This is a genomic window from Bradyrhizobium sp. STM 3561 (genome assembly GCF_045571455.1).
Lineage (GTDB): Bacteria > Pseudomonadota > Alphaproteobacteria > Rhizobiales > Xanthobacteraceae > Bradyrhizobium > Bradyrhizobium vignae.
In genome coordinates, this window is the sequence record NZ_CP120695.1 from 5,734,177 (window position 1) to 5,789,201 (window position 55,025).

Consider the following 55,025-nt stretch of genomic DNA (forward strand, 5'->3'; position numbering starts at 1 on the left):
GCAGCAGGGCCGCTCCGCTGACGTCGTCGAACCTAAGCCCAAATCCGAAGCAGAGCCCGAAGCAGCGGCGGCGGCGCCGCCAGTCGAGCCACCCGAGCCGACAGCCGAGCCCGACCTGACAGAGCCCACAAGCGACGCGACTTCACACCCAACCGATCTGGACACGCCCGTGGAAACGCCTCCCAATGTCGTGCCGTTCCGCCCGCCCGGAGATACGCGCGCCCCGACGCTGACGCCGGTCGAGAACAGCGCGTTCAACGAGCTCGCTCGGCAATTGTCCGAGCGGCTCGAACGCGAGCGCGAGACCATCGCGGCGGATACGGCCGAGCCGGCGGCGGAGATCTCGGCCGAACCGCCGGAGCCGCTGCAGGCTGCAGCCGAATGGCTGGCCGAGCCGGCACCGCCGGCGAGCGGCGCCAGCGCGCGCGACCGCATGCTGCTCGACCTCCTGCCGACGGGCATCCTGATCTATCGGCTCGACCGCCTGCTCTACGCCAATCCCGCCTTCCTCGCGCGCATGGGCTATGCCAGCCTGAACGCGCTGGAGGATGCAGGCGGACTTGACGCGCTCTATGTCGAGCCTGGCGTGTCATCGGCGAGCAGCACCTCGCAAGGCGGCACGCCGGTTGCGATCAGCGCGACGGTCGCGAACGGGCAAGCGCCGCTGGCGACGACAAATGCGCATCTGCACACGATCGACTGGGACGGCGAGAGCGCGCATGCGCTGATCTGCGCAGGGCCGCAGGCGGCCCCCATCACCGCGGCGGCTGCCGTCACAGAGACCCTGGTGGCCGACTCCGTTGTCGCGGACTCCTACGCGGCGGACGTGGAGCCCGCGGCCGGCGATGCCGATGCCGAGGATCTCGCCGCCATCCTCGACACCACCGCCGAGGGCATCGTCATGTTCGATGCCGAAGGCAACATCCACGCCTGCAACCGCAGCGCGGAAGCGTTGTTCGGCTATGACGGGCAAGCGCTGCTCGAGCAGAATTTGCTGACGCTGTTCGCGCCCGAGAGCCAGCAGATCGTCGCCGACTATCTGGGAAGCCTGAAGAGCCAGGACATCTCCAGCCTGCTCGACCACGGCCGCGAGGTGCTGGGACGCGAGAAGAAGGGCGGCGTGATTCCGCTCGCCATGATCATGGGCCGCACGCGGCCGGACGGGCCGAACTTCTTCGCCGTGTTCCGCGACCTCTCGCAGAGCAAGAAGGGCGAGAGCGAATTGATCCAGGCCCGCCGCCTCGTCGACGGCGCAGCCAATGCCAAGGCCGACATGCTGGCGCGGATCAGCCACGAGATCCGCACGCCGCTCAACGCCATCATCGGCTTTGCCGAGGTGATGATCTCCGAACGCTTCGGCGCGCTCGGCAACGAGCGCTATGGTGAATACATGAAGGACATCCGCGCTTCCGGCGAGCGCGTCATCACCATCATCGACGATTTGCTGGAGCTGTCGCGGATCGAGACCGGCAAGCTCGATCTCAATTTCGCCAACCTCAATCTCAACGACCTGGTCGAGGCCTGCGTCACGGTGATGCAGCCGCAGGCCAATCGCGAGCGCATCATCATCCGCACCTCGCTCGGGCATGCGCTGCCGCAGGTGAACGCGGACGCGCGCGCGATGCGGCAGATCACCATGAACCTGATCTCGAACTCGATCCGGCTTGCGACCGCCGGCGGCCAGGTCATCGTCTCGACGGCACTCACCGACCGCGGCGAGATCGCGCTGCGCATCCGCGACACCGGCCACGGCCTCACCGAGCGCGAGGTCGCCGCCGCAATGGAGCCGTTCCGCACCCCGCCGCCCGGCGATGCCGCCGACAATTCCGCGCTCAGCCTGTCGCTGACGAAAGCGCTGGTCGAAGCCAACCGCGCCCGCTTCAACATCAAGAGCGCCGGTCATGGCACGCTGATCGAGGTCGTGTTCGCACCGGCGCTGGCGAAGACTTAGAGCGTGTCGCGCCCCCCGGCCTCTCGCTTCAGGAGAGGTGAAGCAAAGCTCCTGCGCAGGAGCTGGTTCCAGAACCGGGCTCTGCTGCGATCACCTATCGCTTCGCGGGCGGACCACTCTTGTTGCCCGGCATGCCCTTGACGTTCGAAGGGTCCTGCTCCTGGACCGAAAGATTTGGGGAGGCCGATCCGACTGTTCCCTTCTGGGCGGGCGGACCGCTCTTGTTGCCGGGTGCTCCCGCGATGCCCGCGCCTGAATTCTGCGCGCTCGGGGACGTGGCAACACCACTGTCGGCACGGTTGCGATCGCCCGGCATGGTTGCGGCCGTGCCCGGCTTATCCTGCTCTCCGACATATCCCGAAGCGCCGGAGTTTTCCGTTTTGATGCCCTTGTCCGCCTCACTCTGCATGTTCGGGTTCGGCGTTGTCTGCTGCGCGATCGCCGGCGCCGCCAGGAGCGGGATCGTCGTCAGGATTGCTGCCATTGTTGAGCGCATGAGCGTTCTCCTCCATCTGCCCCGTCGCGCATAACGCGCGGCCAGCCAAAGATTTCCTGCGCTCGACGAATAAGGCTTCGGTTGCAGACCAGCTTTGCGGCACGGTGGTTCAAACAAAAGGGCACGGCACTTGCCGTGCCGTGCCCTTTTCGTGTTCCTTGCGACGATCTCAGTGATAGATCTCGAACAGGCCGGCGCCGCCCTGGCCGCCGCCGATGCACATCGTCACCACGCCCCACTTGGCCTTGCGGCGCGCGCCTTCCTGCAGCAGATGGCCGGTGAGACGGGCGCCGGTCATGCCGAAGGGATGGCCGATCGCGATCGAGCCGCCGTTGACGTTGTACTTGGCGGGATCGATCTCGAGCTTGTCGCGGCAATATAGGCACTGGCTGGCGAAGGCCTCGTTGAGCTCCCACAGATCGATGTCGTCGATCTTCAGGCCGGTACGCTTCAAGAGCTTCGGAATCGCGAACACCGGGCCGATGCCCATCTCGTCGGGCTCGCAGCCGGCGGTCGCCCAGGCGACGAAGCGGCCGAGCGGCTTGAGGCCGCGCTTCTCGGCATCCTTGGCTTCCATCAGCACCACGGCGGCGGCGCCGTCCGAGAGCTGGCTGGCATTGCCGGCGGTAACGTACTTGCCCGGGCCCTTCACCGGCTCGAGTTTTGCCAACCCTTCCATCGTGGTGTCGGGCCGGTTGCACTCGTCGCGATCGACGACGTAGTCGACGATGCTCTCGGCCTTGGTCTGCTTGTCGACGACCTTCATCTTGGTCTTCATCGGGACGATCTCGTCCTTGAACTTGCCGGCCTGCTGCGCCGCGGCCATGCGGCGCTGCGATTCCAGCGAGTACTCGTCCTGGTATTCGCGGCTGAGCTTGTAGCGCTCGGCGACGATGTCGGCGGTGTCGATCATCGCCATGAAGATGTCGGGAGCGACCTTGAGCAGCTCAGGATCGATCGATTCCTTCGGCGAGCCGCCGCCCGGGATCGAGATGCTTTCGACGCCGCCGGCGACGATGCAGTCGGCCCCGTCGGAGCGGATCGAGTTGGCCGCCATCGCGATGGTCTGCAGACCCGAGGAGCAGAAGCGGTTCACCGAGACGCCGGCGGTGGTCTTCGGCAAGCCCGCAAGCAGCGCCGCCTGGCGGCCGATGTTCGGCGCGCCATGGGCGCAATTGCCGAGATAGCAGTCCTCGACATAGTCCTTCTCGACGCCGGCGCGGCTCACAGCATGCTTGATGGCGTGGGCCGCGAGCGACATCGGCGGTGTGATGTTGAACCCGCCGCGGCCGGATTTGGCGAGACCCGTGCGCGCATAGGAAACGATGACGGCTTCACGCATTGTTTTCTCCCTTTTCGAACGATTTGGAACGGAGCATAGCTACGAGGCGTTCTGGGCGCCATTGGTACACAGTTCGGCAGGCGCGGGGAAAATAAAAACGCCGCCTCCAGTGAGGGAGGCGGCGTTGTTCCGTGGGTCGGAATATATGGTGACGGGCGTGATTAATCTGGCTCTGTCGACTTGCCCTGTCACCTCTCCCTACGGGAGAGGTGAAAATCAGAACGACAGCGCCTTGACCTGCTTGACCTGCGGCAGGGCCTGCACCTTGGCGAGCACGTCGGCCGGCACGGCGCCGTCGACCTCGACCAGCGCAATGGCATCGCTGCCGGGCGCGACGCGGCCGAGATGGAAGGTGGCGATGTTGATCTTGGCATCGCCGAGCAGGCTTGCGAACTTGCCGATGAAGCCCGGCTTGTCCTCGTTGGTGATGTAGATCATCGACTTGCCGAACTCGGCATCGACGCGGATGCCCTTGACGTCGACGAGGCGTGGCTTGCCGTCGTGATAGACGGTGCCGGAGACCGAGCGCTCCTGGCGTTCGGTCGCGACGGTCACGGTGATCAGGCTCTCATAGTCGCTCTGGGCGGCGCGCACGATCTCGTCCACCACCATGCCGCGCTCCTTGGCGACGACCGGCGCCGAGACGACGTTGACCTCGCCCAGCATCGGCCGCAACAGGCCCGACAGCACCGCGGAGGTGATCGCCTTGATCTTCATCTCGGCGACATGGCCCTCATAGGTGATCTCGACCTTGAGGATGCCGGTCTCGGTGAGCTGGCCGGCGAAGGAGCCGAGCTTCTCGGCAAGCGCGATGAACGGCTTCAGCTTCGGAGCTTCTTCGGCCGTGATCGAGGGAAAGTTGACGGCATTCGAGATCGCGCCGGTCAGGAGATAATCCGACATCTGCTCGGCAACCTGGAGCGCAACGTTCTCCTGGGCTTCGGTGGTGGACGCGCCGAGATGCGGCGTGCAGATCACATTGGGATGGCCGAACAGCACGTTCCTGGTAGCGGGCTCCTCGACGAAGACGTCGAAGGCGGCGCCGGCGATATGCTTGGAGTTGAGCGCATCGACCACCGCCTGCTCGTCGACGAGACCGCCACGGGCGCAGTTGATCAGGCGGACGCCCTTCTTCATCTTGGCGATCGCAGCCGCATCGATGATGTTCTTGGTCTTCTCGGTCAGCGGCGTGTGTAACGTGATGAAATCGGCGCGCTTCAAGAGGTCGTCGAGCTCGACCTTCTCGACGCCGATGTCCTTGGCGCGCTCCGGCGACAGGAACGGATCGAACGCGATCACCTTCATGCGCAGGCCGAGCGCGCGGTCGGCGACGATCGAACCGATGTTGCCGCAACCGACGACGCCGAGCACCTTGCCGGTGATTTCGACGCCCATGAAGCGGTTCTTCTCCCACTTGCCGGCCTGGGTCGAGGCGTCCGCCTGCGGGATCTCGCGAGCCAGCGCCAGCATCAGGGTGATGGCGTGCTCGGCGGTCGTGATCGAATTGCCGAACGGCGTGTTCATCACGATGATGCCCTTGGCCGTGGCGGCGGGGATCTCGACGTTGTCGACGCCGATGCCGGCGCGGCCGATCACCTTCAGCCTGGTCGCCTTCTCGATGATCTTGGCGGTCGCCTTGGTCGCGGAGCGGATCGCAAGCCCGTCGTAATTGCCGATGATCTCGGCGAGCTTGTCCTTGTCCTTGCCGAGATTGGGCTGGAAGTCGACCTCGACGCCGCGGTCCTTGAAGATCTGCACGGCAGCGGGCGAGAGCGCGTCGGAAATGAGAACTTTGGGTATTGTCATGGGGATGATCCGTGGTGCGTGCTGCATTTACGGAATGTCATCCGCGGGCTCGACCCGCGGATCCATCATCGATTGATGGATGGCCGGGTCAAGCCCGGCCATGACGAAGATGGTTTGGTCAAGCCGCCTTTGCGAGCTGTGCCTTGGTCTCGGCAAAGGCCCAGTCGATCCACTGCGTCAGCAGCTCGACGTCCTTCGCCTCCACCGTGGCGCCGCACCAGATGCGCAGGCCCGCCGGCGCATCGCGGTAATAGGCGAAGTCGTAGCCGGCGCCTTCCTTCTCGACCAGCGCCACCAGCTTCTTGCAGAAGTCGGCCTGCGCGTCCGCCGGAAGCGAGGTGATCGCGGGATCGGTGAACTTCAGGCACACCGAGGTGTTGGAGCGGATCGCAGCGTCCTTGGCCAGGAAGTCGATCCACGGCGTCTTCGCCTTCCAGTCGGCGAGCACCTTGGTGTTGGCGTCGGCACGCGCGATCAGCGCCTTGAGGCCGCCGATCGACTTGGCCCAGTTCAGCGCGTCGAGATAATCCTCGACGCAGAGCATCGACGGCGTGTTGATGGTCTCGCCGACGAAGATGCCTTCGTTGAGCTTGCCGCTCTTGGTCAGGCGGAAGATTTTTGGCAGCGGCCAGGCCGGCTTGTAGGTCTCCAGCCTCTCAACGGCACGCGGCGAGAGGATCAGCATGCCGTGCGCGGCTTCGCCGCCGAGCGCCTTCTGCCAGGAGAAGGTAACGACGTCGAGCTTGGACCAGTCGAGAGCTTGCGCAAACGCAGCCGAGGTCGCGTCGCAGATGGTCAGGCCTTCGCGGCTCGCGCTGATCCAGTCGGCGTTCGGCACGCGCACGCCCGAGGTGGTGCCGTTCCAGGTGAAGACGACGTCGCTCTTGGGATCGACCTTGGAGAGATCAGGGATCTCGCCATAGCCCGCGTTGAGCTTGGTGACGTCCTTCAGCTTCAATTCCTTGACGATGTCGCTGACCCAGCCCTCGCCGAAGGATTCCCAGGCGAGCGTGGTGACGGGCCGCGCACCCAGCAGCGACCACAGCGCCATCTCGACCGCGCCGGTATCGGAGGCCGGCACGATGCCGATGCGGTAATCGGCGGGAACCTCGAGCACCTCGTGCGTCAGGTCGATGGCTAGCTTGAGCTTGGTCTTGCCGATCTTCGCGCGATGCGAGCGACCGAGCGCTGCGTCCTTGAGATTTTGGGCATTCCAGCCGGGGCGCTTGGCGCAGGGGCCGGAGGAGAAATGCGGCACAGTCGGCCGCGAAGCGGGCTTCGCTACAGTCATGATCTACCCTTCCAGATAGTAAGCCTCCCGTTGGGGGGAGGTGTCCCGCCGCGGCTGATACGGGAAACGTGAAGGGCAGTCAAGGAAGTTCCGGGGCCTCACGCGCCGGTGATGGCGTCTCGGGCACGGTATTTGGGATTCCACCACGGCCAGCGCATTCAGCATGTCCGTGGCATCGCTGATCAATTGCGCGGCCCTGCGACGGCTGCCGACCTTCAAAATGCATTTGTCATTGGCCTGCACGACGTAGTCGTTGCCGACCTTGATCATTGAATAGCTTGTCATCGAAATCCGCGAACCGACCGAGTTCGGTGTCAGAGGCTGCCGTAGCACCGTTCGTTCCCATGGGAACGTGAACGACCGCCGGGTAGTTTATCAGCTCTTAAGATGAACGAATGCGAGGCTCGATTTCGCTGATCGCACAGCGCTCGCGTCGCGCTGCCTCAAAAGCGGACAGTCATGCCGACGTGACTGGCGGTGAATCCCAGCCGTTTGTAGAAGCGCTGCGCATCGATTCGCGTCTGGTGCGTGAGCAGTTCGACCAGATTGCAGCCGCGCGCCTTTGCTTCCGTCACCGCCCATTGCACCAGCTGCTCGCCGATGCCGCGGCTGCGACAATCGGAGGCAACGCGAACGTCCTCGAGCAGGCCGCGCACGCCGCCTTGCGAGCTGATGCCCGGCAGGATCGCGAGTTGCAGGCAGCCGACCACCCTGCCCGCGCTCTCGGCAACCACGAGCGTCAGATTCGGATCGCGCTCGACGCGCGCGAATGCGTCGTAATAGGCGGCGGGCAACGGATTCTCCACGCGCTCGCGCGCGCGGCCGAGATGATCGTCGGCGAGCATCGCCACGATCGCGGCGACGTCCTCGCGGCGCGCGGGACGGATGCAGACGGCTTCGTCGTTCATGTCAGGCAACTCCGGATTCAGCGCACCGGCGAAAGGCCGAGAAACGCTTCGACTTCGCCGATCCAGCGGCGGACGGACGCATGACGGCCAAGATCGAAGCCGCCTTCATGCGCGAGGCGGGTATAGGCGAGCAGCGACACGTCGGCGAGCGAAACCTCATTGCCGGCGAACAAGCGGCTGGTGGAGAGATGCTGCTCCATGCGGTCCAGCGCCGCATAGCCGCGCTTGACCTTTTCAGGATCGAGCTCGGCGACGTCCTTGCCGAGATAGACGATGAGGAAACGGCACACCGCGATATAGGGCTCGTGGCTGTACTGTTCCCAGAACAGCCATTCGTCCATCTTCGCCGCAGCGAAGGGATCACGCGGAATGAGGACGCTGTCGCGGGCGAGATAGCGGATGATGGCGTTGGACTGTGCCAGCGTGCGGCCGTCGTCGAATGCGACGGTCGGCACCTGGCCGGCGCCGTTCATCTTCAGGAATTGCGGCGTGCGCGTCTCGCCCTTGCTCGTGTCGACCTCGATCCACTGGTAGGGCAGCGCGAGCTTGTCGCAGACCCACTTCACCTTCAGACAATTGCCGGAATTGCTATCGCCGTAGATCTTCATCGCTGCCGCCCCGCTATTGAGCGACAGAGCATCAGGACGAAGCGGCCGTGTCAACGACTACGACCGCCGGTCTAGAACTTGTAGCCGGCGCCCAAACGAAAATTGTTCAAGTTGACCGAGATATTCTTGGCGTTCGAGAACCCGACGTGTTCCCATTCGCCGCGCAGGATCACACAGTCGAGCAGCGCGTATTCGATGCCGATGCCCCCCGTCCAGCCATAGATGAAACTGTTCACGCGCCGCTCGGACTGCGTCATCAAAAAGGGGCCAGCGGTCGTGCGGCTCGCGGCGCCGGTGGTCGGGTCCGTAAAGTCGTCGTATTTCAGATACGACACTGTCGCAAACCTCGACACATCAGCACGTCCGATCGCAAGGCCGCCGAACGCATAAGGCATGAAGTCTCCACCGGACCATCCAACCCGACCTCGGAAGGTCACATAGTCCTTGAGCTGCAACGCAGCGCCGCCGCCGAGCGTCGTGTTGTAAGTATAGGTGTGATTCGGTGGCGCGGCTTCGCCGGGGATCAACCGCGTCATGGAATCGCTCGCCGTGCTCGCGAGATTGTTCATGTAACTGTAGTTCGCTTCAACGCCCATCACGGCGTCGTAGTATTGCCAATTCCGGCCGACAAAGGCACCGAATCCCGTCGTCTGGACGTGATTCTTCGGTAGCAGCGACCATCCGCCAACGGGAGCCTGCAGGATGCTGTCGCGCAACACGAAATCCGTCATCGATTTCGGAGCCCGGCTGAAGTCGATCTCGGTCGTGGCAAAGCCGAACTGACCACCGACGTAAAAGCCATCCCAATTGACGGAGGACTTCGACAGGCCGTCGGTGAAACCGCCGCGCAGGATCGGCAGGTCCGGCATGTCGGCCGCGTGCGCGGCAGACACCATCCCCAACATCGCCGCTGCCAACAAAAGCCTGCGCATCGCAACGCTCCAAATCGGACTCGAACTTTCGCTGATGATCATGGCTCGTTAACCTTAACCAATGGTTGCGTCCGGCGATTTCGCCGCGGTCGAGCCATGAAAAATCCGCAAAGCAAGACGGCGCGGGATGATCCCGCGCCGTTAAGAGACGTTAAGCGATGAGGCTGCCGCTCAGCCCTTGGTGACCAGCGGCGCATGGTAGACCGGCGCCGGCTGATCGAGATTCCAGCGCACGCCGAGCATCAGATCGTGCGAAGTGATGTCCTTGACTGTAAAGGCGCTGCCGTTCACCACGGTGACGCCGTCGAAAGAGCGAGTGGGCCCAGTCACTGCGTCGCCCAGATTGATGTAGCGATAGGCGAGATCAAGCGTCACGTTTGGCGTAACCTTGTAGGCAAGGCCGGCGTGCACGGCCCAGGCTAGATTCCATTTGCCGGAATCGCCCGCATAGGTGACGCTGCTGCTCTGAACGCCGCCCGTCGAGATCACGCCGTCATCGCGGAAGCCGCTGAGACGATTATACGCGCCGCCGAGACCGGCACCGACATAGGGCGTGACGCACCACCAGGTACCGAGATCGACATAGGCGTTGGCCATGACGACCCATTCCGACTTGCTCCCGGAGTAATTGTCGACAAAGAACTGGTTATTGGCAGCGGCATAGGCTGAGTTCGCTGGGACGTTCTGCGAACCGTGAAGGTTCGCCTTGCCACGATATTCACCAGTGAGATCGGCACGGAACCAGTTGTTGAACTGATAACCAACACCGAGCTTGTAGAGCGGAGAGCTGTCGAAGCCGAAGCCGTTGTTCTGCAGCGAGCCGGGGAAGTTGGTGTTCACTCTGTCGATGCTCGCGCTGTGCAGGCTCTTCATGCTCTGGTTGGTCATGCCGATGTCGCCGCGCAGATACCAGCCGCCGAAATCGGCGGGCGGAGCCGGCGGCGCGTACATGGGAGGGGGCGCGGCGATCGGCATATCGGCGGCGAACGCCATCGACGAGATCAGGGTTGCCGCACCCGCGGCAAGGAGAGACTTAACGCTACGCATTGGCTTCGTCCTTATTGGCCGGTGAGGCAAAATGCAGAGGCCCCACGTTCTGGAAACTCACGACGCGGACGATGGCAGCAAATGCTTAAGCGCCACTTAACCCTAATTTTTAAGGTTGATTTTTTCTCTACCCACACGCGCGCGTCGCGCGAGCGTTGCAAGAATGCCGCGCCAAATGCGACGCCCTCGCCGCATTCCCTAACGATGTGTGAAGCCGCAAAGCGGCAAGAGAGGATGCGTTAACGTAGCGGCCGCGGCAGTTTCGGCAGGAACACGGCGAGCAGCCCGATCGCCGGCAAATAGGCGCAGACGTGGTAGACGAACTCGATCGAGGTGTGGTCGGCGAGCTTGCCGAGCACGGCCGCGCCGAGGCCCCCGATGCCGAAGGCGACACCGAAGAACACGCCGGAGATCATGCCGAAGCGGTGCGGCACCAGCTCCTGCGCGAACACGATGATCGAGGACGTCGTCGAGGAGATGATCAGGCCGATGGCGACACTGAGCACGGCGCTGGCACCGAGCCCGGCATAAGGCAGCGCCAGCGTGAAAGGCAGCGCACCGAGGATCGAGATCCAGATCACGATCTTGCGGCCGAAGCGGTCGCCCAAGGGACCACCGAGAAACGCACCGACGGCGTTCGCTGCAAGAAAAACGAAGAGATAGATCTGGGCTGCCTGCGTCGACACGCCGAAACGGTCGATCAGGTAGAAGATGTAATAGCTAGACAGGCTCGAGACGTAGAGCTGCTTGGAGAACAACAGCGCGACCAGCACCAGCAGTGCCACGGCGACACGGCGTGAGCTCAGCCCGCCGGGCTGGGTATGGACGGGCGCAGCCTTCTTCGTCGTGATCTGCGGCGCGTACCAGCGGCCGATGCGCCAGAGGATGAGGATCGCGAGGAACGCGATCGAGGAGAACCAGGCGATGCTGCCCTGCCCGAACGGCACCACGATCAGTGCCGCCAGCACCGGCCCCATCGAGGTGCCGAAGCTGCCGCCGAGCTGGAACACCGATTGCGCAAAGCCGTAGCGGCCGCCGGAAGCGAGCCGCGCAATGCGTGCGGATTCGGGGTGAAACACTGCCGAGCCGAGGCCGACCAGTGCAGCGGCGAGGAGAATGACGAGATATTGGTGCGCGGTGCTGAGCAGCAAGAGGCCGAAGAACGTCGAGGCCATGCCGATCGCCAGCGAATAGGGCTGCGCCTTCTTGTCGGTGTAGTGCCCGACCACCGGCTGCAGCAGCGAGGCCGTGAACTGGAAGGCCAGCGTGATCATGCCGATCTGCGCGAAGTCGAGCGCGTAGGTGTCCTTCAGGATCGGATACACCGAAGCGATCAGCGACTGCATGGTGTCGTTGAGGAAGTGCGAGACGCTGATGCCGGCGAGCACGATGTAGGCCGGCCCTGCGGCTGCCTTGGCGGCGGGCGCGACGTCGCTGACGACGATGGGCTCGGTCAGCGTTTCCTCTGAGACGACGACAGGCTTGTTCAAGGCAGCATCCCGGCGCGGCAGATTGCCGCGAGGAACTGATTACGATGCAGGCGGCGGGGGAACCAGCGCCAATCGCAAATGGCTGGGATGCGCGGGTATCCCCCACTCTCTGGCTCCCTCGCCCCGTCCTTCACGGGGGCCTTCACGGGGAGAGGGTGGGGTGAGGGGCTGTCTCCGCACGTCCGGTCCGAACGAGACGGGGAGACCGCGCGCGTCGCTTGCGCGCCGGATAGAGATTCAGTGCGGCGACAGCCTGCCACGCCCCTCACCCGGATCGCATCGCGATGCGATCCGACCTCTCCCCCGCGGAAGAGCGGGGAGAGGTTGAGCAATCAGGCCGCAGCCTGTCCCAGCGCCAAGACGATGGTGTCGACGACGTCCTCGACCAGAATGCGGTCCTCGCCCTCGCCCATGACGCGGATCACGGGCTCGGTGCCGGAGGAGCGGATCAAGAGACGGCCGTGGCCGTTGAGGCGCTTCTCGCCGTCGGAGATCGCCGACTTGACGTCGGAATCGTCGAGCGGCTTGCCGCCCTTGTGACGAACGTTCTTGAGAATCTGCGGCAGCGGATCGAAGCGGTGACAGACCTCGGACACGGGCCGGCGCAGCTTCTGCACCACGGCCAGCACCTGCAGGGCCGCAACGAAACCGTCGCCGGTGGTGGCGTAGTCGGACAGGATGATGTGGCCGGACTGCTCGCCGCCGAGATTGTAGCCGCCGCTCAGCATCTGCTCGAGCACGTAGCGGTCGCCGACCGGCGTGCGCACGAGCTCGAGCCCCTGCCCGTTCAGGAAGCGCTCGAGGCCGAGATTTGACATCACGGTGGCGACGATGCCCGGCCGCGACAGCCGGCCGTCTTCCTTCCAGCTCTGCGCGATCACCGCGAGCAGCTGGTCACCGTCGACGATGTGGCCGCGCTCGTCGACCAGGATGACGCGATCGGCGTCGCCGTCGAGCGCGATGCCGATGTCGGCGCGCATCTCGCGCACCTTCTTCGACAGCGCCTCCGGCGAGGTCGAGCCGCATTCCTTGTTGATGTTGAAGCCGTCGGGCTCGACGCCGATCGGCACCACGTCGGCACCCAGCTCCCACAGCGCTTCGGGCACCACCTTGTAGGCCGCGCCATTGGCGCAATCGATCACGACGCGCAAGCCGTCCAGCGACAGATCGCGCGGCAGCGTGCGCTTGGCGAATTCGATGTAGCGGTCGTGCACGCCGTCGATACGGCGCGCGCGGCCGAGGCTCGCGCTCTGCGCCAGCCGCTTGTCGAGGGATTCGTCGAGCAACTGCTCGATCTGCCGCTCGACATCATCGGAGAGCTTGAAGCCCTGCGGCCCGAACAGCTTGATGCCGTTATCCTCGAACAGATTGTGCGAGGCCGAAATCATCACGCCGAGATCGGCGCGCATCGACTTGGTCAGCATCGCGACCGCCGGCGTCGGCATCGGGCCGACCAGCAGCACGTCCATGCCGACCGAGGTGAAGCCTGCGACCATCGCGTATTCGATCATGTAGCCGGACAGACGGGTGTCCTTGCCGATCACGACCCGGTGGCGGTGGTCGCCGCGCTGAAACGCAAGGCCTGCGGCCTGGCCGACCTTGAGCGCGAGCTCCGGCGTGATCAGTCCGTTGGCGCGGCCCCGGATCCCGTCGGTCCCGAAATATTTGCGGCTCATATCGTCCCCCAAGGCAACAACCAGGGAATCCCCTTTACAACCACGGGCTGCCCGACCGGGCCCCGCATCCCCTGATGTGCTGGGGGTCTTATAATGCCATGGTAGCTAACTTGGCTTCAAAAAATATGATCAATCGTTACGGAACCGGGCGCGGCAACGGCTCAATAACGCTTTGTTAACATTATATTTCATACTGGAACGCCGCGCCAGCTGGAACCCGCGCTACCCGGCGCGCTTCACATGGCCGTCCTCGCGGCTCGGCGCCGGCTGGGTGACATTGACCGGGTCGGAGCCCGGAAAGGTCTCTTCCAGTCCCTCTTCCAGCGCCTCCTCGAGATCATGCTTCTCCTTGATCTCTTCCGGCGAGGGTCCAGCGTGCGGCCGCTTCATGGCGCCCTCCTTGAAAACGTGCTGCAAACGATTTGGCTGTGCATCCAACCATGCTAGATGACCCCGAAATGTTCCGATGCAAGAACTTCCACGTCAGACGGGCCGGGGAAACGACATGAAGCACATCACCTGTATCGACGATCTTCGCACGCTGCATCAGCGCCGCGTGCCGAAGGCGTTCTTCGACTATTGCGACCGCGGCTCCTATGCCGAGGAAACGCTGCGCGCCAATCGCGAGGACATGCAGGCGATCAAGTTCCGCCAGCGCATCCTCGTCGACGTCTCCAAGCGCGACACCTCGACCACGATCCTCGGCGAGCCCTCGACCATGCCGCTGATTCTCGCGCCGGTCGGCCTGCTCGGCATGCAGCACGGCGACGGCGAGATCCATGCCTGCCGTGCCGCCCAGGCCGCCGGTATCCCGTTCACGCAGTCGACGATGTCGATCTGCTCGATCGAGGACATCGCCGCCAATGTCGAGAAGCCGTTCTGGTTCCAGCTCTACGTGATGAAGGACCGCGGCTTCATCAAGGAGCTGATCCAGCGCGCGATGGCCGCCAAGTGCAGCGCGCTGGTGCTCACCGTCGACCTGCAGGTGATCGGCCAGCGCCATGCCGACATCAAGAACGGCATGACGGTGCCGCCCGAGTGGTCGCTGTCGAAGCTCCTGGACTTCGCCAGCAAGCCGGCCTGGGTCTCCGGCGTGCTGCGGGGCAAGCGCCGCACCTTCGGCAACATCGCAGGTCACGTGAAGAACACCGAGGATCTCAACCGACTCGCCGAGTGGACCGCCTCGCAGTTCGATACCTCCTTGAACTGGAAGGACGTCGAGTGGGTCCGCAGCATCTGGCCAGGCAAGCTCATCATCAAGGGCATATTGGACGTCGAGGATGCCGAGGAAGCCGCCAAGACCGGCGCGCAGGCGCTCGTCGTCTCCAATCATGGCGGCCGCCAGCTCGATGGCGCCCCGTCCTCGATCGAGGTGCTGCCCGAGATCGCCGACGCGGTCGGTGACAAGATGGAGATCATGTTCGACGGCGGCATTCGCTCCGGCCAGGACGTGATGCGCGCGCTGGCGCTCGGCGCAAAGTCCTGCATGATCGGCCGCGCCTATGCCTATGGCTTAGGTGCCGGCGGCCAGGCCGGCGTCGCCAAGGCGATCGAGATCATCCAGAAGGAGCTGCTCACGACGATGGGCCTGTGCGGCGTCAACCGGATCGACGAGATCGATGATCATGTCATTGCGGTGTGAGACGCCTGGCGAGACGCTGCCACATTGATAACTGTCGTCCCGGACAAGCGCAGCTTCAGATAACGCGCAGCGTTAGCTGGAGCGGAGCGCTGATCCGGGACGACAGCGGAGATTGTGGAGGCAACTGCGCGCTACACCACCCGCCCTCACATCGGCGGCGTCAGGCCGTCGCGGCCGACGCTGACGCGGTTGGTCTCGAACGAGCCGTCCGGCAATTGCTTCATGAAGGCGATGACCTTGGCGCCGGCCTTCAGGTCGGATTTGTCGCCGGGCACGAATGTCACCACCGTCGTGTTGTCGGCGACGAACACCTTCTTCTCGCCGTCCTTGTACTTGACCAGCAGCGTGTGACCGTCATTGCCGACGACGCTCTCGGCCACCGTCGCATTGGTCATGCTGGAGTTGGGCTTGAGGTCCCACGGCCGAGAGCCCTCGCCGGTGCCGCGCATGCTTTCCGGAAACACGTGCACCTCGACGGCGTTCTGGCTGCCGTCCGGTCCCGGCACGGTGGTCGCCCCGATGAACGAACCCGGCTTGATGTCGGCGAGTGAAATCCTGGTGATCCCCGACACGTTCACGTCGGAGGCGAGGTGAAGCTTGACCTCCTCGCCGCTGCGCGACTTGACCTGCATGGTGTCGCCATTGACGCTTTCGATGGTGCCGCGCACGCGCGTCGGCACCGGCGCCTTCTGGGCGAAGGCGCAGTAGGTCGAGACGGCCACCATCGCGACGGCGATCAGCGGACGTGTGAAAGTTGCACGTTGAACAGGCATGATGGTCTCCGATTGTCCCCACGGATGGAGAACTCCGAAGAGCCGCGCCCTATTCTCTCAAGACTTCGTGAGATCGGCCTCGACCAACGCGCGCAGCTCGGCCGTGACCTCAGGCCGGCGGCCGAACCACAGTTCGAAGCCGCGCACCGCCTGATGCAGCAGCATGCCGAGCCCGTCGGCGGTTTTCAGGCCTCGCGCCCTCGCTGCGGCGAGCAGCGGCGTCACCAGGGGAACATAGACGAGGTCGGCGACGACCGCCGCTTGCGGCAGCCGTGCGACATCGACATCGAGTGAAGGCTGCCCGTGCATGCCGAGCGATGTCGTGTTCACGAGAAGTTTTGCCTGCGGCAGCACGTCGCCGATCGCGTCCCACGTCACGGGATGCACGTTCGGTCCGAACTGCTTTGCCAGCGTCTCGGCCCGCGCGACGGTGCGATTGGCGACATGCACGCACTTGACGCCGCGTTCGAGCAGGCCGAACACGACCGCGCGCGCGGAGCCGCCGGCACCCAGCACCAGCGCTTCCTCAGCCGCATCCCAGCCGGAGGCGCTGGCGTCGAGATTGTTGACGAAGCCTTCAACGTCGGTGTTGGTCGCGCGCAGCTCGCCATCCGCGAACCACAGCGTGTTGGCGGCGCCGACCGCCTTGGCGCGCGCATCGGGCGTCGACAGCGCCAGCACGGCTTCCTTGTGCGGGATGGTGACGTTGGCACCGACGAAGCCGCGCAGCAACAGCCGCAGCACGAAATCGCGCAGGTCCTCGGGCGGAACCGCTTCGATGACATAGCCGCCCTCGATTTCGAGCGTGCGCAGCCAGTAATGATGAATCAGCGGCGAGCGCGAATGCGCCGCCGGCCATCCGATCAGACAGGCTGCGGGAGTTCTTGGCGCGGTCATCTTTCCCTCGGGTCGTTTCCGAGGCGATCCATTTCGCGTCGCGCCCGCGCTGTCAAGCGCGCGCCGTCAGCTCGCAGCGGTCTCATCGGCGGCTCGGCCCTTGATGTCGGCGATGGCACGCTCGAGGCTCTGGCGATAGCGCGCGCGCGGCGGGCTCACGCCATGGGTGAGCAGCGCGCGCCGGACCGCGGGCGAGGCCCCCGTGATGAACAGCCTGATGCCCTGGCGGTGCGCCTTGGCCGCGACCCGGCCGAGCACGTTGGCCGCGGTCGAATCCAGGAACGGCACCGCGGCGAAGTCGACCACGAAGGCCTTGCGCCGGTCGGCGATGTCGTCGAGCACGCCGCCGATCGCCGAGGCTGCGCCGAAGAAGAACGCGCCGGTGATGCGATACACCAGCACGTCGCGGTCGATCGCAAGCGCGGGGTCGTAGGGCACGCGCGCACCGTTGCTGTCATCGGCCCGATCGGCGGCCACCAGCGGCGTGCGCTCCTCGATGCCCGTCATCTCGGCCATGCGGTGGATGAACAGCACCGCGCCGAGCGCGAAGCCGACCAGGATGCCTTCGGTGAGATCGCGGAAGATCGTGAGCAGGAAGGTCGCGAGCAGCACCACGGCATCGCCCCACGACGAGCGCAAGAGCGTGGCGAACTCCTGCTTCTCCGCCATGGTCCAGGCCACCACGACCAGCACCGAGGCGAGCGCGGCCAGCGGAATGTAGCTCGCCAGCGGCGCCGCGATCAGCATGAACAGCAGCAGGAACACCGAATGCAGCATGCCCGCGAGCGGCCCGCGCGCGCCGGCGCGGATGTTGGTGGCGGTACGTGCGATCAGGCCGGTGACGCAGATGCCGCCGAACAGCGCCGAGCCGATATTGGCCGCGCCTTGCGCCACCAGCTCGCAATTGGACCGGTGACGGCGGCCGGTCATGCCGTCAGCCACCACCGCCGACAGCAGCGATTCGATGGCCGCCAGCAGCGCGAAGGCGATCGCATCCGGCAGCACGGCCCGTGCCTTCTCCAACGAGAACGCCGGCAGCACTGGGGAGGGCAGCTCGCGCGGAATGCCGCCGAAGCGCGAGCCGATGGTCTCGACCGGGAGCGACAGCATGCCGCTTGCGACCGCCGCAAACACGACCGCGATCAGAATGCCGGGCCAGGACGGCCGCCAGCGGCGCAAGCCGGCGATGATGGCGATGCTGACGATGGCGACTGCGACGGCGGACGGATTGATGGTGTTGAGGCCGCGGGCGAGCGCGAGGAGTTTCGGCACGAACTCGCTGGGCTCCCTTCCCGCGAGCGCGATTCCTGAGAGATCGCGGAGCTGGCTGGCGAAGATGATCACGGCGATGCCGGCGGTGAAGCCGACCGTCACCGGATAGGGAATGAACTTGATGTAGGTGCCGACCCGCAACAGGCCCGCGGCGATCAGAAACAGGCCCGCCATCGTGGTCGCGAGGATGACACCGTCGACGCCGTGACGCTCTGCGGTCGCTGCGACCAAGACGATGAACGCACCGGCAGGTCCGCCGATCTGGAACCGGCTGCCGCCGAGCAGGGAAGCGATGAAGCCGCCAGCCACAGCCGTGTAGAGGCCGCGGTCCGGCGTCACGCCCGAAGCGATCGCAATCGCCATCGACAGTGGCAGCGCAACGATCGCAACCGTCAGGCCGGCAAAGACGTCGGCGCGGAAATCGGCGAGACCGTAGCCTTCACGCCAGACGGTGACGAGCTTCGGCAGATACAGTTCGGCAAAGGTCGGCTGATGCAGCTGGTGCAGCCGGCTCGCCTGATCACTTGTGATGGTCATTGCCCCACAATGCTCCGGTGCATCGTGCCGCGCGCGTGCGACGACGATGCGCTAGTTCATTCTGCCCGGGCACGATCACCGTAGCGATCATGCTCAGATGCGGCGCGGCGGCCCCGGCTCCTTGAGGCGAACGCCACGCCCGCCGCTGTCGCTGCGGGCCTGCTCGCCGATCAGTTCGACGCCGGCCCGGTCGAACGCCTCGACCACCTTGATCAGGGTCTCGACCACGCCACGAACATTGCCGGTAGAGGCCTCCATCCGCTGGATGGTCGGCAGCGAAACGCCGGCAAGCTCGGCCAGGGTTTTCTGGTCAATGCCGAGCAGCGCGCGGGCCGCCCGCATCTGGAACGACGTGATCACCTTGGCCTCACGTATTGGAACTTATAAATGATGTTCAGAACATATACAATGATGTAAAATACATCATTCTTGGATAAGCGCAAGGAGCTCGCGCGTCCTCCGTCATTGCGAGCCAACGGGTCCGCGCGAAGCGCGGCCCGATGACAGGCTCTGCGAAGCGATCCAGAATCCCTCCGCGGAACGACTCTGAATTGCTTCACTGCGCTCGCAATGACGTGTGGATGGGGCGCGACCTACATGAAACGCCGCACGCGAAGAGACAGCCCTCCACCCTCTCCCCATAAGGACGAGGAGAGGGAGTGAGAGAGCGGAGACTTACGTATCACGCCGCGTGCTGATGCGCGGCGATGATCTGGTCGGCGGCGCGGCCGGTGACCTCGGCCATGTGGTCGAACTGGCGCGTGAAGCTGCCGGCGCCGGCGGTGGCCGAGCGCAGCTCCACGATCAGTTCGCCGATCTCGGCTTCCGGCATCATGGCGCGGACGCAGTCCCAGCCGCTCCAGCCGTCGCGCGTATCGAAGCCGAGGATCTGTCCGCGCCGCGCCGACAGGATCGCGTTGATCTTGGCCGTGGCGTCGGTCGGGCAGACGATCTCGACCACGTGGATCGGCTCCAGCAGCACCGGCTGACATTGCGGCAGGCCCTCGTTGAGGCCGATCCGCGCCGCCGTGCGGAAGGCGAGGTCGGAACTATCGACGCTGTGATAGGAGCCGTCGGTCAGTGTCACCTGCACGTCGGTGACGGGGAAACCGAGCGGGCCGCGCGCCAGCCCATCAATGACGCCTTCCTCCACCGCCGGGATGTAGTTGCGCGGCACCGCGCCACCCACCACCGTCTCGGCGAACTTGAAGCCGTCGCCGCGGGGCAACGGCCTGATGTCGAGCACGACGTCGCCGAACTGGCCATGGCCACCGGACTGCTTCTTGTGGCGTCCGCGCTGGGTGATCGGCTTGCGGATGGTCTCCTGATAGCCGATCGCGGGAGGATGCGAGGTGACCTTGACGCCGAAGCGGTCGCGCAGCCGCTCGCCGGCGACGCGCAGATGCATCTCGCCCTGCCCCCACAGCACGGTGTCGTGGGTCTTGGCGTTCTGCACGACGACAAGCGACGGATCCTCCTCGTGCAGCCGCATCATCGCCTGGCCGAGCTTGACGTCATCCTTGCGATCGGTCGCCGCGATCGAGATCGCGAGCACCGGCGGCGTCGGCTCGATTGCGATCAATGCCGCGGGCGGCGTCTTGCCATTTGAGACCGTGTCGCCGGTCTTCACGGGATCGAGCTTGGCGAGCGCCACGGTGTCGCCGAGATCGGCGGTGGCACGCTTGGTGTCGTAGGCGCCGTTGACGGCGAGGATGCCGGAGATGCGCCCTGCACCGCCGGAGGACGATTGCAGCGTGGCGCCGTCGTCGAGATGGCCGGCGAGCAGCCGCGTCAGCGACAGCTTTCCGCCATGCTGCGAATGCAGTGTCTTGAAGACGTAGCCGAGTGCATCCTTGGTTTCGGGAACGCCGAGACGTTTTGCGGTCTCCGCGACACCGGGCGCCTCGTGGCGCAGCGCCTTCATCAGGCGCAACACGCCGTTCTCGCGCAAGGCAGACCCTAACAGCACCGGGCAAATCAGTCCCTCGCGCAATTCGCGGGCGAGATCGTCGAACACGGCATCGCGCGGCGGCTGGATGTCCTCGAGCAGCTGCTCCATCAGCGCATCGTCGTGGTCGGCGAGCTTCTCCAGCATCGAGAAGCGGGCTTCCTTCTCGCGGTCGAGATCGCCGCCTTCGAGCGCGATCACCTCGGAGGCCTTGTGCTCGCGATAGACGAAGGCGCGCTCCAGCGCGAGATCGACGAAGCCCTCGATCAGCTCGCCCTTCCAGATCGGGATCTGGCGCAGCACCAGCGGTACGCGCGAGGCGGGCTGCAGCATCGCGAGGGTCTCGCGGATGCGCTGGCTGGCGCGATCGATCTTGTTGAGGAACAGGAAACGCGGGATCTTCAGCTCCTCCAGCTCGCGCAGGATGATCTGAAGCTGCGGCAGCTTCTTCTCGTCGGCCTCACAGACCACGATGGCGGCGTCGACCGCGGGAAGCGCGGCGCGCATGTCGTGGGCAAACTCGACGGAACCGGGACAATCGAGGAAGGTGTAGCTGTCGCCCATGAAACTCGTGGTCGCGGCAGTCAGCCCGACGGTCATCTTGTGTTGACGGGCCTCTGGCGTGGCGTCGCCAACGGAAGTTCCGGCGTCGACGCTGCCGGCGCGCGGGATTGCGCCCGTTCGCGCCAGGATTGCTTCGAGAAGTGTGGTTTTACCGCTTTGGAAAGGGCCCACCAGCGCAATGCACCGTGGACCTCGGGGACTTCTGACGTCTTGTCCCATTCGCCGCCTCCTTTGTGTGGAGCTCGGCCCATGATTGGGTCGGCAAGCATTGATGCTCTGCCCGTCCCCGAGGTTTGGCAAGCATCAAACGTCGCTGCGGTGCGTCGTCAGTAAGTCTTGATGACGGTTGAGACCAGATGTGGCTTCGAGTCCGGCGTTCTGCCTCTCCCCGACGGGGAGAGGTCGGATTGCGCAGCAATCCGGGTGAGGGGCGGCAGCTTTTGGTGAGACCGTAACCCCTCACCCGGATCGCATCCCTCGATGCGATCCGACCTCTCCCTTCGGGAGAGGTGAACGAGAGCCTCTTCAGTCAATTAGAATTGACGGCGCTCAACGGCCCGGGCGGAGTTCCAGGCTTTCGAGACCGGCGGCGACGTTGAGGCCGACCTGGCCCTGCACGCTGAGCGGCTGGAGCGCGATCGCGTTGTTGGAGCCGCCGACCAGCACGTTGCCGCCGAGGCCGACGCCAACCGAGGCGCTGCCCTGCGCGCCGGCGTAATTGCCGGAGAGATCGCCGGGGCCGAGCCGGTCGACCGGCGCGAACACGCCCCAGGCGAGCGAGGTCTCCTGGGTGATGCCGATGTCGAGGCCCACTTTACGGATGGTCGCGACGTAGCGGTCCTCAGGCAAGCCGTCGGCGCGCAGCACGCAGCCGAGATTGGTCACCGATCCCACGATGAAGCCGACGCTGGCGCCGCCGCGGCATTCGAGCACGCCGACCCGGACCATCCGCTGCTGCTGCGCGCCGCTGCTCCCGACGGAGGCAAGGAGGCTGACGGCGGCGAGCCCGGCAAGGACGAACGAACGGCGCATGAATGTCTCCGGCGATGAATGGGATGCAAGAAGGACGCGGCACACGCCGCGCGATCGTCTATGCCACAAGAGCGTTGTGGCTGCCAGATCGGACGCGTTTAGAATCGAATTCGCGGAGAGAGGCCCCTCGCCCCACCCTCTCCCAGTAAGAATGGGCGAGGGAGCGAGAGAGACGTGCGTCCCTTACAGTCGTCGCAGATGTGATCCGGGTGAGGGGCCGGGCACAACGCCGACCAGAGCAAAAGTCCATCCGACTCCGCTTATCGAAACACAACAAGAAAGGCCCGCCGAAGCGGGCCTTTTCAATTCGCACACTGTCCTCGGCTCAGCGCAGGTTGCCGCAGAAGCGCTGGATGCGCTTGCAGGCGTCTTCGAGGTCCGAGGTCTTGGTCGCGTAAGAGATGCGGAAGGCCGGGCCGAGGCCGAAGGCCGAACCCTGCACCACGGCGACGCCTTCGGTCTCCAAGAGCTCGGTGACGAACTGCTCGTCATTGCCGATCACGTTGCCCGACGGCGCCTTCTTGCCGATGGTACCGGCGCAGGAGGGATAGACGTAGAACGCACCCTCGGGACGCGGGCACTCGATGCCGTTCGCCTGGTTGAGCATGGAGACGACGAGGTCGCGGCGCTCCTTGAACACCTTGTTGTTGGCGGGGATGAACTCCTGCGGACCGTTCAGCGCCTCGACCGAGGCCCACTGCGCGATCGAGCACGGGTTCGAGGTCGATTGCGACTGAATGGTCGCCATCGCCTTGATGAGATGCGCCGGACCGCCGGCATAGCCAATGCGCCAGCCGGTCATGCAATACGCCTTGGAGACGCCGTTCACGGTGAGCGTGCGGTCGTAGAGGCCGGGCTCGACCTGTGCGACGGTGGTGAACTGGAAGTCGTCATAGACGAGATGCTCGTACATGTCGTCGGTCATCACCCAGACATGGGGATGCTTCATCAGCACATCGGTGAGCGCCTTCAGCTCCGACTTGGTGTAGGCGGCCCCCGTCGGGTTCGACGGCGAGCACAGGATGACCCATTTGGTCTTCGGCGTGATCGCGCGCTCGAGCGCCTCCGCCTGCAGCTTGAAACCGGTTCCGGCAGGGCAGACCACCGGCACCGCCTCGCCGCCGGCGAGCGCGACCATTTCAGGGTAGCTGACCCAGTACGGTGCGGGAATGATCACCTCGTCGCCCGGATTGATGGTCGCCATCAGCGCGTTGTAGAGCACCTGCTTGCCGCCGGTGCCGACGATGATCTGGTTCGGCTTGTAGGCCACGCCATTCTCGCGCTGAAACTTGGCGATGATGGCTTCCTTCAGCTCGGGGATGCCGTCGACCGCGGTGTACTTGGTCTTGCCGGCCTCGATGGCGCGGATCGCTGCCAGCTTGATGTTGGCGGGCGTATCGAAATCGGGCTCGCCGGCACCGAGGCCGATGACGTTGCGCCCCGCCGCTTTCAGCGCGCGTGCTTTGTCCGTGACCGCGATGGTCGCGGACGGCTTCACACGGTCGAGCGCAGCGGCAAGGAAGGACATCGTCATCTCCTGACAAGCGTCGTGAAGCCTTTCGCCTCACGACTCTGATTGTGGGAATGAGCTACCCTAAAACGTGTGCCGCTGCGCCGCAAGAAACTTCGGCCCGATCTCGGAAAAGTTTATGATTTTCGACCGTCTCAAGGTGCGATTTTCCGCAATATTGCGCAACTTTGCCGGCCAAATCCCTCATATCCGGCAAGGCCTGTCCTCGGAGCAATTTTGCTTGCGCGTGGCGCTGTTTCTGCACCGTCATGGCCGGGCTCGTCCCGGCCATCCACGTCCTGCCAAACGGCGCAAAGAATGTGGATGCCCTGGACAAGCCCGGGCATGACGGCGTGCTGATTCTATGGCAGCGACCTAACTCAATCGCTCAACCGTCTCTCGCTCATGCGCGGCGCAATGCCTGCCCGCGTTGACGCAAGCGTGAACTGAATTGCATCGTCGCGCGGAAATGATCTTCCGCAGCATTGCAGTGCGGTAGGGTTTTCGAGTTTTTCTATTGGCTGGCTCTTGCGGCGGATTCGCATCGGCATCATTGTTTAGCCGCCTCGCGGGGCAACGAGCGCCGCGTCTTCCCGTCCTCGGATTCGAACCCCAGAATGTACAAGCTCTATTCGATGCAACGCTCGGGCAACAGCTACAAGGTCCGCCTTGCGCTGGCGCTGCTCAACCTGCCTTACGAAGCGGTGGAGGTGGACATTCTGCGCGGCGAGAGCCGCACGCCGGATTTTCTGAGCAAGAACCCCTCGGGGCAGGTGCCGCTGCTCGAGGTCGGCGAGAACCGCTATCTCGCCGAGTCCAACGCCATCCTCTGGTACGTCGCCGTCGGTACGCCGCTCGCACCGGAGAACCGCATCGACCGCGCCGAGGCGCTGCAATGGATGTTCTTCGAGCAGCACGCGCTCGAGCCGAACATCGGCGCGGCCTATTTCTGGCTGTCGCTGGTCAAGGGCGGCCGCGATCTCCAGACCCATTCGCTGGAGGACTGGATGGAGCGCGGCTATGGCGCGCTCCAGGTGATGGAGAACCATCTCAAGACCAACGCCTATTTCGCCGCGCGCCAGCTCACGGTGGCCGACATCGCGCTGTACGGCTACACCCACCTCGCCGACCGCTGCGACTTCGATCTTTCGACCTTCCCGGCGATCCGGGACTGGCTGAAACGCGTCGAAGCCACGCCCGGATTCGTGACGATGGACTGGCGCCCGGCCGACATCGACGACCCCGCCAGCATCGCGGCGGGCGCCTGACGGCGCGACCGGCTCCGGCGAATAGCGGGCATAAGGACCGCCTTTGCCGCAATCCCGCCACTTTCAGCGCGATCGCCGCCGCAATATTGCCGGTTGAAACTGGGAATTTCCGGAAAATCGCGGGTGATTCGCTCGCGTGTTGAAGGATTTAGACCAATGATGCGGGCGTCCGGCACGGCAGGCTTTCAAAGCCCATCCGCTACCGTCGCGTCTTCCCGGCTCACCCATGCGGTCGCGGCCTCGCTCGCCGTCGCCGCGCTCTCGCTGTGCCTGATCGTCACCCTGACGGTGCTGTCGACCAAGGCGACCATGGCGATGGGCCTGCCGGTCTGATTCCCGTTTCATCCTGGACCAGCCTTCAGGGCGCCACGGGGCCCGCGCCGACCGGCATTGCGACAGGACGTCGATGAAATCACCTGTGGTAGTCGTTGCAATCACCCTGACTGCGGCCATCCTGGTCGCGGCATCGCTGCTGATCATCGTCGGCACGCGCAAGGGCGCGGGGACATCGACGCTGAATGCGCCGACGCTGCAACAGCGCGTCAAGCACGCGCATATGGTCTAAAATCATCCGAAAACCCTGCGCTTGCACGCAAGCGCGCCTTAAGCACACCGCACGAAATCGCATCGCGCTCGCGCAACAATCACTCAGTGTTGCGGCCTTACATCGTTCGGAAGGAGCGAGACTGGTCCATGCGGTTCGGATGGCGCGCGATCTGCGGTCCGGCGTTGACGGCAACAGCCCTGCTGCTGGCACTGCTTTTCGACCGCTTCATCCCCACGCCCTCGCCCGCGCCGCTGTTCGTCTGCATCGTGGCTCTCGCCGGCGCGCTCGCGGGTCTCGCCGCCGCGACGACGACCGCGGTCGTCGCGGTGATCGGCACGGCGCTGTTCTTCCTCAGCCGCCAGGGCGTGTCCGGCTATGGGCCCGCCGATCTGATCCGGCTCGGGCTCCTGGCCATCACGGCCGCCGGCACGGCCGGCATCACCGGCCTGATGCGCGAGCGGCTGCTCCGCACATTCGCGGCCGAACGCCGGAGCCACGCCACGGCCGCGCGGCTGTCGGCCGCGCTCGACCAGATCGATATCGGCATCGTGCTGCTCGATGCCGAGACCCGGGCCGAATTCATCAACCGCGCGTTCCGCGATTATTTTGGGGTGCCGGACGAGATCGCCGACGGCAAGCCGCCCTTCATCGCGCTGATGTATCACGGCCGCGACACCGGCGCGTTCGAGCTGCCCGCGGACGAGCTCGGCACCTTCATCGCGCAGCGCATGGAGATGGTGCGGGTCGGCGATGCCACGCCGATCAACATCAAATTGCGCAGCGGCGAGGTGCTGCGCTTCGTCTGCACCGCGCTGCCCGACGGCGGACGGATGCTGAGCTACACCCCGGTGACCGACCTCGTGCGCCACACCGACGCGCCGTCGCGCGCCGACTACTACCGCTCGCTGCGCGACCCCGCGAGCCGCAAGCTGATCCGGTATCTGCGCTTCGCGGAGTAGAACAGGGTCGAACGCAAGCACTGGCGGCGCTCGGGGTTCACCTCTCCCCGACGGGCAGAGGTGAACCGAATCCTGAGCTAGCCAATCCTCTTCGTGCCCAACTGACAGCGCGATTGATTGCTGCACCGATCATCACGTATGAAGGGCACTTGATTGATCGCGGAAATTCACATGCCCCTCACCATTCGCGCCGTCACCAGGCAGGATTACGATCAATGGCTGCCGCTGTGGGACGGCTACAACGCCTTCTACGGCCGCTCCGGTCCGACCGCGCTCGCGCCCGAGATCACGCGCATGACGTGGCAGCGCTTCTTCGATGCCTACGAGCCGATGCACGCGCTGGTCGCCGAGGACGGCGGCCGCCTGCTCGGGCTGACGCATTATCTGTTTCATCGCAGCACCACCGCGATCGAGCCGTCCTGCTATTTGCAGGACCTGTTCACGCTCGAGGCGGCGCGCGGCAAGGGTGTCGCCTCGGCGCTGATCCTAGGCGTCTACGAGCGGGCAAAACTTGCGGGATCGCCGCGCGTCTACTGGCAGACACATGAGACCAATCTCACGGCGCAGCGCCTGTACGACAAGGTCGCAGAGCGCTCCGGCTTCATCGTCTATCGCAAGATCTTCTGAGTCCTGTGCCGTGGGGTCCTGTGGATAACTCCGCCTGTCACCCGCGCGTAACATAGCAAGGTTAGGCTGCCCCTGCGTCTGGTCAGGCCCCCCGTCTCCGATCAAGCGCCCAAGCGGTCCCCGTCAGTCGCCGCGTCTGACAGGGGCCGCATTTTTTTGCGACAGCGTCACTTCGCGCCGCGCCCCACCGTCTGCATGACCTCGAATCCCTCGAACTGAGGATGGCCGAGATAAAGCGGCTTGTTGTCGCCGGCCCGGTGATGCGCCGCGCGAAACGCCTCCGACTTGGTCCAGGCCTCGAAGGCTGCGTGGTTCGCCCAGACCGTGTGCGAAGCGTACAGCGTGTGATCCTCGGCTTCCGGCCCGCGCAGCAGATGGAATTCGATGAAGCCTGGCACCTTGTCGAGATGGGTATCGCGCGTGAGCCAGACCTGCTCGAAGGCGGCCTCGGAGCCCTTGGCGACACGGAAGCGGTTCATGGCGATGTACATGGGGTGGTTCTCCTGATGCTCCGCCGATATTTCGTCATTCCGGGATGCGCCGCAAGGCGCGGGCCCGGAATCCATTTTTCTGCAGAAAGTGTGGAGAGATGGATTCCGGGTTCGCGCTTCGCACGGCCCGGAATGACAGCTAAGCCGCAAGCCCCTTCATCGGCCTTGCGCTTGCGCTGTCCGGAAACACCGTCTCCGCCAGCACACGATCCGACAGGCCGAACTGGTCCTGCAGCACGCCCTTGATCACGGAGCGCAGATCCGTCGTTGGCTTGAGGTCGCGGCTCTCATACAGGTTCGCGAGCTTGAGGCCCGGCCAGTCCGAGATGACGCGGCCGCCTTTCACGGCGCCGCCGGCGAGCAGCGCGATCGTGCCGGTGCCGTGATCGGTGCCGTCGGTGCCGTTGATGCGCGCGGTGCGGCCGAACTCGGTGGCAACGACCACGATGGTGTCGCGCCAGCGATTGCCCAAGCAGCTTTCGAATTCGGCGAGCGCGCCGTCGAGCCCACCGAGCAGGAAGGCGAGACGCCCCACCGGGCCGCCTTCATTGGCATGCGTGTCCCAACCGTCGAAGGCGAGTGCGGCGATGCGCGGGCCGTCATCGGCCGCCATCAGTTTGGCGGCGCCGCGCGCCACTTGGCGCATCTGTGCGACGGCGTTGCCGCGCGTCGCTTTCATGTCGTCGCCGCTCGCGACCTTGTCGAGCTGAAGGCCTTGCGACAGCGCCGAGGCCAGAACGGGATCGCGGTGGCGATAGAGCTCGACGAGCCGCATCGCGGTGTCGTCGTCGGCCTGCGGCAGCGCCACCGACGCCCAGCCGACGGTCGGCGCGTTGCCGCGCAGCACCAGCGGCGTGGTCGGCCCGACCGCGAGGCCGCTCGACACGCGCTCGCCGCGCGGCAGCGCCTCCAGCGCGCGGTTGAGCCAGCCGGACTGCACCCGGCCGGGGCCGGCATAGCCGCTTTCGAGCACGTCCTGACCGTCGAAATGCGAGCGGTCGCGATAGGGCGTCGCCACCGCATGAATCACCGCGGCATGCCGATCCCTATACATGCGCGCGAACTCCGGCATCGCCGGATGCAAGGCGAAGAACGAGTCGAGCATGATCGCGGGATGGGCTCCATCGGCCGTGAGCGCGATCGATCCGTGCAGGCCGGCATAATCGGGATCGCCGATCGGCGCGACGGTCGAGAGCCCGTCCAGCGCGCCGCGCAGGATCACCACGATCAATCGCGGATCGCGCCCGTCGGCCGCGCGGGCGAATTTCGGCAGGTAAGCCCAGGCTGCAAAGGAGGCGCTGCCGAGCAGCAGGCCACGGCGCGTGGTGAGGAGCCGGTTCTCGAGGCAATCGGTCATCATCATCTCCTCTGCATTTCCGGCGACATCAAGAGCAGCGCCAGCGCCTGCTGCCGCGACTCCGCACGCTCGATGGTGCGGCGCGTTTCGGTCGAGGCCGCGTCCGCCGCTGCGAACTCCAGCAGGTCGAGCGGATCGATGTTGTTGCCGAGCCGCGCGCCGATCCGCGCGGCGATGTCGAGCCTGAGCTTCATGCCTTCGGGCGCAGCCCAGGCGGCGCTGGTATCGGGGAAACCGTTGGGTCCTGCCGGCGACCACAGCGGCTGGCCGAGCAGGTTGAGACCGTTGAGATACACCCCGGGATCCTCGGGCACGCGCGCCAGCAGCCGGCCGCTCGCGACCAGGAAATCGTAAGGGCTGCGCATCTTGGTCAGCGGCGCTTTCCAGGCCTCATCGGAATCGACCAGCGCCGTCGCGAGCGCCTTGAGATCGCCGTCGGTCTTGACGAAGACATCGCGCAGCCGCGCGACGAGCACCGGCGGCGGATCGTCGGCGACGAAGTGCCGAGCGAATTTGGTGGCGATGAAGTTCGCGGTCGACGGATGTCGCGCGAGGTCGGCGAGCGCGGCTTCGCCCTGTGCGAGCCCGGCGGCGTCGTAGGTCTTGCCGAGCAGGACTTGCGGCCCGGGCTGATGCGCGTTGACGTTGAAGACGAAGGAGCCGGGTGCCCCCAACTGCCCCTGCCGTCCGGCAAAGGTCCAGCCGGTGATGATGCGCGCGAGCGAGGTGACGTCGCCCTGCGTGTAGCCGCCGCCGACGCCGAGCGTATGCAGCTCCATGATCTCGCGCGCGAGATTTTCATTCAGCCCGCGCTTGCGGTTTTGGCCCGCGCGCGAGTCCGGTCCGAGCGATTGCTGGTTGTCGAGGAAGAACAGCATGGCCGGATGCTGCTCGACCGCCCTCAGCATGTCGGCGAAGCGCCCGAGCACATGCGGCCTGATCGCCTCGCGCTCGAAGGAACCGGCCCAGATCCGCGCCAGCTCGCCCTTGCCGGCGGAGATGCAGAAATGGTTGGACCAGAACACGACGAGACGCTCGGTGAAGCCGCAATCGACGAGCGTCGCGCGCTGCAGGCGTGCCAGCGCCTCGGCGCGAAAGATCTTTTGAATCACGTTGAGCGGCTGCGGTGCCGGCTTTGCCGCAGGCGGCGTGGCCGCGTTGGGCTGCATGGTCCCGGACTTGGCGGTGTTCTCGGTCGGCTTCGCCTCCGCCATCTGCCCGGTGATCTCCGCCGCAGCGTTCAGCGAGAGATTGCGGCGCAGCCCCGGCGTCTGATCGGCAGGCGCTTGTGCCGGCGTTTCGGCGGGCCCCCCGGCTTTGGCAGTTTCCTTGGCGGCCTCGCGCGCCTGTTTGACCTGGTCCTGATAGGCGAACACGGCCTGACCGAGTTGCGGCGTCGATTGCAGTCCGGGCGCTTCCAGCAGCACGCCATTGGGACGCGCAAGCTCGGCCTTCACGAAGCCGCGCGGGTCGGATGCTGCGTTGATGAGATCGCCCGATGCGCCGCCGCGGGCGCCGAAGCCGAAGCGGTTGAGTGCGATGAGGGCGGCTTGCGAATCGCGAGCCATCGATCTGTCCTTCGCGCGTTGGGAGCCGCTTTCCTGATACGTTCGCGGCGCCTGAAGCGCGATGGGATCAGGATGAATCACCATCGCGCTCCAGGTTATTGTTCGAGCATGATCCTTTCGGAAAACCGCTCCACACTTTTCCGGATCATGCTCTAATATACCGGAGCGACAGATGAACCCGACATGAAAAATGACGGCGAAGCTTCGACGTAAATCATGACAAATCCGAAAGAACCCGCATTGCAGGAACCACGGCGCCTCGCCTGCTCCCGCTGCGGCAGCGAGTTCGGCTGCGATCTCTCGGGCAACTGCTGGTGCGCGGAGGAAACCGCGCGACTGCCGATGCCGGTCGAGGGCGAGGACTGCCTGTGCCGGGAGTGTCTGCGCAGGGCGGCGGAGGCGCCTAGCCCGGACGGAGCGCAAGCGTAATCCGGAAACGTTCTGCAGGCACAATCCCCGGATTTCGCTGCCATCCGGCTACGAAACCTGCACCTGATGTCCGGGCGATTTGCGCGCCATGCCATCGAACGCATCCAGCAGCTTTTCACGCCAGGCGTAGACTGGATCATCCGCCTCCAGCAGCTTGAACGGGCTGACCACGCGTGCCCATTGGAATCCGCCGAACACGATGTAGTCGGCATAGTTCGGCGCGTTGCCGCCGATGAAGGGCTGCGTCTTGAATGTCTGCCGCATCACCTCCAGAGATTTGCGGAACGCGACCACGCCGGCATCGCGGCTCGCCATGATCTCCTCGAGGGTCTTGCCGCCGAAGCGCGCCTCGCGCGACTTGCGGAAATAGGCGGCGTCGACGTCGGCAAGGTTCGCCGGGATGTCGGCGATAATCAGCGGAAAGATGCCGCCGACGATGGCGATGTCGCCCCATGCGTTGATCATGCGCGCCATCGCGCGGCCGCCCTCGCCGCCGAACAGCGACGGGCGATCCGGGAAATTGTCTTCGAGATAGGTCGCGATGGTCCAGGAATCGACCACTGGCTTGTCGTCGTGCAACAGCACCGGGACCTTCTCGGAGCCGTGCGGGGCAAGCGCGCTCTTCTCGGTGAAGCGCCAGGGCAGTGATTCCGCCGATAGACCCTTGTGCGCCAGCGCCATCCGCGTGCGCCAGCAATACGGGCTGAACGGGCGCGCGGGGTCGGTGCCGACGAGTTCGAACAATTTGAGCGACATGCAAGGTGTCTCCACACGCTCCGTCATTGCGAGGAGCTGTTGCGACGAAGACTGCCGCCGCGAAAGACATTCTGGATTGCTTCGCTTGCGCTCGCAATGACGATGTGGTGAGAGATGTCCACGCCAAATTCTGTTGTCATGCCCCGGCTTCTCCGGGGCATCCAGTACGCCGCGGCAGTCGTGAGATGCACTGCCGCCGGTGTCTACCGGATCATCCGCCTTCGCGGATGATGACAGCGAGACATCGATAAAGCGAGCGCTTCACCGCCCGTTGGTGCGCAGCAGTTTCTCGCCGTCCTTGGTGACCGCGATGACCAGCCCGAGGCCGGCAACCGTCTCGCGGGCGACGTAGCCGCGGTCGGCGGCGTCCTCCCAGATCGTGAGGCGCGGGCAAGAGGTCTTCCAGGTCGCGATCACCTCGGCATAGGCGCGCGGCTCGCGCGCCACCCATTCGACGAAGTCCAGCACCAGCGGATCGACGGTCTCGCTCATTGCAAACCTCCCCTGTCGAAGGCGGCCAGCACCGGCGCACGAAGCAACAGCCAGCCGCCATGGGCGATGTAGTAGCAGGCGATGGTGGTGATCAGCTTGTTGGACCAGGCGATGAATTGCTGGTCGGTCATGGCTTCGAGGATGCGCCGTGCCAGCGTGGTGCCGAGCATCGAGGCGAGAATCGCGACCCCGGCGAGCACGGGATCGAGGCTCGCGGCCTGATCGATGATGCCGCCGAAATAGACCAGCTTGGTGAAATGGCTGACGAGCTGGCACATCGCCTTGGTCGCGACCTTCTCGCGCCGGCCGAAATCGCCGCCGAGGAAGAAGGTGTCGAGCAGCGGGCCGGAGACGCCGGTCATCAACATCAAGCCCATGCAGATCGTGCCATAGACCGTGCCCTGCCAGAGACGGTCGGGATCCGGCTTGATGTTCGCGGGAAGCAGCCGCGCCATGAACGGCGTGGCGCCGAGCATCAGCAGCGCGGTCGGCTTGTCCGGCACGTAGCGGGTGAGCGACCAAGCCGTGAGCGCGACCGCGGCGCCGACCATATAGTTCGCGACCGGCCGCCAGCGGATATGCGCCCGCCACAGGAACGCGCGCCAGCCGTTCGAGGCCATCTGCGTGATCGCGTGCAGTACCATCGCTGTCGGCAGCGGCATCAAGGCCAAGAGCACGCCGATCAGGATCAGCCCGCCCGCCATGCCGAACAGCCCCGACAGGAACGCGGTGGCGACCATCAGCAATCCGAGGGCAGCGATCATGATGGGCGCCACGAAGGGTATCTCCTGCCGGTGGGTTGGGGACGCAAGTTGCCAATTCCCCCTTGCCCCGCTTGGGGGAAGGCGAAGGAGAACGTGCCTCGCTTGCTCCTCTCGCGCAAACTGAGTTATCTTGGCCTGGCATCAGCTTTCCTGAGGGCGGATCATTTGCGGCGGCTGCTGTTTCTCAACGGCATCAAGGCGTTCGAGGCGGCGGCGCGGACCGGCAGCTTTGCTGCGGCCGGGCTGGAGCTGAGCGTGTCGGCGGCCGCCGTCAGCCGCATGGTGCATCTGCTCGAAGAGCGACTAGGCGTCGCGCTGTTCGAGCGCAAGGCCAACCGCCTGGTGCTGACGCAGGCCGGCCGCGCCTATCAGGGCGGACTGACCCCGATCTTCGATGCGCTGGCAAGCCTCACCGCGCAGGTGACGGCGCCTGCCAGCGTGCGCGTGCTCACCATCGGCGTCGGCCACACCTTCGCGATGCGCTGGCTGATCCCGCGCCTGTCGGAGTTCCGCAGCGAGGAGCCCGACATCGAGGTGCGCTTCACCACCGGCGGCGCCGCGGTGCCGTTCGGCGAGGACTGGAGCTGCGGCATCAAGCTCGGCACCGGCGACTGGCCCGGTCTCGTCGCGGAGCCGCTGTTCGCCGGCGATCTCACCCCCGTCTGCGTGCCCCGCCTCGCGGGCGGCCTGAAGCGTCCGGCCGATTTGAAGGGACCGAGCCTGATCCGCGTCGCGCACTCAGCCGAGGACTGGCCGATCTGGCTGAAGGCCGCAGGCGCTGCGCGGATCAATGCGCGCGGGCCCGAGTTCCAGTTCTACGGCCAGGCGTTGCAGGCCGCCGCCGACGGGCTCGGCATCGCCATGGGCATCCGCCCCTATATCGACGACGACCTCGCCGCCGGCCGGCTGGTGGCGCCGTTCGACCTCTCCGTCCCTAAGGGCATGCGCTGGTACCTGCTCTATCGCAGCTTTCAGACCGAGCAGCGCGACTTTGCCGCGTTCCGCCGCTGGATCATGCGAGCGGCGTCGGAACCCGCCGCCCGCCCGCGGCGGATTGGCCGCGCCGCGGCGCGGAGTTGAGGCCCCCCCGGGCAAAAAAGCCGACTGCTTGTGAACGGCTTCACATTCTGAAATCCGCAAACATGGTCCCCTGATCCTCCGAAAAGAAACGTGGGACCTACACTCATGACGACCCTTTACGACGGCTTTGACATCGAATCCTTCGAAGCTGGCAAGGGGCTGTGGCACGCGCGGATCCGGCGTGCCGATTTCAGCCCGGTGGCCATCGACGGCGTGCTGTTTCCTGCCATGGAAGTCGGCTTCGCCTGGCCCGATCGCGATGCCGCGATTGCCGATGCCAAGCACCACATCGATCGCTTCCGCCGGCGGGCCGACGGCGACGACGAATAGACGACGGGTCCGCGGGCGGACCAGAGACGGGGCGGCGCAAGGGGAAAACCGGTCATGTCCATCATCGAAATCAACGCGGCGCGGCCGCGGATCTACGCCCGCGCGGTGCTGTCCAACTGCCCGGAATGCGACGGCGATCTCGCGGTGCTCCGCGTGATCGGCGGTCGTGCCGGATGCGAGTACTGGACCATGCGCTGCACGGATTGCGGCGGCATTCATCTCGACATCCTCGAGCCTCACATCACGGCCGGGGATGACAATGAGCCGCCGCCGGCGGCATGAACCGCAAGGCTGCTGCCAACCTGCTGTCAGCAGCCTGCATGGCAGCGGGCATTCGCCCTTTATCGCGGTGCGGACTCGTCCCATATTCGCCCCATGGCGAAGAAACCTGCATCCTCCGAAAAATCCGGCAAGTCCCCCAAATCCAGAGCACATCGGCCTGACGTGCAGCCGATCGGGCCGGCGCTGGCCGAGCTGCTCAATCCCGCGATCAATCGCGGCGATGCCGGGCTTGGCTCGGGCACCGGCCTGCAGCCGCCGCCGGACAATTCGCGTGACCGCCGCGCCGGGGGCGAGGCTGCGGCGCATCGCGCGCGCGCATCGACGCCGAAGCAGTTTCCGCAGGATATGGCGCGGCCAACATCCCTCCCCCACACGGGGGGAGGGAGCGGTGGTTTCGAGGAGGCGCCGCAGGCCAATTACGGCACGGCGGCCACGATCCCGACGCTCGATCCGGAACTGGCGCGTCAGCTCGGCCTGCCGACGGAAGAGGACGATGCCGAGGCGCTGGCGCGTCCGCCGCGCAGCAAGATGGAAGCGCTCGGCGTCAAGGCGACCGCGGATGCGCTGGAGTCGCTGATCCGCGAGGGCCGGCCTGAGTTCCGCAAAGACGACGGCTCCATGAAGGTGTGGACGCCGCACCGGCCGCCACGCCCGGAAAAATCCGAAGGCGGCGTGCGCTTCGAGATCAAATCGTCCTACGAGCCCAAGGGCGACCAGCCGACCGCGATCGCCGAGCTGGTCGAGGGCATCCAGCGCAACGACCGCAGCCAGGTGCTGCTCGGCGTCACCGGCTCGGGCAAGACCTACACCATGGCAAAGGTGATCGAGGCGACGCAGCGCCCGGCCCTGATCCTGGCGCCGAACAAGACGCTGGCGGCCCAGCTCTATGGCGAGTTCAAGAACTTTTTCCCGGACAACGCGGTCGAGTATTTCGTCTCATATTACGACTATTACCAGCCGGAAGCGTATGTCCCGCGCACGGACACGTACATCGAGAAGGATTCGTCCATCAACGAGCAGATCGACCGCATGCGGCACTCGGCGACGCGCGCGCTGCTCGAGCGCGACGACGTCATCATCGTGGCGTCGGTGTCCTGCATCTACGGTATCGGCTCGGTCGAGACCTACACCGCCATGACCTTTGCGCTGAAGAAAGGTGAACGTATCGACCAGCGCCAGCTCATCGCCGACCTCGTCGCGCTCCAGTACAAACGCACCCAGGCCGATTTCACCCGCGGCACCTTTCGCGTGCGCGGCGATGTGATCGATATTTTCCCGGCGCACTATGAAGACCGCGCCTGGCGCGTGAACCTGTTCGGCGACACCATCGAGGCCATCGAGGAGTTCGATCCGCTCACCGGCCACAAGCAGGACGAGCTCGAATTCATCAAGATGTACGCCAATTCGCACTATGTGACGCCGCGCCCGACGCTGGTGCAGGCGATCAAGTCGATCAAGTTCGAATTGAAGCAGCGGCTCGATCAGCTGAATAATCAGGGTCGCCTGCTGGAAGCGCAGCGTCTGGAGCAACGCACCACCTTCGACCTCGAGATGATGGAGGCGACTGGAAGCTGCGCCGGCATCGAGAACTATTCGCGCTATCTTACCGGACGCCGGCCCGGCGAGCCGCCACCGACGCTGTTCGAATATGTCCCCGACAACGCGCTGATCTTCGCCGACGAAAGCCACGTCACCATCCCGCAGATCGGCGCCATGTTCCGCGGCGACTTCCGCCGCAAGGCGACGCTGGCCGAATACGGCTTCCGCCTGCCCTCCTGCATGGACAACCGCCCGCTGCGGTTCGAGGAATGGGACATGATGCGGCCGCAGACCATCGCGGTGTCGGCGACCCCGGGCAGCTGGGAGCTGAACGAGAGCGGCGGCGTGTTCGTCGAGCAGGTCATTCGCCCCACAGGCCTGATCGATCCGCCCGTCGACATCCGCCCGGCGCGTACCCAGGTGGACGATCTCGTCGGCGAGGTCCGCGCCACCGCGCAGGCGGGCTACCGCTCGCTGATCACCGTGCTGACCAAGCGCATGGCTGAGGACCTCACCGAATATCTGCACGAGCAAGGCATTCGCGTCCGCTACATGCATTCCGACATCGACACCATCGAGCGCATCGAGATCATCAGGGATCTGCGTCTCGGCGCGTTCGACGCGCTGGTCGGCATCAACCTCTTGCGCGAGGGCCTCGACATTCCCGAATGCGCGCTGGTCGCGATTCTGGATGCCGACAAGGAAGGCTTCTTGCGCAGCGAGACCTCGCTGATCCAGACCATCGGCCGCGCCGCACGCAACGTCGATGGCAAGGTCATCCTCTATGCCGACAGCATGACCGGCTCGATGGAGCGCGCCATCGCCGAGACCAACCGCCGCCGCGAGAAGCAGGTCGAGTACAACAAGGCCAACGGCATCACGCCGGAGAGCGTGAAGAAGCAGATCGGCGACATCCTCAACTCCGTCTACGAGCGCGACCACGTGCTGGTCGAGGTCGGCGGCCACGACATGACCGACGACGTCATCTCGATCGGCCACAATTTCGAGGCCGTGCTCGCCGATCTCGAGACGAGGATGCGCGAGGCCGCCGCCGATCTGAACTTCGAGGAAGCCGCCCGGCTGCGCGACGAGGTCAAGCGCCTGCGCGCCACCGAGCTCGCCGTGGTCGACGACCCCACCGCCAAACAGCGCGCCGTGCAGAGCAGGGCCGGCGCCTATGCCGGCGCGAAGAAGTACGGCGACGCCGCCAACCTCCCCGTCAGCGCCATGAAGAACAAGAGCGCCGCAACCGCGCTGAAGGCCGGCGGCGGCAAGGGCTCCCGCGTGCACAAGCCGCATCTCGACGAAATGCACGGCCCGGAATCCCTGCCCTACCGCGCGAGCCCGAACCTGCCGTCAAAGCCGTTCGGAAGCACCAGCCGGATCATCCAGCCGACGGATTCGCGGCAGTCGGGCCCGGAGTTCGGGCCGGCGCCGAAATCGACGGGCGGGGCGCCGGGGCGGCGGGGTGGGTGGAAGAAGAGGTAAGCGGCGGATTCCGGGCTCGCCGCTCCGCGGCGCCCCGGAATGACGAGGAGAGATTTGTGCCCCTCACCCCACGCTCGCCGTCACCACCGCCATCACAGACTGCAGCAGCACAATCGTCACGAGCTGAAGCGAGGCGACCGGCTGGGTACGCCATGCCGTGATCTTGTCGGACAGCGACAACTGCGCCTCGAAGAATTTCGGCTCGTAGACGGTCTTGAAGAGGGCGGGGAAGCTCGGCCCGAGCGTGACTGCAAGCATCGCGTGGACGAGCGAGGCGATGGCGACGAAGATGGCGACGCCGGGGTCGCCGACGAGGTCGTGGTAGCCGCAGAGGGCGCGAATTCGTGCAGCCATCCCATATGTCAACCTGCTCGCCATGAACCGGGCATTGCGCTCGCGCGTCAAAACGTCTGCAACACCCCTGATCTTGCGGCGCGCTAGCGTTGCGGAGCGCCACGGGGCCAAACGAGGACGGGCGTGATGACATTGGAGAAGCTGAATCGCCAACGCGTCGTGCATCTGCTCGACGCCTTCGCGCGCGGCGATATCGAGACGGCGCTGTCCTGCTGCACCGACGATGTCGACTTCCTCACCCACGCGCCGATCGACGTGCTGCCGCACATGGCGCCGCGCCACGGCAAGCAAGAGCTGCGCGAGCTCTGGCAGACGGTCTGGTCGCGCTATTCGGAAATCCGCTACAAGGCACCGCACATCCTCGCCGAGGGCGAGGCGGTCGCGACCTACATGCACACCTATTTCAGGAAGCGCAGCAACGATCGCATCGTGCAGTTCGACATGGCGGTGTTCTACACCTTCCGCGGCGGGCTGGTGGCGCAGATCCGCGAGATCATCGATTCCTACGACCTCGTGCAGCAGGTGCTGGAACGGGAGATCGGCCCGCTGATCGTCGGGACGCGGGTGGACTGATCGTTCTCTCTCCCTGGTGCCGGCCGGAGACCGGAAAATTACGGGGTTCTATTGTAAATCTCACAAAACGCGCTCAATTGTGCTTTGCGAAATTGTGAATTGCGTTTTGACCGAAATCGGCTATTTCGTTCGCATACAAATGGGTTGAGCGCCCCAGGGCACGTTTACGGTGCATGGGGTTGGTTTCCGTTTTTTTCCGCAAGCCAGCGTCAGGACTGCCCAAATGACAGAGCACAGCCTCTGGCGTTTCTCGCGCGCATTGCACCGCGCGATCAACGACCGGCACTTCAGGGATATCGAAGCCCTGCTCGACGAGGACGTCGAATGGGCGCTCTACGGCCCGATCGACATGTTTCCGTTTTTCGGCGCGCGGCAGGGCAAGGATGCCGTGCTCGACGTCATCCGCCAGCTCGCCGACAATTTCCACGTCCGCCGCTTCGACCGCGAGAGCATCATGCTGGGCGCCGATTCCGCCGCCTCGATGCTGCGCTATTCGCTGACGGCCCTGGACTCCAGCAAGCCGATCAGCCTGCGCGTGGCACAGTTCGCCCAGTTCAAGGCGGGCAAGCTCGTCAGCATGCGCGTGCTGATCGACACCTTCGACCTGGTCGAGCAGGCACTCGGCCGCGCCATTCATCTGCCGAAGATGACCAGCGTCGGCTGAAGGGGACGCCAACGGGTCCCGCCTATCGGGACCGATGACCTTGCCTGGCGCGACGTCCTGGCCTCCAGCCCCGCCGGATGCCGTCGCATCAAGAGCTCGTCATCGGGCGCGCACCTTTCGCGCGGCCCGTTGGTTCGCCCCCCAGCGAACCGCCACAATTCCGCAACGATGAATCGGCATTTTCAGCGCGGAATGGCGCATGGTCTTTGCGGACGGCCGATATATAACTATCGCAAAGCATGCGCCGGGGCTCGCGGGCAGGACGATGAAATTCTCGACAGGGTTTGGCTGGACCAGGCTGCCATTGCTGGCGGCCGCATTCATTTTTGGCTCGGCACTGACGGTCTCGGCGCAGATCATTGCGCCGACGCCGGCCGCACCTGACGACGACGCGGCCGAGGCCGCGGAGGCCCCCGACGTCAACGATCCCGACGTGCTCAAGGGCATCGACGTCGACAAGCTCGACTGGAGCCAGCTCGCGGTCGATGCCGGGACCGGCATCGATCCCCTCGCTGCGAAGAGGCGTGCCGAGGCCGCCGCCAAGGAGGGCCTGGACTGGTCGTCCAACCCCAATGCAAATGGCTCGTCGGCGGTGACCGTGAAACAGTCCGTGTTCTCGTTCTGGGATACGCGGGTCGGCGCCGACATGACGGTGACGAGCGAACCCAAGACGATGTCCGAGCTGCTGGCGCAGAAGGCCACCAATGGCGGCAGCTTGCCGCAATCCTCCGGCAGCGCCTGGGCGGCGGCGACTGCGCCCGGCGCGGGCGCGATCTGGGACAAGACCGCGGTGGAAGCCCGGGTCGATCCCGGCGCCGAGCACAGCAAGATCGGGGCGTCACTGTCCAAATCGATGCCGCTGTCGGGCGACACCTCGCTGACGCTGCAGAACGGCTACAGCGTCAACCAGCAGGGTACCACCGCAGTCCCCGGCATTGGCGGCCACGTCACGCGCAATTACGAGACCGACCAGACCGCCAAGATCACCCTCACCGACACCGGCACCAGCATCACCGCCGGCCAGACGCTGTCGACCACCGACGACAAATGGCTGCGCAAAGTCGGCGCCGAGCAAAAATTGTTCGACAACATCACCGTCTCCGGCTCGGTTGGCGAGACTTCGCAAGGTGCGCTGAACAAGAGCGTGACGGCGGGTTTCAAGAAGAGCTGGTGAGACCAGCGCTCCACGCTCTCCCCTCATCCACCCCTCATCCTGAGGAGCGCTCCGAAGGAGCGCGTCTCGAAGGATCGAGGCCCCGCCGTTAGAGCTGGGCCTTTCATGGTTCGAGACGCGCTTCGCGCTCCTCACCATGAGGAGATGGAGGCTCCCGCCGATTCACACTCCCCTAACCATGCGCCACGGCAAAACCCCCGAATGGTCCTCCCTTGCCGCATCTCGGCCCCTTTGCGGTCAAAATCGGACGCCCTGATGCGGGCTGCCTCACAGACGTCGTCGTGCGGGGGACACTCGCGCTGCGCTCAACGCGAACAGGGGAACAACGATGAACGCCACTCGCCCGGAAAAGATCGAATCCACCGAGACCGAGACGGTCGATACCAACCTCGCCGCCGTGACCGAGGTCGAAGCCGGCATCCGCGATTTCGTCCGCAACGACATCGCCTATCTGCGCCGTCCGGCATCGAGCACCGCCGACGCGCCGCCGCTCGACCCGAGCGCGGAAGCCACCGTCAACAACGTCAATTCGCTGATCCAGCGCGTCGCCGGCACCTCGCTCGCCGAGATCGAGAACTTGATCTCCGAGCTCGAGAGCCTGCGCGACCTGCTGCATGCCGAAGGCCAGCGCGTCCAGCGCGAGATCTCCGGCTACGCCCAGCTCAGCCAGGCCGCGATGAAGTCGACCCGTATGATCGCCGACAACGTCGCGCAGTGGAAGCGCGCCGCCGACGGTCTCCGCAACAGCTGATCATTCGCACGACGCCATTGGCCGCCGCGTTCCCGAAAGGAGAGCGCGGCGGTTTTGATTTGTGGGTATGATGGGTGGACACTCTCATCAACGAAGGTGTCATCGCCGGCTTGACCGGGCGATCCAGTATCCCAGAGGCGGCAGTGATTGAATCGAGAGGCCGCGGCGTATTGGATGCCCCGGTCACGCCGGGACATGACGGCGATGGATGCGGCAGCGCGAGGCATTGAACCCTCAGCCCCTCCCCCGCGACCAATGCCAAGCACCCGTGCAGGCACCGCCGGACTCAGGGGACATGTCATGGAAAGCATTCGGCCCGACAACACGGACCCGATATCGCTGCGGCCCGCGCCGAATCAGCTCGGCACGATCATGCTGCGCTTTGTCGGATTGCTGGTGGTTGCGATCGCGGTACTGGCGTTCGTCTACAGCCGCTGACACAGGGCCGGGCACGGGCCCGGAAGATCAACGAATTCTTACGGGGCTTCCACGGTCGAGGCTTCCAGCGTGTAGGCGCCATCGGCATAGCCCTTCACCACCATGCCGGCGACCAGCATCACGGCCAGCGTCGCGGTCGCAAAGATGAATCCAACGAATTTAAGTGCGCCGCGGTCAGCCATGGTCCTCGTCCCCTGTCCTCTGCCAATTCGTTTCAAATAGGCAGCGACAGGTTCATAATTAGTTAGCATCTCCCCGGTTCCGCCAAACTGCTTCGCGGTAACCATGTTGCGCAGGCTTATGGCAGCCGCCCGGAATCGCGTCCATAGCGCGAGGGCAACACTCGCGCACTCATTTGCCCGTCCATCTTGGAACTGATCTAGTTCGTCTTTCGCAGCGGCACGAAGGCGCTGGCGGTGATGGAATAGACCTCTTCGCCGCGCTGGTTGGTGCCGGTGGTGCGAGCCGTCAAAATGCCCCAGCCGGGACGCGAGGCGGAGGTGCGCTTGTCGACGACTTCGCTGACGTAAGAGACGGTATCGCCGGCGAGCACCGGCCTGATCCAGCGCAGGTCGCGAAAGCCCGGCGACGGGCCCCACACCGCGACCTCCTCGCCGCGTGCTGCGGCTTCCTGCGCCAGACGCTGGCCGTCGGCGACAACCAGGCTCATGCAGGCCGAGCCGACATGCCAGCCCGAGGCGGCGAGCCCGCCGAACAGCGAGTTCTTGCCTTCCTCCTCGTCGAGGTGAAAGCGCTGCGGATCGAATTTATGGGCGAATGTCTTGATGGACTCCGCCGTGAACGTATAGCTGCCGAGCTCGCGCCGCTGTCCGATCGCGATGTCTTCGAAGAACCGCATCAGACCGCTCCCTCGCGCCGCTTGATCAGGATCGGCGAGGTCATCTCGGCAAGCGCCTGCCCCGCCGCATTGCGCGCGGTGCATTTGAACTTGACGATGCCGAGCTCCGGGCGGCTCTTGGAAGTGCGCGCCTCCACGACATCGACATCGAGCGTGAGATCGTCGCCAGGGCGAAGTGGGGACAGCCAGCGCACCTCATCCACGCCGGGCGAGCCGAGCGAGGCGGCACGGGTGATGAAGCCGTCGGCCATCATCCGCATCATCAGCGAGCAGAGGTGCCAGCCCGAGCCGGACAGGCCGCGCAGCATGCTTCTGGCTGCGGCCTCTTCGTCCATATGCATCGGCTGCGGATCGAACTCGGCGGCAAAGGCCACGATCTCGTCGCGGGTGACATGGCGCGGGCCGAACGTGCCGAACCGGCCGGGCGGGAAGTCTTCGAAGGTCAGGGTCATCTCGGGAAAGCTTTGCGGGAATGACAGATTGTGGCCGCACTTTGCGGCAATCTCAACCCGCCGGCCCGCATGGCTCGTGCTACATAGGCGGTGGCGGCGGTGGTCTTGAGTCGGATCAGCCGAGGGCCAGGATCCATCGACGCGGCCGAATTTGACGTCCCGATTTGCCCTGGGGAGAGCAATGTTTTCATTCAGCGACCTATTCCAATGGGACCGCTTCATCACGCCGACAATCATCAAGACCTTCTATTGGCTGGTGATCGCGCTGATCTGCCTGTTCGGCCTCTCCGGCATCTTCTCAGGCCTCGCTGCGATGGCGATCAGCCCGTTCGGCGGCTTTCTGGTGCTGCTGTCGTCGATCGCGAGCGTCGTGGTCGGCATCGTGTTCTCGCGCATTGTCGCGGAGCTGATCCTGATCGTCTTCCGCATCAACGAGCATCTCGGCGCGATCCGGGATCAGGGCGGCGGGATGCGGTAGCGGCACACATAGGTGCCGTAGGATGGGCAAAGACGCAAAGCGCCGTGCCCACGATCATTCCGCGATATGAGAGAGGTGGTGGGCACGCTTCGCTTTGCCCACCCTGTACCGAGGTCGGTGCTTACGTATTGAACCTGAAATGCATCACGTCGCCGTCGGCGACGACGTATTCCTTGCCTTCGAGGCGGAGCTTGCCGGCATCGCGCGCGCCGGCTTCGCCGCCGAGCGCCACGTAATCTTCATACGCGATCGTCTCGGCGCGAATGAAACCCTTCTCGAAATCGGTGTGGATCACGCCGGCTGCCGCCGGCGCTTTGGTGCCGCGGTGAATGGTCCAGGCGCGCGCTTCCTTCGGGCCAACGGTGAAGTAGGTGATGAGGTCGAGCAGCGTGTAGCCGGCGCGGATCAGGCGATCGAGCCCGGCTTCTTCGAGGCCCAGCGTCTCCAGGAAGTCGGCTCGCTCTTCACGTGAGATCGTCGCGATCTCGGATTCGATCTTGGCGGAGATGACGACGGCGACTGCGCCTTCCTTCGCAGCCTGCTCCTCGACCGCCTTCGAGAAGGCGTTGCCGGTCGCGGCCGAGCCTTCCTCGACGTTACAGACGTAGAGCACGGGCTTCGACGACAAGAGGCCGAGCATGGAGAACGCGCGCTCTTCCTCCGCCTTGCGCTCGACGAGCCGCGCGGGCTTGCCCTCACGCAGCAGCACCAAAGTGCGGTTGACGAGGTCGAGCTGCTCCTTGGCGTCCTTGTCGTTGCCCTTGGCCTTCTTGGTGAGATTGTCGACGCGCTTCTCGAGGCTGTCGAGGTCGGCGAGCATCAGCTCGGTCTCGATGGTCTCGATGTCGGCGAGCGGGGCGATCTTGCCTTCGACATGGGTGATGTCGGAGTCCTCGAAGCAGCGCACGACATGCGCGATGGCGTCGACCTCGCGGATGTTGGCGAGGAACTGGTTGCCGAGGCCTTCGCCCTTGGAGGCGCCGCGCACGAGGCCCGCGATGTCGACGAAGGTCAGCCGCGTCGGAATGATCTGGCCGGACTTGGCGATCGCGGCGAGCTTCTCCAGCCGCGGATCGGGCACGGCGACCTCGCCGACATTCGGCTCGATGGTGCAGAACGGATAGTTTGCGGCCTGCGCCGCGGCCGTCTCGGTCAGCGCATTGAACAAGGTCGACTTGCCGACATTGGGCAATCCGACGATCCCGCATTTGAATCCCACGAGCGTTATTCCTTGCCGTTCTCGTCCTTGGTCAAAAATCCCTTCGCCTGCATGGCCAGATGGACCCTGTTGGCGAAGGTCGCGTCCGTGCCTTTGGCGAGCAGCGCGGCGTGCTCGGCGACCGCCTCGCAGAGCGTCGCCACCCATTCGTTGTCGGCCTTGGCGAAATCCGAGAGCACGTGGCCGTGCACCAGTTCCTTGACACCGGGATGACCGATGCCGAGCCGCACCCGGCGATAGTCGTTGCCGATATGCGCCGAGATCGAGCGCAGGCCGTTGTGACCGGCGATGCCGCCGCCGATCTTCACCCGCACCTTGGCCGGCGGCAGCTCGAGCTCGTCGTGGAACACGGTGACGTCGCCCGGCGCGATCTTGAAGAAGCCCGCCGCCTCCTGAACGCTGCGGCCGGACTCGTTCATGTAGGTCGTGGGCTTGAGCAGGATCACGCGCTCAGGTCCGAGCGTGCCTTCCGAGGTCTCGCCCTGAAAGCGACGGCGCCATGGCGCAAAGCCATGACGCCGCGCGATCTCGTCGACGGCCATGAAGCCGATATTGTGCCGGTTGCGTGCGTATTTCGCGCCGGGATTGCCGAGCCCAACAAAGAGTCGCATGACGCGGCGCGCCCCTCGCTCGGCGCGCGGTCAGGGACCGCGCGCCAGCTTTGAGAGATTACTTCTTCTTGTCGCCGCCGGCGGGAGCCTTGGCAGCCGCCGCCGGAGCAGCAGCACCCGCAGCCGGAGCAGCTGCAGCCGGAGCAGCAGCACCCGCGGCCGGAGCCGCCCCACCCGCCGCAGCCGCAGCAGCAGCCTTCTGCTCTTCGGCGTAGCCGGATGGCGGCACGATGGTGACGAGGGTCGCGTCCTCGCGGGTCAGCGCCTTCACGCCGGCCGGGAGCTTGACGTCCGACAGATGCAGGGAGTGACCGATTTCGAGCGAGCCGACATCGGCCTCGATGTATTGCGGGATGCTCTCGACGCCGCATTCGAGGTCGATCGCGTGGGCAACGATGTTGACGGTGCCGCCGCGCTTCACGCCCGGAGAGGTTTCCGCCTTCACCACGTGCAGGGGAACGCTGATACGGATGGTGGCGCCTTCCCCGAGCCGCATGAAATCGACATGGATCGGGAAGTCCTTCACCGGATCGAGGTGGTAGTCGCGCGGAATGACGCGGTGCTTCTTGCCTTCGAGGTCGATGTCGACCAGCGTGGTCAGGAACCGGCCGGCGAGGATGCGCTGGCGCAGCTCACGATCTTCGATCGAGATGGTCAGCGGGGGCTGGTTGTTGCCATAGATCACTCCGGGCACTCGCCCGGCGCGACGCTCAGCCCGGGCGGCCCCCTTGCCGCTCTTCGGACGTGCGGTCGCCTTCAATTCCTTGACGGTCGTCGCCATGTCGTTAAGTCCTTGTTTTTGCAAAAGTTAATGGGCCGCAAGGCGGCCCATGGCATAGCTCGCAGCAAGCCTCCAGGGGTGCGGGGGCCGCGAACGTGGCGGGCTTTTACCCGGAAGATGCGGAAATGACAAGGAAATGCGGGGACTTTTTGCGGGGACCTGTGAGGCCCGTACCCCGTCTTTCCGGGGCGATGCGGAGCACCGAACCCGGAACCTCGAGATTCCCAGGTGCGCAATTGCGCACCGGGGTTCGCGACTTCGCCGCGCGCCGGAAATGACGCAGAGAGGCGTCACCCGCCCAGCTTGGCCTCCAGCGCGGCAATCCGCGCCTTCAGGGACTCGTTCTCCTCACGCGCCAGGCGCGCCATGTCCTTGACCGCCTCGAATTCCTCGCGCTTGACGAGATCCATGTCGCGCAGGAATTTTTCGGCCTGGCTGCGCATCACCGTGTCGAACTCGCGCTTGACGCCCTGGGCCGCACCGGCGGCGTCGTTCATCAGGCGACCGATCTCGTCGAAAAACCGGTTGCTGGTCTGGGTCATGTCGGTCTCCTCGCGGCCTTGCGATAAACTTTGCGCGAACATTCGAAAAAGACAATGGCAATCCGCAGGGAACGGTTCAAGGGCCGATCAGCGGTATCCTTGTCATGCCCCCGTTTCCTTGCAATCGTATTCAACCTCCCTGCATAAGAAGAATCACGCGGCGTCTGCTGGCGCTCGATCGCCGCAACCTCGTCTAGGCACAGAAGGCGTGATGCCCTTCCTTCTCATCGACTTTCCCTCGTTCAGCCCAATCGCGCTCCAGATCGGGCCGTTTGCGATCCGCTGGTACGCGCTTGGCTATATCTGCGGGATCACGATCGGCTGGCTCTATGCCCGCGCACTGATCAAGAACGACAGGCTGTGGGCCGGCTCATCGCCGATCAGCCTGGTGCAGATCGACGATTTCATCTTGTGGGTGACGCTCGGCATCATCGTCGGTGGCCGCAGCGGTTATGTCCTGTTCTACAATCTGCCCTTCTTCGTCGAGCACCCGGCCGCCATCTTCAAATTGTGGGAAGGCGGCATGTCCTTCCACGGCGGCTTCCTCGGTTGCGTCGTCGCAGTGATGTGGTTCGCCCGGAAGAACGGCATCTCGATCCTGTCGCTCGGCGACATCACCTGCGGCGTTGCGCCGATCGGGATTTTCCTGGTGCGGCTGACGAACTTCATCAACGGCGAATTGTGGGGCCGCGCTGCCGATCCCAGCCTGCCCTGGGCCATGATCTTTCCGACCGGCGGCGACGTGCCGCGCCATCCGAGCCAGCTCTACGAGGCGGGCATGGAGGGGCTGCTGCTGTTCGCCGTGCTCGCCGTGATGATCCGCCGCGGCGCGTTGAAGCGGCCGGGGCTCATCCTCGGCAGCTTCATCCTGATCTACGGCTTGACCCGGATCATCGGCGAGCACTTCCGCGAGCCGGACGCCCAGCTCGGCTACCTCTGGGGCGGATTAACCATGGGCATGCTGTTGTCGATCCCGATGCTTATCGTCGGCCTCATACTTATTGTATTGGCAGTGCGGCGCGGTGCGCCGAAGCCGATCGAGGCCGTTCATTAATTCATTTCGAGAAAGCACGCCGTGACCGACCAGCCGCTCCTCAACGAGATCAAGGCGCTGATCAAATCCTCAGGGCCCATGCCGGTCTGGCGGTACATGGAACTGTGCCTGATGCATCCGCGCTACGGCTATTACGTCTCGCGCGATCCGCTCGGGCGCGAGGGCGATTTCACCACCGCGCCCGAGGTCAGCCAGATGTTCGGCGAGCTCCTGGGCCTGTGGACCGCCTCGGTGTGGAAGCAGATGGGCTCGCCGCAATTCCTGCGGCTGATCGAGCTCGGGCCCGGCCGCGGCACCATGATGGCCGATGCGCTGCGCGCATTGCGCGTGCTGCCGCCGCTCTACCAGGCGCTTCACATCCACTTGGTCGAGGTCAATCCCGTCTTGCGCGAACGGCAGAGCGCGACGCTGGCCAACGTGCGCAACATCGCCTGGCACGACAGCATCGACGAGGTGCCGGAGGGACCTAGCATCATCCTCGCCAACGAATATTTCGACGTGCTGCCGATCCATCAGATGATCCGCCACGAAAACGGCTGGCACGAGCGCGTCATCGAGATCGATCCCAACGGAAGGCTTCAGTTCGGCGCGGCGCCCGAGCCGACGCCACGCTTCGACGTGCTGCTGCCGCCCTTGGTGCGCGCCGCGCCCATAGGGGCCGTATTCGAATGGCGGCCCGACGGCGAAATCATGAAGCTCGCCACGCGCGTGCGCGACCAGGACGGCGCGGCGCTGATCATCGACTACGGCCATCTGCGCAGCGATGCCGGCGACACCTTCCAGGCCATCGCGCGCCACACCTTCGCCGATCCCTTGAAGGCGCCGGGCCAGGCCGACGTCACCGCGCATGTCGACTTCCAGGCGCTGGTGCGCGCGGCCGAGGATGTCGGCGCCCGCGTGCACGGCCCGGTGACGCAAGGCGATTTCCTGAAGCGGATCGGCATCGACACCCGCGCCGCCGCCCTGATGCAGAAGGCGGCGCCGGAGGTGGCTACCGACATTTCGGTGGCACTCAAGCGCCTGACTGATACCGGGCGTGGCGGCATGGGCTCGATGTTCAAGGTGCTCGGCATCTCCGAGCCGCGGCTATCGGGCCTTGCCGGCCTCAGCGATCTCGAACACGCAGGAGAGGCCTCATGACGATTGCTTCCTCGCTGCTGTCAGCCGTGCCCGGCCTGCGCCATGCCTTCTTCACCCGCGAGGGCGGCGTCTCCGGTGGCATTTATTGTGCGCTGAACGGCGGGCTCGGCTCCAACGACGATCAGGCGCTGGTCGCCGAGAACCGCCGCCGCATGGCCGAACATGTCGGCGTCGCGCCCGAACGCTTCCTCAGCCTGCACCAGATCCATTCGCCCGACGTGCTCGTGGCTGACGCGCCGTGGCCGAACGGGCCGCGGCCGAGGGGCGATGCGCTGGTGACGAAGACGCCCGGCATCGCGCTCGGCGTCTCCACCGCCGATTGCGGGCCGGTGCTGTTCGTCGATCCCAATGCACGCGTGATCGGCGGCGCCCATGCCGGCTGGAAGGGCGCGCTGTCAGGCGTGCTGGAAGCAACGATCTCGGCGATGGAGCAACTCGGCGCCACGCGCGGCGGTATCATTGCCGCGATTGGCCCCTTGATCCGGCAGGACAGCTACGAGGTCGGCAACGAGTTCGTCGCGCGCTTCATCGAGGCGGACGCGGACAACGCGGTGTTCTTCATCCCGTCGGTGCGCGAGGGCCACGCGATGTTCGATCTCGCCGGCTTCATCCGCAAGCGGCTGGAAGCCGCCGGCATCCTGATGATCGACGATCTCGGGCTCGACACCTACGCCGACGAACGTTTCTTCAGCTACCGCCGCTCGGTGCATCGCAAGGAGCCGGATTACGGCCGCCACGTTCACGCGATCGCGCTCGAGGGCTGAGGGCCCGTGCTCCCGGACGCGGCGCAGCACGCAAGTGATGCGGCCGCTGAGCCGGGGCCCATGTCTCTGCAATCTCGATTCTCTGCAATCTCGATTCTCTGCAATCTCGATCTCGGCGCCAATCTCGTGTCCCGGCTCAGCGCAGCGGCACTACGCGCCGCAGCGCGTCCGGGACACGAGAAGCTTCCATGTGACGCAAACCAGGGTGGCAATACCCCATTTCCTTCGGCCCCCTTTTGTGTCGCCTCCGCCCTAGACGTTAATGCGTTTTAACGATATCGCTGCCCTCCAATGAGGGAAGCGTCATCTTTTCTGCGCCGCGCGGGTTCGCGCGTGCTGGCGGTCATGCTGCTGGCGTCTGCGACCGCACTTGGCGGCTGCGCCGGTGGCGGCGGCAGTGCCGCCAACTCCTATGCAATGGCGCCGAGCACCGGCTCGGGTGCGACGGTGGCGTTCGAATCGATCGACGGGCCGCCGCCGCAAGTGTTCGACCGCATGGTCGGCGTGCTCGACAGCGAATCCAAGCTACGCAGCCTGTCCGTCGTCTCCCGCGAGGGCACGGCCGCCTACCGCGTGCGCAGCTACCTCTCCGCCCAGGTCGTCCGCGGCAGGACCGTGATCGCCTGGGTCTGGGACGTCTATGACGCCAATCAGCAACGGGCACTGCGCCTGTCCGGCGAGGAACCGACCTCGGCCAAGGGTGGTCGCGACGCGACACGTGATGCTTGGGCGGCCGCCGACGACCTGGTACTGCGGAAGATCGCCCAGGCCGGATTCAGCGGACTTTCCAACATGATCAACGGAACGCCGGATGCACCGGGCGCGGCTCCCGGCCTCCGGGGGCCGGCGGTCGCGAGCGTGATCCAGCAGCCGCCAGCGTCGGACATGCCGGCCTCGGCCCTCGGCTATGCCGATGACCCCCGCTAAACCACGGGCTCAAGTCACGGCCAAGCCGTTGGCCCGACTCGGGATTTTCGCAGGGAAAACTGTAGCATCCCGGGTTGCCATTCGAGCCCCCGGCCTGATATTTCCTCGCCCGTCGTAACCGTGCTGCCTGTGGGTATTTTCTGATGTTGAACGTCGTATCCAGCAAAGCGCGGGAGGAAACGTCCATGTCGGCCAAAAACGGCTCCATCAAGCTCGTCGCCGGCAACTCCAACCCGGCTCTCGCCCAGGCGATCGCGCAAGGCCTGGACATGCCGCTGACCAAGGCGGTGGTGCGGCGCTTCGCCGACATGGAGATCTTTGTCGAGGTTCAGGAGAACATCCGCGGCTCGGACGCCTTCATCATCCAGTCGACGTCGTTCCCGGCGAACGACAATCTGATGGAGCTGCTGATCATCACCGACGCGCTGCGCCGCTCCTCGGCGCGCCGCATCACCGCGGTGATCCCTTATTTCGGCTATGCCAGGCAGGACCGCCGTTCCGGCTCGCGCACGCCGATCTCGGCCAAGCTCGTGGCCAATCTGATCACCCATGCCGGTGTCGACCGCGTCATGACGCTCGACCTGCATGCCGGCCAGATCCAGGGCTTCTTCGATATCCCGACCGACAATTTGTTCGCCGCCCCCCTGATGGTGCGCGACATCCGCGAACGTTTCGACCTCGGCAAGGTGATGGTGGTCTCGCCCGACGTCGGCGGCGTGGCCCGCGCCCGTGGCCTTGCCAAGCGCATCAACACCCCGCTCGCGATCGTCGACAAGCGCCGCGAGCGTCCGGGCGAATCCGAAGTCATGAACGTGATCGGCGATGTCTCCGGCTACAGCTGCATCCTGGTCGACGACATCGTCGATTCCGGCGGCACGCTGGTGAACGCGGCCGACGCGCTGATCGCGAAGGGTGCCAAGGACGTCTACGCCTACATCACCCATGGCGTTCTCTCCGGCGGCGCGGCCGCGCGCATCTCCGGCTCGAAGCTGAAGGAGCTGGTGATCACCGATTCGATCCTGCCGACCGAGGCGGTGACCAAGGCGCCGAACATCCGCACCCTGCCGATCGCCAGCCTGATCTCGGATGCGATCGCGCGCACCGCTGCGGAAGAGTCGGTGTCGAGCCTGTTCGACTGATTTTTCGCCCCCTCCCGCTTGCCGAGAGAGGCGAGATTACCCCGCCACCCAGGTTAGCCTGCTCACCAGATTGCCTGCGCCTTCCGCGCCCGCCCCACAGCTCTCCAGCGGCTCGGTGGCGCTGTTCCGCGACGACAATTGGAGCAGCCAGCGCTTCGACCTCAGCACCGGCGATTTCGTGCCGAACCAGCGTCAGCGGCTCCAATCATTCACGTTCGACCAGGCCACCTTCGTCGCGTTCAACCTGCCGGTCGGCACTGTGATGTCGTTGATGGATAACGTGACGTCGGTCCCTGCCGGCAAGACTGTGGCGGACCTCAGCGGCTGCGGCCGCTGCGTCGATCTGGTCGGCACCGGCAAGACCGAGGCTGTCGACCTGCGCGCCGTCAACATGAACGATTGCGTCTCGTCGTTCTTCTGGCCGGAGGTCGACCTCAATCTCGGCGCCATCGAGCTGTTCGACGACGCCGGCAGCTTCGCCAGCAGCACCACGGTGAACATCGATTCAACACCGCTGAGCAATACCAAGGCGGCGTGATCCCATGACAAGTCGGTCGGCCTCCATGGCCGACCGATTTGCTTGTATCTGCACCCTGGTCATTCCAGGGCGCGGCAACAGAGCCCCCGGACTCTCGAGAGTCCGGGTCTCGCTGCAAGAACGCTGACGGCTCTTCGACTTATCCCACGATCCCCGCCGCGACCTGGCCGCGCAGGCGCTCCAGGCCGTGCAACGTCTCGGCGCAGGCTGCCGCGACCTCGACGCCCTTGATCGCAAAATGCTTGCGGAAGAAGTCGTAGTGCACCTCGGTCTCGTGGAATTGCTGCGGCGTCAGCACCGCCGAGAACACCGGCACCTCGGTGCGGAGCTGCACATCCATCAGCGCCTTGATCACGGTGTCCGCGACGAATTCGTGGCGATAGATGCCGCCGTCGACGACGAGACCGGCGGCGACGATCGCGGTGTAGCGCCGCGTCTTGGCGAGGACCTGGGCGTGCAGCGGAATCTCGAACGAGCCCGGCACCTCGAACACGTCGACATGTGTGAGGTGCCGCGCCTCCGCCTCCTTCAGGAAGGCGATGCGGGCCTCCGCGACCACATCGCGGTGCCAGCAGGCCTGCACGAAGGCCACCCGCTGCGGCTTTGCGAAGCGCGGATGCTCCGGCACCGGGTCCTGCGGAACCGGCGGTCGAGTGGGCTGGGACGTTTCGGTTTGGGGATCTTGCAACATCTGATTCATGGCTTTCCTCGGTTTAAGGACCAGAATCAGGGCACACGGAACGACAAACAGCCGCATCTTGCGATGCGTCTGCCACCGACCGTTCTCTTTCATCCGGACTTTGACCGTCGGCTTCGGAGTTGCACCGAATCTGCTGACCCTTCCCTTCGGGATGACCCTCACGGAAGGCGCTCGCGGGCTTGGGCCTTTCGGCCCTTACCGCCGGTGGGGACTTTCACCCCGCCCTGAGAACATCGGCCGCCCGGGATTGAGCGACCTGGCTGGAACTATGCCGCCGGTCGGGGGCAGCAAGCAAGCGTGTTCCGCAGCCCAAAACCGCATGGTCCCATGCTGCAGGGGCGGTGCGCCCCCTCGCACAGCGGAATTAGCGACTGGGGGTTTTCGGGAATCCGATTCCGATTTGTTCTCATTCGTTAACAATTGTGGCCGAGATCAGCTGTGGACGAACGAGTCCTGGCTTGTGGACGGACTCGGGACCCAGTTGCGCAGATTCCGCAAATCACATCAGTTGATCCGCGACAGGCCGCGCCGATCGGAAGGAGATTGCGAAAGCGACTCCCGAGATCGACGACGTTAGGGGAGCGCGCGCCGGACCCAACCGCGTGCGTATCAAAGACAACAAGAAGGCAAGAGGTCGAGACGGCATGTCCCTGCTCGAAGGCACTACCGATTCCAGAAGCCATCCGCTCGCGGTGGTCGAGGATATCGCTGCCAGCAACAACTGGCCGTTCGAACGCTCTGGCGAAGACGAACTCACGATTGTCTCGAAGGGACAATGGACCGATTACCAGCTCTCCTTCACCTGGATGGCCGAGATCGAGGCGCTGCATCTGGCGTGTGCCTTCGACATGAAAATTCCGCTGCCGCGGCGAAGCGAGGTGCAGCGGCTCGTCGCCGCCGTGAACGAGCAGCTGTGGGTCGGCCATTTCGATTTGTGGACCAACACCGGCTTGATCATGCACCGCCAGGCTCTGGTGCTGCCGGGCGGCCTCACCGCCTCGACCGCGCAATGCGAGGCCATGCTCGCCGGCGCCATTCACGCCTGCGAGCGCTACTTCCCGGCGTTCCAGTTCGTGGTGTGGGCCGGCAAGACCACCGCGGAGGCCATGGACGCGGCGATGTTCGACACGGTGGGCGAGGCGTAGGGGTCTTGAGGGAGCCGCCGCCCCCTCCCCGCGTCGTCCCGGACAAGCGCGCCTAAAGCGCGCGCAGATCCGGAGTCCATACCGCGTGATGTCCCTTGTGGCACGCGGCTTGTTGCCAACACCTCCATCCACTAGAACCAGTCGTGGTTATGGGTCCCGGCCCCCCGCGCGCAATTGCGCGCTAGGCCGGGACGACACCGAGCTTGTGGTGATCACCGATGGCAAACAACACCCTCCAAAACATCACCGGCACCATCCTGCTCGCCGGCGCCGGCAAGATGGGCGGCGCGATGCTGACGGGATGGCTCGCGGGCGGACTCGATCCGCGCCGCGTTGCGGTGATCGATCCGCACGTTGCGCCCGAGATCTCCGCGCTGGCCGCCAAGGGCGTCGTGCTCAATCCTGACGCGGCGACCGCGGGCGCGATCGACACGCTGGTCGTCGCGGTGAAGCCGCAGATGTTCCGCGAGGCCGGCGCCAAGCTGAAGCCGTTCGTCTCGGACAAGACCTCGGTGGTCTCGATCATGGCGGGCACCACGATCGCCTCGCTTGAAGAGGTCTGCGGCGGCGCCGTGGTGCGCGCGATGCCGAACACGCCGGCCGCGATCGGCCGCGGCATCACCGTTGCCGTCGCGGCGAAGAACGTCAGCCCCGCGCAGCGCGCGGTGGCTGATGCGCTGCTGCGCGCCACCGGCTCGGTGGAATGGGTCGAGGATGAAGGATTGATGGACGCGGTGACGGCCGTCTCCGGCTCGGGACCGGCCTATGTCTTCCTGCTCGCCGAGGAGCTGGCGCGGGCCGGCGTCGAAGCGGGCTTGCCCGAGGCGCTGGCGACGAAGCTCGCCCGCGAAACCGTCACCGGCTCCGGCGAGCTGCTGCACCGCTCAGAGCTGCCCGCCAGCACGCTGCGCCAGAACGTCACCTCGCCCGGCGGCACCACGGCCGCGGCGCTCGGCGTGCTGATGGGCGAACCGGGGTTGCGCGATCTGATGATCCGCGCCATCGCGGCGGCGACGAAGCGGT

61 protein-coding genes and 1 riboswitch (2 of these 62 only partly in view) are annotated in these 55,025 nt (G+C 65.2%); of the genes, 26 read left to right on the forward strand and 35 right to left on the reverse strand.

Annotation, left to right across the window (positions count from 1 at the left end; genetic code table 11):
• Positions 1–1,951 carry the 3' portion of a PAS domain S-box protein gene (locus P6U28_RS27135; protein WP_407120261.1) on the forward strand. Its footprint begins 1,418 nt before the window's first position, so only the last 1,951 of its 3,369 coding nucleotides appear in the window; its start codon lies off the left edge, out of view; its stop codon occupies positions 1,949–1,951.
• 94 nt (positions 1,952–2,045) lie between these two features.
• On the opposite strand, the gene P6U28_RS27140 is transcribed toward P6U28_RS27135, so the two are convergent.
• The 12 genes from P6U28_RS27140 to P6U28_RS27195 form a co-directional block, all read right to left on the reverse strand.
• Positions 2,046–2,267, reverse strand: a complete 222-nt coding sequence (locus P6U28_RS27140; RefSeq protein ID WP_376707306.1) for a hypothetical protein — start codon at positions 2,265–2,267, stop codon at positions 2,046–2,048.
• 349 nt (positions 2,268–2,616) lie between these two features.
• A complete protein-coding gene (locus P6U28_RS27145) occupies positions 2,617–3,789 on the reverse strand; it encodes an acetyl-CoA C-acyltransferase (protein ID WP_122401049.1) in 1,173 nt (390 codons plus the stop codon).
• Between the two features lie 216 nt (positions 3,790–4,005).
• Positions 4,006–5,595, reverse strand: coding sequence for a phosphoglycerate dehydrogenase (gene serA / locus P6U28_RS27150; protein WP_122401048.1), 1,590 nt, complete (start codon positions 5,593–5,595; stop codon positions 4,006–4,008).
• A gap of 118 nt (positions 5,596–5,713) precedes the next feature.
• On the reverse strand, positions 5,714–6,886 hold the full coding sequence (locus P6U28_RS27155; protein WP_407120262.1) for a phosphoserine transaminase: 1,173 nt from the start codon (positions 6,884–6,886) through the stop codon (positions 5,714–5,716).
• 3 nt (positions 6,887–6,889) lie between these two features.
• On the reverse strand, positions 6,890–7,156 hold the full coding sequence (locus tag P6U28_RS27160) for a hypothetical protein (RefSeq protein ID WP_407120263.1): 267 nt from the start codon (positions 7,154–7,156) through the stop codon (positions 6,890–6,892).
• Between the two features lie 173 nt (positions 7,157–7,329).
• Positions 7,330–7,794: a GNAT family N-acetyltransferase gene (locus P6U28_RS27165; protein WP_122401045.1), complete on the reverse strand. Its 465-nt coding sequence runs from the start codon at positions 7,792–7,794 to the stop codon at positions 7,330–7,332.
• A 17-nt stretch (positions 7,795–7,811) separates the two neighbouring features.
• Positions 7,812–8,402: a glutathione S-transferase family protein gene (locus tag P6U28_RS27170; RefSeq protein ID WP_122401044.1), complete on the reverse strand. Its 591-nt coding sequence runs from the start codon at positions 8,400–8,402 to the stop codon at positions 7,812–7,814.
• Between the two features lie 71 nt (positions 8,403–8,473).
• A complete protein-coding gene (locus tag P6U28_RS27175; protein ID WP_244607863.1) occupies positions 8,474–9,376 on the reverse strand; it encodes an outer membrane protein in 903 nt (300 codons plus the stop codon).
• A gap of 129 nt (positions 9,377–9,505) precedes the next feature.
• Positions 9,506–10,381, reverse strand: a complete 876-nt coding sequence (locus P6U28_RS27180) for an outer membrane protein (protein WP_122401043.1) — start codon at positions 10,379–10,381, stop codon at positions 9,506–9,508.
• A gap of 239 nt (positions 10,382–10,620) precedes the next feature.
• Entirely contained in the window at positions 10,621–11,871 is a 1,251-nt protein-coding gene (locus P6U28_RS27185; RefSeq protein ID WP_407120264.1) for an MFS transporter, read from the reverse strand.
• Between the two features lie 332 nt (positions 11,872–12,203).
• Positions 12,204–13,547, reverse strand: a complete 1,344-nt coding sequence (gene glmM, locus P6U28_RS27190; protein WP_122401041.1) for a phosphoglucosamine mutase — start codon at positions 13,545–13,547, stop codon at positions 12,204–12,206.
• Positions 13,548–13,769: 222 nt separating this feature from the next.
• Entirely contained in the window at positions 13,770–13,937 is a 168-nt protein-coding gene (locus tag P6U28_RS27195) for a hypothetical protein (RefSeq protein ID WP_164937260.1), read from the reverse strand.
• A 115-nt stretch (positions 13,938–14,052) separates the two neighbouring features.
• Between P6U28_RS27195 and P6U28_RS27200 the strand changes: the two genes are divergently transcribed.
• Positions 14,053–15,189 (forward strand): alpha-hydroxy acid oxidase, encoded by a 1,137-nt coding sequence (locus P6U28_RS27200; protein WP_122401039.1) that lies wholly within the window; start codon positions 14,053–14,055, stop codon positions 15,187–15,189.
• Between the two features lie 146 nt (positions 15,190–15,335).
• Here the strand turns inward: P6U28_RS27200 and P6U28_RS27205 are convergent, their stop codons facing one another.
• The 8 genes from P6U28_RS27205 to P6U28_RS27240 all read right to left on the reverse strand — a co-directional run bounded on the left by P6U28_RS27205 (position 15,336) and on the right by P6U28_RS27240 (position 23,993).
• On the reverse strand, positions 15,336–15,962 hold the full coding sequence (locus P6U28_RS27205) for a hypothetical protein (RefSeq protein ID WP_122401038.1): 627 nt from the start codon (positions 15,960–15,962) through the stop codon (positions 15,336–15,338).
• A 57-nt stretch (positions 15,963–16,019) separates the two neighbouring features.
• A complete protein-coding gene (locus P6U28_RS27210; RefSeq protein ID WP_122401037.1) occupies positions 16,020–16,859 on the reverse strand; it encodes a shikimate dehydrogenase in 840 nt (279 codons plus the stop codon).
• A gap of 66 nt (positions 16,860–16,925) precedes the next feature.
• Complete coding sequence (locus P6U28_RS27215) at positions 16,926–18,668, reverse strand: SulP family inorganic anion transporter (RefSeq protein WP_122401036.1); 1,743 nt, start codon at positions 18,666–18,668, stop codon at positions 16,926–16,928.
• A gap of 93 nt (positions 18,669–18,761) precedes the next feature.
• Positions 18,762–19,028, reverse strand: a complete 267-nt coding sequence (locus tag P6U28_RS27220) for a helix-turn-helix domain-containing protein (RefSeq protein WP_129146196.1) — start codon at positions 19,026–19,028, stop codon at positions 18,762–18,764.
• 322 nt (positions 19,029–19,350) lie between these two features.
• Complete coding sequence (locus tag P6U28_RS27225) at positions 19,351–21,399, reverse strand: elongation factor G (protein ID WP_129142545.1); 2,049 nt, start codon at positions 21,397–21,399, stop codon at positions 19,351–19,353.
• A gap of 330 nt (positions 21,400–21,729) precedes the next feature.
• The gene (locus P6U28_RS27230) at positions 21,730–22,212 is read right to left on the reverse strand and encodes a DUF992 domain-containing protein (protein ID WP_129142546.1); all 483 of its coding nucleotides are present in this window, start codon (positions 22,210–22,212) and stop codon (positions 21,730–21,732) included.
• A gap of 325 nt (positions 22,213–22,537) precedes the next feature.
• Complete coding sequence (locus P6U28_RS27235) at positions 22,538–23,740, reverse strand: pyridoxal phosphate-dependent aminotransferase (protein ID WP_407120265.1); 1,203 nt, start codon at positions 23,738–23,740, stop codon at positions 22,538–22,540.
• Between the two features lie 61 nt (positions 23,741–23,801).
• The gene (locus tag P6U28_RS27240; RefSeq protein WP_164936749.1) at positions 23,802–23,993 is read right to left on the reverse strand and encodes a hypothetical protein; all 192 of its coding nucleotides are present in this window, start codon (positions 23,991–23,993) and stop codon (positions 23,802–23,804) included.
• Positions 23,994–24,339: 346 nt separating this feature from the next.
• Here P6U28_RS27240 and P6U28_RS27245 point away from each other — a divergent pair, with 346 nt between their 5' ends.
• From P6U28_RS27245 to P6U28_RS27265, 5 genes are all read left to right on the forward strand, one after another.
• Positions 24,340–24,990 (forward strand): glutathione S-transferase family protein, encoded by a 651-nt coding sequence (locus P6U28_RS27245; RefSeq protein WP_122401032.1) that lies wholly within the window; start codon positions 24,340–24,342, stop codon positions 24,988–24,990.
• A 156-nt stretch (positions 24,991–25,146) separates the two neighbouring features.
• Positions 25,147–25,323 carry a hypothetical protein gene (locus P6U28_RS27250; protein ID WP_162832045.1) on the forward strand — a complete coding sequence of 59 codons (177 nt, stop codon included), beginning with the start codon at positions 25,147–25,149 and terminating at the stop codon, positions 25,321–25,323.
• 73 nt (positions 25,324–25,396) lie between these two features.
• Positions 25,397–25,555, forward strand: coding sequence for a hypothetical protein (locus P6U28_RS27255; protein ID WP_122401031.1), 159 nt, complete (start codon positions 25,397–25,399; stop codon positions 25,553–25,555).
• A gap of 128 nt (positions 25,556–25,683) precedes the next feature.
• Positions 25,684–26,496 (forward strand): PAS-domain containing protein, encoded by an 813-nt coding sequence (locus tag P6U28_RS27260; protein ID WP_129142548.1) that lies wholly within the window; start codon positions 25,684–25,686, stop codon positions 26,494–26,496.
• A gap of 171 nt (positions 26,497–26,667) precedes the next feature.
• Positions 26,668–27,123, forward strand: coding sequence for a GNAT family N-acetyltransferase (locus tag P6U28_RS27265; RefSeq protein ID WP_129142549.1), 456 nt, complete (start codon positions 26,668–26,670; stop codon positions 27,121–27,123).
• A gap of 167 nt (positions 27,124–27,290) precedes the next feature.
• Here P6U28_RS27265 and P6U28_RS27270 read toward each other — a convergent pair whose 3' ends face one another.
• The 3 genes from P6U28_RS27270 to P6U28_RS27280 all read right to left on the reverse strand — a co-directional run bounded on the left by P6U28_RS27270 (position 27,291) and on the right by P6U28_RS27280 (position 30,539).
• Complete coding sequence (locus P6U28_RS27270; protein WP_122401029.1) at positions 27,291–27,614, reverse strand: antibiotic biosynthesis monooxygenase; 324 nt, start codon at positions 27,612–27,614, stop codon at positions 27,291–27,293.
• Between the two features lie 139 nt (positions 27,615–27,753).
• Positions 27,754–28,971: a DUF1501 domain-containing protein gene (locus tag P6U28_RS27275; protein WP_164936750.1), complete on the reverse strand. Its 1,218-nt coding sequence runs from the start codon at positions 28,969–28,971 to the stop codon at positions 27,754–27,756.
• A 2-nt stretch (positions 28,972–28,973) separates the two neighbouring features.
• Entirely contained in the window at positions 28,974–30,539 is a 1,566-nt protein-coding gene (locus P6U28_RS27280; protein WP_407120266.1) for a DUF1800 domain-containing protein, read from the reverse strand.
• Positions 30,540–30,755: 216 nt separating this feature from the next.
• Between P6U28_RS27280 and P6U28_RS27285 the strand changes: the two genes are divergently transcribed.
• Positions 30,756–30,968 (forward strand): cysteine-rich CWC family protein, encoded by a 213-nt coding sequence (locus P6U28_RS27285; RefSeq protein ID WP_122401026.1) that lies wholly within the window; start codon positions 30,756–30,758, stop codon positions 30,966–30,968.
• Positions 30,969–31,016: 48 nt separating this feature from the next.
• Here P6U28_RS27285 and P6U28_RS27290 read toward each other — a convergent pair whose 3' ends face one another.
• The 3 genes from P6U28_RS27290 to P6U28_RS27300 form a co-directional block, all read right to left on the reverse strand.
• On the reverse strand, positions 31,017–31,724 hold the full coding sequence (locus tag P6U28_RS27290) for a glutathione S-transferase family protein (RefSeq protein ID WP_129142552.1): 708 nt from the start codon (positions 31,722–31,724) through the stop codon (positions 31,017–31,019).
• Between the two features lie 261 nt (positions 31,725–31,985).
• On the reverse strand, positions 31,986–32,216 hold the full coding sequence (locus P6U28_RS27295; protein ID WP_122401023.1) for a hypothetical protein: 231 nt from the start codon (positions 32,214–32,216) through the stop codon (positions 31,986–31,988).
• Positions 32,213–32,992: a sulfite exporter TauE/SafE family protein gene (locus tag P6U28_RS27300; RefSeq protein ID WP_129142553.1), complete on the reverse strand. Its 780-nt coding sequence runs from the start codon at positions 32,990–32,992 to the stop codon at positions 32,213–32,215. Before P6U28_RS27300 ends, P6U28_RS27295 begins: the two co-directional genes overlap by 4 nt.
• A gap of 153 nt (positions 32,993–33,145) precedes the next feature.
• Between P6U28_RS27300 and P6U28_RS27305 the strand changes: the two genes are divergently transcribed.
• The 4 genes from P6U28_RS27305 to uvrB all read left to right on the forward strand — a co-directional run bounded on the left by P6U28_RS27305 (position 33,146) and on the right by uvrB (position 37,699).
• Positions 33,146–34,060: a LysR substrate-binding domain-containing protein gene (locus tag P6U28_RS27305; RefSeq protein ID WP_129142667.1), complete on the forward strand. Its 915-nt coding sequence runs from the start codon at positions 33,146–33,148 to the stop codon at positions 34,058–34,060.
• Between the two features lie 105 nt (positions 34,061–34,165).
• Positions 34,166–34,390 carry a hypothetical protein gene (locus P6U28_RS27310; protein ID WP_035710417.1) on the forward strand — a complete coding sequence of 75 codons (225 nt, stop codon included), beginning with the start codon at positions 34,166–34,168 and terminating at the stop codon, positions 34,388–34,390.
• Between the two features lie 54 nt (positions 34,391–34,444).
• Positions 34,445–34,672, forward strand: a complete 228-nt coding sequence (locus tag P6U28_RS27315; RefSeq protein WP_122401020.1) for a hypothetical protein — start codon at positions 34,445–34,447, stop codon at positions 34,670–34,672.
• Between the two features lie 93 nt (positions 34,673–34,765).
• Complete coding sequence (uvrB, locus tag P6U28_RS27320; protein WP_129142554.1) at positions 34,766–37,699, forward strand: excinuclease ABC subunit UvrB; 2,934 nt, start codon at positions 34,766–34,768, stop codon at positions 37,697–37,699.
• Between the two features lie 63 nt (positions 37,700–37,762).
• Here uvrB and P6U28_RS27325 read toward each other — a convergent pair whose 3' ends face one another.
• Positions 37,763–38,053: a hypothetical protein gene (locus tag P6U28_RS27325; protein WP_245163174.1), complete on the reverse strand. Its 291-nt coding sequence runs from the start codon at positions 38,051–38,053 to the stop codon at positions 37,763–37,765.
• Between the two features lie 126 nt (positions 38,054–38,179).
• Between P6U28_RS27325 and P6U28_RS27330 the strand changes: the two genes are divergently transcribed.
• From P6U28_RS27330 to P6U28_RS27350, 5 genes are all read left to right on the forward strand, one after another.
• Positions 38,180–38,626: a nuclear transport factor 2 family protein gene (locus tag P6U28_RS27330; RefSeq protein WP_122401018.1), complete on the forward strand. Its 447-nt coding sequence runs from the start codon at positions 38,180–38,182 to the stop codon at positions 38,624–38,626.
• Positions 38,627–38,849: 223 nt separating this feature from the next.
• On the forward strand, positions 38,850–39,290 hold the full coding sequence (locus P6U28_RS27335) for a nuclear transport factor 2 family protein (protein WP_122401017.1): 441 nt from the start codon (positions 38,850–38,852) through the stop codon (positions 39,288–39,290).
• Positions 39,291–39,555: 265 nt separating this feature from the next.
• Positions 39,556–40,464: a hypothetical protein gene (locus P6U28_RS27340; protein WP_407123121.1), complete on the forward strand. Its 909-nt coding sequence runs from the start codon at positions 39,556–39,558 to the stop codon at positions 40,462–40,464.
• Between the two features lie 328 nt (positions 40,465–40,792).
• A complete protein-coding gene (locus P6U28_RS27345) occupies positions 40,793–41,215 on the forward strand; it encodes a hypothetical protein (protein ID WP_122401016.1) in 423 nt (140 codons plus the stop codon).
• Positions 41,216–41,515: 300 nt separating this feature from the next.
• Positions 41,516–41,653 carry a hypothetical protein gene (locus P6U28_RS27350; protein ID WP_164936752.1) on the forward strand — a complete coding sequence of 46 codons (138 nt, stop codon included), beginning with the start codon at positions 41,516–41,518 and terminating at the stop codon, positions 41,651–41,653.
• A gap of 38 nt (positions 41,654–41,691) precedes the next feature.
• On the opposite strand, the gene P6U28_RS27355 is transcribed toward P6U28_RS27350, so the two are convergent.
• The 3 genes from P6U28_RS27355 to P6U28_RS27365 all read right to left on the reverse strand — a co-directional run bounded on the left by P6U28_RS27355 (position 41,692) and on the right by P6U28_RS27365 (position 42,964).
• Positions 41,692–41,835, reverse strand: coding sequence for a hypothetical protein (locus P6U28_RS27355; protein ID WP_164936753.1), 144 nt, complete (start codon positions 41,833–41,835; stop codon positions 41,692–41,694).
• A 197-nt stretch (positions 41,836–42,032) separates the two neighbouring features.
• On the reverse strand, positions 42,033–42,512 hold the full coding sequence (locus P6U28_RS27360) for a MaoC family dehydratase (protein WP_122401015.1): 480 nt from the start codon (positions 42,510–42,512) through the stop codon (positions 42,033–42,035).
• Positions 42,512–42,964, reverse strand: coding sequence for a MaoC family dehydratase (locus P6U28_RS27365; RefSeq protein ID WP_122401014.1), 453 nt, complete (start codon positions 42,962–42,964; stop codon positions 42,512–42,514). The genes P6U28_RS27360 and P6U28_RS27365 overlap by 1 nt, the downstream gene beginning before the upstream one ends.
• A 181-nt stretch (positions 42,965–43,145) precedes the next feature.
• Here P6U28_RS27365 and P6U28_RS27370 point away from each other — a divergent pair, with 181 nt between their 5' ends.
• Positions 43,146–43,442 carry a DUF4282 domain-containing protein gene (locus P6U28_RS27370; RefSeq protein WP_018648333.1) on the forward strand — a complete coding sequence of 99 codons (297 nt, stop codon included), beginning with the start codon at positions 43,146–43,148 and terminating at the stop codon, positions 43,440–43,442.
• Between the two features lie 121 nt (positions 43,443–43,563).
• Here P6U28_RS27370 and ychF read toward each other — a convergent pair whose 3' ends face one another.
• From ychF to P6U28_RS27390, 4 genes are all read right to left on the reverse strand, one after another.
• Positions 43,564–44,661 carry a redox-regulated ATPase YchF gene (gene ychF, locus P6U28_RS27375; RefSeq protein WP_027575780.1) on the reverse strand — a complete coding sequence of 366 codons (1,098 nt, stop codon included), beginning with the start codon at positions 44,659–44,661 and terminating at the stop codon, positions 43,564–43,566.
• Positions 44,662–44,666: 5 nt separating this feature from the next.
• On the reverse strand, positions 44,667–45,272 hold the full coding sequence (pth, locus tag P6U28_RS27380) for an aminoacyl-tRNA hydrolase (RefSeq protein ID WP_129142556.1): 606 nt from the start codon (positions 45,270–45,272) through the stop codon (positions 44,667–44,669).
• A gap of 58 nt (positions 45,273–45,330) precedes the next feature.
• Positions 45,331–46,053, reverse strand: coding sequence for a 50S ribosomal protein L25/general stress protein Ctc (locus P6U28_RS27385; RefSeq protein ID WP_122401011.1), 723 nt, complete (start codon positions 46,051–46,053; stop codon positions 45,331–45,333).
• Positions 46,054–46,343: 290 nt separating this feature from the next.
• Entirely contained in the window at positions 46,344–46,595 is a 252-nt protein-coding gene (locus tag P6U28_RS27390) for an accessory factor UbiK family protein (RefSeq protein ID WP_122406390.1), read from the reverse strand.
• A gap of 211 nt (positions 46,596–46,806) precedes the next feature.
• Here P6U28_RS27390 and lgt point away from each other — a divergent pair, with 211 nt between their 5' ends.
• The 6 genes from lgt (at position 46,807) to P6U28_RS27420 (ending at position 52,157) form a co-directional block, all read left to right on the forward strand.
• Entirely contained in the window at positions 46,807–47,649 is an 843-nt protein-coding gene (gene lgt, locus P6U28_RS27395; protein ID WP_407120267.1) for a prolipoprotein diacylglyceryl transferase, read from the forward strand.
• 21 nt (positions 47,650–47,670) lie between these two features.
• The gene (locus tag P6U28_RS27400) at positions 47,671–48,789 is read left to right on the forward strand and encodes a class I SAM-dependent methyltransferase (protein WP_129142557.1); all 1,119 of its coding nucleotides are present in this window, start codon (positions 47,671–47,673) and stop codon (positions 48,787–48,789) included.
• On the forward strand, positions 48,786–49,553 hold the full coding sequence (gene pgeF / locus P6U28_RS27405; protein WP_122401008.1) for a peptidoglycan editing factor PgeF: 768 nt from the start codon (positions 48,786–48,788) through the stop codon (positions 49,551–49,553). Before P6U28_RS27400 ends, pgeF begins: the two co-directional genes overlap by 4 nt.
• Before the next feature lie 291 nt (positions 49,554–49,844).
• Positions 49,845–50,480, forward strand: coding sequence for a hypothetical protein (locus P6U28_RS27410; RefSeq protein ID WP_129142558.1), 636 nt, complete (start codon positions 49,845–49,847; stop codon positions 50,478–50,480).
• Positions 50,481–50,665: 185 nt separating this feature from the next.
• The gene (locus P6U28_RS27415) at positions 50,666–51,619 is read left to right on the forward strand and encodes a ribose-phosphate pyrophosphokinase (protein ID WP_162500124.1); all 954 of its coding nucleotides are present in this window, start codon (positions 50,666–50,668) and stop codon (positions 51,617–51,619) included.
• A gap of 70 nt (positions 51,620–51,689) precedes the next feature.
• A complete protein-coding gene (locus P6U28_RS27420; protein WP_209295932.1) occupies positions 51,690–52,157 on the forward strand; it encodes a hypothetical protein in 468 nt (155 codons plus the stop codon).
• A 139-nt stretch (positions 52,158–52,296) separates the two neighbouring features.
• On the opposite strand, the gene P6U28_RS27425 is transcribed toward P6U28_RS27420, so the two are convergent.
• On the reverse strand, positions 52,297–52,857 hold the full coding sequence (locus tag P6U28_RS27425; RefSeq protein ID WP_122406389.1) for a 6,7-dimethyl-8-ribityllumazine synthase: 561 nt from the start codon (positions 52,855–52,857) through the stop codon (positions 52,297–52,299).
• A 77-nt stretch (positions 52,858–52,934) separates the two neighbouring features.
• Positions 52,935–53,093: riboswitch (FMN riboswitch) on the reverse strand.
• Between the two features lie 408 nt (positions 53,094–53,501).
• Here P6U28_RS27425 and P6U28_RS27430 point away from each other — a divergent pair.
• Both P6U28_RS27430 and proC read left to right on the forward strand, forming a co-directional pair.
• Positions 53,502–54,002, forward strand: a complete 501-nt coding sequence (locus tag P6U28_RS27430; RefSeq protein WP_129142560.1) for a YbjN domain-containing protein — start codon at positions 53,502–53,504, stop codon at positions 54,000–54,002.
• 218 nt (positions 54,003–54,220) lie between these two features.
• A protein-coding gene (gene proC, locus P6U28_RS27435; RefSeq protein WP_129142561.1) for a pyrroline-5-carboxylate reductase crosses the window boundary here: on the forward strand, positions 54,221–55,025 show its 5' portion. 20 nt of this gene lie beyond the right edge of the window; the window shows 805 of its 825 coding nt (coding positions 1–805); its start codon is at positions 54,221–54,223; its stop codon lies beyond the right edge, outside the window.

Coding starts and splice junctions, on each gene's coding strand:
- P6U28_RS27145 (WP_122401049.1), bottom strand. CDS start 3,789: ATGCGTGAAGCCGTCATCGTTTCCTATGCGCGCACGGGTCTCGCCAAA.
- P6U28_RS27140 (WP_376707306.1), bottom strand. CDS start 2,267: ATGCCGGGCGATCGCAACCGTGCCGACAGTGGTGTTGCCACGTCCCCG.
- P6U28_RS27350 (WP_164936752.1), top strand. CDS start 41,516: ATGGAAAGCATTCGGCCCGACAACACGGACCCGATATCGCTGCGGCCC.
- P6U28_RS27175 (WP_244607863.1), bottom strand. CDS start 9,376: ATGATCATCAGCGAAAGTTCGAGTCCGATTTGGAGCGTTGCGATGCGC.
- P6U28_RS27335 (WP_122401017.1), top strand. CDS start 38,850: ATGACAGAGCACAGCCTCTGGCGTTTCTCGCGCGCATTGCACCGCGCG.
- P6U28_RS27295 (WP_122401023.1), bottom strand. CDS start 32,216: ATGAGCGAGACCGTCGATCCGCTGGTGCTGGACTTCGTCGAATGGGTG.
- P6U28_RS27430 (WP_129142560.1), top strand. CDS start 53,502: ATGTCCCTGCTCGAAGGCACTACCGATTCCAGAAGCCATCCGCTCGCG.
- P6U28_RS27160 (WP_407120263.1), bottom strand. CDS start 7,156: ATGATCAAGGTCGGCAACGACTACGTCGTGCAGGCCAATGACAAATGC.
- P6U28_RS27275 (WP_164936750.1), bottom strand. CDS start 28,971: ATGACCGATTGCCTCGAGAACCGGCTCCTCACCACGCGCCGTGGCCTG.
- P6U28_RS27360 (WP_122401015.1), bottom strand. CDS start 42,512: ATGCGGTTCTTCGAAGACATCGCGATCGGACAGCGGCGCGAGCTCGGC.
- P6U28_RS27415 (WP_162500124.1), top strand. CDS start 50,666: ATGTCGGCCAAAAACGGCTCCATCAAGCTCGTCGCCGGCAACTCCAAC.
- P6U28_RS27385 (WP_122401011.1), bottom strand. CDS start 46,053: ATGGCGACGACCGTCAAGGAATTGAAGGCGACCGCACGTCCGAAGAGC.
- P6U28_RS27235 (WP_407120265.1), bottom strand. CDS start 23,740: ATGTCCTTCCTTGCCGCTGCGCTCGACCGTGTGAAGCCGTCCGCGACC.
- pth (WP_129142556.1), bottom strand. CDS start 45,272: ATGCGACTCTTTGTTGGGCTCGGCAATCCCGGCGCGAAATACGCACGC.
- P6U28_RS27170 (WP_122401044.1), bottom strand. CDS start 8,402: ATGAAGATCTACGGCGATAGCAATTCCGGCAATTGTCTGAAGGTGAAG.
- P6U28_RS27225 (WP_129142545.1), bottom strand. CDS start 21,399: ATGGGACAAGACGTCAGAAGTCCCCGAGGTCCACGGTGCATTGCGCTG.
- P6U28_RS27230 (WP_129142546.1), bottom strand. CDS start 22,212: ATGCGCCGTTCGTTCGTCCTTGCCGGGCTCGCCGCCGTCAGCCTCCTT.
- P6U28_RS27180 (WP_122401043.1), bottom strand. CDS start 10,381: ATGCGTAGCGTTAAGTCTCTCCTTGCCGCGGGTGCGGCAACCCTGATC.
- P6U28_RS27410 (WP_129142558.1), top strand. CDS start 49,845: ATGAGGGAAGCGTCATCTTTTCTGCGCCGCGCGGGTTCGCGCGTGCTG.
- P6U28_RS27165 (WP_122401045.1), bottom strand. CDS start 7,794: ATGAACGACGAAGCCGTCTGCATCCGTCCCGCGCGCCGCGAGGACGTC.
- P6U28_RS27315 (WP_122401020.1), top strand. CDS start 34,445: ATGTCCATCATCGAAATCAACGCGGCGCGGCCGCGGATCTACGCCCGC.
- P6U28_RS27340 (WP_407123121.1), top strand. CDS start 39,556: ATGAAATTCTCGACAGGGTTTGGCTGGACCAGGCTGCCATTGCTGGCG.
- P6U28_RS27270 (WP_122401029.1), bottom strand. CDS start 27,614: ATGTACATCGCCATGAACCGCTTCCGTGTCGCCAAGGGCTCCGAGGCC.
- P6U28_RS27370 (WP_018648333.1), top strand. CDS start 43,146: ATGTTTTCATTCAGCGACCTATTCCAATGGGACCGCTTCATCACGCCG.
- lgt (WP_407120267.1), top strand. CDS start 46,807: ATGCCCTTCCTTCTCATCGACTTTCCCTCGTTCAGCCCAATCGCGCTC.
- uvrB (WP_129142554.1), top strand. CDS start 34,766: ATGGCGAAGAAACCTGCATCCTCCGAAAAATCCGGCAAGTCCCCCAAA.
- P6U28_RS27210 (WP_122401037.1), bottom strand. CDS start 16,859: ATGACCGCGCCAAGAACTCCCGCAGCCTGTCTGATCGGATGGCCGGCG.
- P6U28_RS27280 (WP_407120266.1), bottom strand. CDS start 30,539: ATGGCTCGCGATTCGCAAGCCGCCCTCATCGCACTCAACCGCTTCGGC.
- P6U28_RS27355 (WP_164936753.1), bottom strand. CDS start 41,835: ATGGCTGACCGCGGCGCACTTAAATTCGTTGGATTCATCTTTGCGACC.
- P6U28_RS27290 (WP_129142552.1), bottom strand. CDS start 31,724: ATGTCGCTCAAATTGTTCGAACTCGTCGGCACCGACCCCGCGCGCCCG.
- P6U28_RS27325 (WP_245163174.1), bottom strand. CDS start 38,053: ATGGCTGCACGAATTCGCGCCCTCTGCGGCTACCACGACCTCGTCGGC.
- P6U28_RS27265 (WP_129142549.1), top strand. CDS start 26,668: ATGCCCCTCACCATTCGCGCCGTCACCAGGCAGGATTACGATCAATGG.
- P6U28_RS27240 (WP_164936749.1), bottom strand. CDS start 23,993: ATGACGGTGCAGAAACAGCGCCACGCGCAAGCAAAATTGCTCCGAGGA.
- P6U28_RS27330 (WP_122401018.1), top strand. CDS start 38,180: ATGACATTGGAGAAGCTGAATCGCCAACGCGTCGTGCATCTGCTCGAC.
- P6U28_RS27155 (WP_407120262.1), bottom strand. CDS start 6,886: ATGACTGTAGCGAAGCCCGCTTCGCGGCCGACTGTGCCGCATTTCTCC.
- P6U28_RS27390 (WP_122406390.1), bottom strand. CDS start 46,595: ATGACCCAGACCAGCAACCGGTTTTTCGACGAGATCGGTCGCCTGATG.
- P6U28_RS27260 (WP_129142548.1), top strand. CDS start 25,684: ATGCGGTTCGGATGGCGCGCGATCTGCGGTCCGGCGTTGACGGCAACA.
- P6U28_RS27200 (WP_122401039.1), top strand. CDS start 14,053: ATGAAGCACATCACCTGTATCGACGATCTTCGCACGCTGCATCAGCGC.
- P6U28_RS27345 (WP_122401016.1), top strand. CDS start 40,793: ATGAACGCCACTCGCCCGGAAAAGATCGAATCCACCGAGACCGAGACG.
- serA (WP_122401048.1), bottom strand. CDS start 5,595: ATGACAATACCCAAAGTTCTCATTTCCGACGCGCTCTCGCCCGCTGCC.
- glmM (WP_122401041.1), bottom strand. CDS start 13,547: ATGAGCCGCAAATATTTCGGGACCGACGGGATCCGGGGCCGCGCCAAC.
- P6U28_RS27250 (WP_162832045.1), top strand. CDS start 25,147: ATGATGCGGGCGTCCGGCACGGCAGGCTTTCAAAGCCCATCCGCTACC.
- P6U28_RS27245 (WP_122401032.1), top strand. CDS start 24,340: ATGTACAAGCTCTATTCGATGCAACGCTCGGGCAACAGCTACAAGGTC.
- P6U28_RS27195 (WP_164937260.1), bottom strand. CDS start 13,937: ATGAAGCGGCCGCACGCTGGACCCTCGCCGGAAGAGATCAAGGAGAAG.
- P6U28_RS27365 (WP_122401014.1), bottom strand. CDS start 42,964: ATGACCCTGACCTTCGAAGACTTCCCGCCCGGCCGGTTCGGCACGTTC.
- pgeF (WP_122401008.1), top strand. CDS start 48,786: ATGACGATTGCTTCCTCGCTGCTGTCAGCCGTGCCCGGCCTGCGCCAT.
- P6U28_RS27255 (WP_122401031.1), top strand. CDS start 25,397: ATGAAATCACCTGTGGTAGTCGTTGCAATCACCCTGACTGCGGCCATC.
- P6U28_RS27285 (WP_122401026.1), top strand. CDS start 30,756: ATGACAAATCCGAAAGAACCCGCATTGCAGGAACCACGGCGCCTCGCC.
- P6U28_RS27215 (WP_122401036.1), bottom strand. CDS start 18,668: ATGACCATCACAAGTGATCAGGCGAGCCGGCTGCACCAGCTGCATCAG.
- P6U28_RS27205 (WP_122401038.1), bottom strand. CDS start 15,962: ATGCCTGTTCAACGTGCAACTTTCACACGTCCGCTGATCGCCGTCGCG.
- P6U28_RS27310 (WP_035710417.1), top strand. CDS start 34,166: ATGACGACCCTTTACGACGGCTTTGACATCGAATCCTTCGAAGCTGGC.
- P6U28_RS27425 (WP_122406389.1), bottom strand. CDS start 52,857: ATGAATCAGATGTTGCAAGATCCCCAAACCGAAACGTCCCAGCCCACT.